The organism is Streptomyces sp. NPDC048650 (genome assembly GCF_043199095.1).
Lineage (GTDB): Bacteria > Actinomycetota > Actinomycetes > Streptomycetales > Streptomycetaceae > Streptomyces.
In genome coordinates, this window is sequence record NZ_JBICVM010000003.1 from 304,026 (window position 1) to 361,696 (window position 57,671).

Consider the following 57,671-nt stretch of genomic DNA (forward strand, 5'->3'; position numbering starts at 1 on the left):
GTGGCCGCCGGACCGGCTTCGGCGTGCGCCGGACGACCAGCCGCTGGGAGGGGGCAGCCCCCGCGGCCCGCGAGACCACTTCGCCACGTATGCGACGCGGCCCCCCGCGGGACCCGGTGACAGCCGTACGACACCGGTCCCTCCCCGTGGTCATCCGGGGCCGGCCCGGCGCTTCCACCTGTGCACCCGCGCATGCCTTGACCAGCAAAAAGACCCTCCCAAGGGGAGGGTCTCCGTCGGCGCCCCCGGCAGGACTCGAACCTGCGGCCAAGTGCTTAGAAGAGAGTGATCCACTCCAGCTCACCTGACGGCTTGACCTGCGGCTTAGTGGCTAGCGAGGCCCGCTCGGACAGTGTCGTCACCGTGTATTCACCGGAGGGGAGCGTTCCGGGGGCAACGTCAGGCGGTTGAGGCTCGGCAGTCACAAGCGAGCTTGATGAGCCGCGCTTTACAAGGCCAACACAGCTTCGGTCTGATGGCGTTGTCGTCAGAGACTGCCGTCACCCTGCTCCATGCCGCTCGTGCCGCCGGCCACCGATTCACCGGGGAGCTGCGCCGCAGGCTGCCGCGGTTTAACGACCGTACCCAGCTGAACTGTTGTTTGCTGCTTCAGGAGTAGGCCAGTTGGTAGATGCTGTAGACAGGCAGGGCAATGAGCGGCCAATTCTGGGTCGACGCGATACGGCCCGAGGGTGATTAGACGCGCTTCTCGCTCCTTCCGCTCCTTCTGTACTAGCGCAGCCCCCAGAGCCGTGTGCAACTTATGCATCTCATCCTGACGGAGCACCTTCCTTTGCTCCTCCAGGCCGACTCTCTGCCATGCTGTTTCAGATGGGTCAATTGCTGTGCCGCAGCACTTGTTGACGAGTTTTACGACCTTGCACAGGTCGACGCGGATCCGTTCCTCTTGTTGACACCCGACCTGAAACGCCTTCAGTACGTGTTCGGGGCTTGGAGGACGGTAAGAGGCATAGTCCACTGCTTCCATCGTGTCTGGATACACGTCAATGATGTGACGCCGGAGCCATGCCTCCACATCAGATGCAACCAGCCGAGGGCCAGCGTGCTTATTACTCCCTTGAAACCGCAGCATGTCGATGTCGTACATCTGTTCAGCAGCTCGCCGAACATTCTGGATATCACTTTTGTCTGGGTGTCCATACCCGTACACTCGCCCGGCGAGCGTCCTCCATGTCATCCAAACCGGATACGGCTCAGAAGTGCGAGCACTCGCCAATGTCTTCCGGATACGATCACGGACTGGCGCAATTCGTTTAGTCACGGGTGTAAACCCTACTGGCTCAAGTGGGCAGGCTTGCGTAATTGTCGCACGCAACACCGGTCGGACATTGCGTAAACTTCGATTGACGCCCTCTCCTGCATTCTATGAATATCGGCTGGAATTACCAATCTCTCGGTGGCGTCAATTTGGTTGCTGGCTGTCACCGGTGCACGATGGCTGCATCGCCACATCAAGGACATATTCGACAAAGAGGGTTATGCCTCCGAAGTCGCAGACTCGCCACGAGTTCCAACTCCACGCGGGGACATGTGCTTGGTCGTTGGGCGCCTGCCCGGACGGCTGGTCGACTTCACCGAACCCCGCAACGGGCTGGTCGGGCCTGCCCGGCGAGCGGTCCTTTGATACCTGCTGTGCGACGCTTGGCCATGCGGCACATCAGAGGGTGAGAGGGGACCAGATGCCAGGTGCGAGTCCGCGCGGGACGTATTTGTTGATCGCGGATGCCCTGCGCAAGGAGATCGGGAAGGGGCGCTTCGCTGAGACGGGGCTCCCCTCCGAAGCCGCGCTGATGCGTGAGCACGGGGTGGCGCGGACTACGGTGCGGCGCGCTTTGGAGATCTTGGAGAAGGAAGGTCTCATCCATTCCGAGCCTGGGGTCGGCCGCGTGGTCAGCGACGGCAGAGAGCGACGCCCCTTGACGCAAAGGATGAGCGACATGATCGCGGGACGCGGCTTCGCGGTCGGTGACGCGTTCCCGTCCGAGGCCCGGCTCTGCGAGGAATTCGCGGTCTCGCGGACAGCCCTGCGCAGCGCTCTATCAGCGCTGGAAGGTCGGGGGCTCCTGGAAGCCGTGCATGGGAAGGGGCGGTTCGTTCGCGCTCTCCCGGCAAGCACACACAATTCGTAGGCTGGAGCTCATGGGACTCACAGAGCAGGCATTTGCCCTCTCGGAATCGATGCTGGCCGACCCCCTCCCGCGCCGCTGGGCGCATTCGCTGGGGGTCGCCAAGCGTGCGGCGACCTTGCACCCCATCCTCGGCCGCGACGCCGACGTCATGGAGGCCGCCGCGATCCTCCACGACGTCGGTTACTCGCCATCAATCGCCACGACAGGGTTCCATCCGCTCGATGGCGCCCGGTTCCTCCGTGAGCAGGAGTCGTTTGACGAACGGGTGGTTCGTCTGGTGGCGCATCATTCCTGCGCGCTGCTTGAGGCGGAGGAGCGGGGACTCCGTGACGAGCTGGCGAGTGAGTTCGAGATGGAGCGTCCGGAGCTGGTCGACGCCCTGATCTTCTGCGACATGACGACGACCCCGGACGGTGGCCACACCGCGCCGGCCGACCGCCTGAACGAGATCGTGGCGCGCTACGGCCCGGACACCATCGTGGGCCGCTTCATCCAGCGGGCGGCACCCGAGATTCACGCTGCCGCGAGCCGGGTCGAAGAGCGGATGGCCGCCGTGAGCGCAGGTCAGCCGACGTAGGGCACCGGCCGTGAGGTATCCAGTCCGTGATCGATGCGCAACCGCATCGAGGGGTGGATGTCGAGCCGGTCTAGGTCCGCTGGAGCGACCCAGCGGACCTCTTTGGATTCGTCGCTGGTGCGCAGCGAGCCGCCCGTGGGATGCGCGCGGAAGCAAATGGAGAACTGCTGCCGGACCTCTCCATCGTCGTACGCCATGACGTGGCGCGGGTCTGTATAGAGGCCGCTGACGCCGTCTACGGCGACCGCGATACCGGTCTCTTCCTCGACTTCCCGTACGACGGTCTCGGCGATCGACTCGCCGATGTCATGGCCGCCCCCAGGGAGGGCCCACAGGTCATTGTCAGTCTTGTGGATGAGCAGGAGTCTCCCGTCCTCATCTCGGACGACGGCGGTAACCGAAGGCACCACCGAGTTGGCTTTCGGGGCGTCCGGATCGTTGAAGTAATCCCTGCGGCTCATGCGTGAACCTCCGAGAAATCGGGGGGCGAAGTGATCACGCGGGCGGATTCCCACACGCGCTCAACGCTCTCGGCGTAGGTGTCGAACAGCTCGCCACCAGGGACGCGCTGTAGGTGGAGGACAGGGGCGAGGTAGGCACCGACTCCGTATACATGGCCGTTCGCGAGCAGTTCGTTGTCGGCACGGTAGATGGAGTTGTAGAGGGTCGTGCTGTGCAAACGGAACTCGACGCCCGGCAGGCCGAAGAGCCCGCGGTAGTTCATCAGCGCGTTGCGGATCTTGCTGGCCATCGCGTCGCCGATTCCCTCGTCTGCACCACGGGTCGCAACCTCGGAGCAGTCCGGGTCGCCAAGCATGAAACGGACCCGTACGCCGTCCGCCGACTTCTCTTTGACCAGGCGGAGGAATTCGGGATCTTCGGTCAGCCAGAACCCGGAGTAGACCAGCACATCGAAGTGCGTCCGGGATGACGCGTAGAGCTGTGGCCAGAGACGCGGGGGCACCGCCGAGCGGTGTGGGTACAGCTTCACCAGCTCTGCACTGCCGGCTGACGTGACCTCGGCCATCGTGCGCTCGTCGGGCCATAGGTAGGACACCTCGTAGCGGAGGAGTGAAGCCACCGCGTACTGGAAGCGGCGATATGGCTTGCGGCCGGGGCTAATCCACCGTTCGACGGTTTTGCTGGCCACTCCGAGGCGTTCGGCGACCGTCTCGATGGTGAGGCCGCGTTCCGTGATCGCGCCACGAAGGCGCTCGTTCGCCATCTCCCTTTCTCCCCCTCTGCGTTGGGACGTCTTGGGACGACTTCGACCCTAGCCAGACGTCCCGGAGTCGTCCATGAGGGCGGTCGTACGTCTGCCGCTCAGACAGCAATCTGGAAGCACACCAAGAGAACGCCCTCCTGAGGGCGGGTTCTTGACAGCGCATGAGATACAGGTATTACATGTATCTCATGCCGCCGGGCGCCGCACCACTGGGCACCGGAAGTCACATTGCTTGACCTGCGCAAATGCTTGACCTGCGCCGCTCGGACGACCCCGTGACACGGGCCGAAAGAAAGCGGTCGTTGCTTGAGAACTGAACAGTGTGATCCGCCACCGCAGCACTGGCCGTGACGACTCCGGCCGGAGGTGAGTGGAGATCCGTCGTGTGGCGCCATCACCCTGGTGGTGGCAGTCGGCACGTGCGATGACCCGTCAGACGCCCAGCACCTAAGGGCGGCCCGGTGCAGTACCAACTGGGCGCTCATTGCTGATGGCAAGCACGGATGGCCTGCACCCCACGACGTAAAAGAACGACGCGGCATCAACCTTTCGTCGCCATGACGTCCGGGAGGGGGCTCCCCGGATCGAGCACGGCCCGCGTCCATGCGAGACCCGCGGCCCCTGGTAGGGGCCACACGCACCACCTCGATTGCCGAAGCTCCTGGCTTCGGTCGGTTGCCTCCTCCGTCCGTCTGGTCTGAAAGGGCCGTACGGGCGGGGCTGAGGGGAGCCGGAAGTCCATTCCTGCTTCACCCATCAACGGCGCGCGGCCCCGGGGCGCAATCCCGGGGCCGCTTCGGGCCGTCCATCTTCGAAGGGATCACGACCCATGAAGTCCATCGTTGCACTTCAGGCGGTTGTTACCGCCACCCCGCCCACCGGCGGCCCGACGGCAGCCGAGCTGGCCGCGGTCGAGGCGGAGATGCCGGTCATCTTGGCGGAGGTCGAGATGCTGGACGCGCAGATCATGATTCTCGACCGCACGCCGTCCGAGGTGGACCAGCGGCGCATCCGGCGGGCGCGGCGCAAGGTGCTCGCCGCCCGCCGTGAGATCGCCAACCAGTCCGCCGCGGCGTTCGTGCCGGAGGTGGGGGCATGAGCTTCCAGGACGCTGCTCTGACCTTGGCGCACGCTGAGGTGAAGGCGGAGATCGCGCGGACGGACACCAAGACGGCGTTGCTGCTGGCGTTTGTCGGCGCGGTGCTCGCGGGTGCCTGGACGGTTGGCCGTGACCTGCCGCTGACCGTGCCCGCCCTGGTGGCGGGCACCCTCGGTCTGGCGGTGCTGGTCGGTGCGGCTGGTCTGCTGCTGCGGTCGGTGCGCCCGAACCTGGGCGGCCGGCACGGCTTCCCGCTGTGGGCCACCCTCGCCGCCGACGAGATCGGCGCCGCTGTCGCCCGGGATCTGGCCGCCGACATCGCGGGACTGTCCCGGCTGGCGGTCGCGAAGTTCACGTGCCTGCGCCGCGCGGTCGACCTCACCATGACCGGCGGCGCCCTGCTCATCCTCGCCGCCCTGCTCACGGCTGGGGGCGCGTCATGAACACCCAGACGATGAACGACCTCGCCGCGCCGCTGCGCTTGCTGCGGCTGCTGGCCACGGACTTCCCCGACCTGCCCGCCATGAACGTGGATGTCTCCACGCTCTTCCCCGACCGGCTTGAACTGGTGAGCCACGACGACTTCGGCACGTTCGAGGCGTGGCGCGCGGCGGTCGGCATCCTCCCCGAATCGGTGACATACGCCGAGCAGAGCGCGGGGCGGACGCGGGTTCTGCGCGCGGCCACCGACTACGCCGGCGTCCGCCTGAGCCTGATCGCCTACAGCGCGAACCCCGGGCGTGAGGGCGGTGAGTCGCTGTGATCCGCATCGTCACCCGTGCCCGGCTCGTCGGGCTGCAGCAGGACATCGTTCAGGCCCGTGCCCGTACGCGGGAGGTGCAGGAGACCGCGGATCGTGCGTTCGCCGGTCACACCCGCTCCGCTCAGCGCCTGACCGCGCAACTGAAGACCGCACGTCGTGAGGCCGAGGTGGCCCGGGCGGATGCGCTGGACCTCCAGGCGGCCCTGGACAACATCAAGGCCCAGCTCGCCGAGGCACACGACCGGGCGGCCGAGCAGGCCGCCCAGATCGAGGCACTGAGCGCACCGGCCCCGGCGGATGCGTCCATGGCGCTGCTGCTCTACTACGGCAAGCCCCACAGCATCCACCCCGACCGGGCGGCCGCCTACGCGTATGCGGCCACCCTGGGGGCACCGTTGAGCGGCTGGGTCCCGGTCGGTGAACGTCCCGCCGCGGAGCTGCGGTGGGTGTGCATGTCGTTCATCTACGACGCCGCCCCCGACCACTTCCGCAGCGTCACCGCCCCCGCGGTGGAGCCGGTTGGGGGTGCGGCGTGAACGGTGTTCAAGTGCGTTCAGCAGAGAAGGCATTGTCCGCCGGCACATGGCTGATCGTGGGCGGCGCGATGCTCTTCTCAATCCTCACCGTGACCCCGCTCATGTCCGCCCACACCCCCAAGGCATGGGCCTGGACGGCACCGATCCTGCCGCTCGTCGTCGACGCCGCGGTCGTCATCGTGGTCCGTCTGGACTCGGTGCTGGCCCGCCTGGGCGGACACGGCGGCCGGTGGCCCATCGCCCTGCGGTGGATGACCGGCGCCATGACCCTGGCCCTGAACATCGCCGACTCCGCCCTCAAGAAAGACCTGGTCGGAGTCTCCGTTCACGCGGTGGCGCCGCTGCTGCTAATCGTCACGGCAGAGACCGGACTCGCCTACCGACGCGCCATCACCCACGCCGTGACCGCCCTGGAGGACAAGCGCCAGGCCGAACGCGAGCGCCAGGAGAACGCCGTGCGCGACCGTGAGGAAGCCGCCCGCCGGGAACGAGCCGAGGAGCGCGAGCACGCTGCCTCCCTGGCGCGTGAACAGCGTGAGCATGAAGCCCAGCTCACCCGTGAACAGGCCGACCGCGAAGAGCGCCTTCGGCGTGAGGAACGCGAGCAGGCCGCCGCTCGAGAGCGGGCGGAGCGGGAGGCTGGTGAACGCCGTGAACGCGAGCGTGAACAGCAGCAGCGCGAGCGTGAACAGCGTGAACGCCAGGCCGCAGAACGGGCCGCGCGTGAGCGTCGCGAGCGGGCCGAGGCCCGTGAGCGTGAACAGCGCGAGCGCGAGGAACAGGCCGAGCGTGAACGCTCCGCGCTCCTGTCCCGCGGCCCGGCCCAGGAGAAGCTGCCCGAGGACGAAGCCCGCGCCCTGATCGCCGCAGCGTTCGCCGCCGGCCTGCCGGTGCGTGCCGCCTCCGAACTGTGCGGCTGGTCGGTCGGCTGGGTCTCCACCCGCTACGCCGAGCAGCGCCAACCGGACGACGCCGGCCGCGCTGACCTCGCCATCGCCACCTCGTGATGGGCAGGCCCAGCCGCAAACCCTGCGGCCTGCCCACCTACCCCTGGCGCCTGGCCCCGGACGGTCTGGCCACCCGACGTCAACTGCGCGCCTTCGGTCTGCGGCCGGGTGGTCAGCCGGTGGTCGCTCAGGTCGAGCGGCCCCGGCGTCGTCGCGGGCCGCTGGTGGCCTACCTCTACCGCATCGACCAGGCCAAGCCCGTCCGGCGCATGACCCCGGGCAAGTGGGCGGCCCTGGCGAAGGCGAACGCCGCCCGCCGCACCTGTCCCGTCTGCCGGCGGGATGCGGGCTACACCCTCCCCACCTCACTCGGCGTGTGTGTGCCCTGCGCAGACGCTCCCGCGCTGGCCGCATGAAGGAGGCTCCCATGCCCTCGACCGCAACCGAGACCAAACCACCCACCCCCGCAACCACCCCCGAACCCCTCAAGCAACAGCCGAAGCCGGCCGCACAGACCAGGGAACCCGCCTCCGCGCCGGGGCAGACGCTGGCCGGGGTGCTGATCCCCGGCGGCGCGCTGACCGGCCTGATCGGGTTCTGCTGGCTCTCTCATCAGTTCGGCCTGCCCGCCGTTCTCCTGGCCGTCGTCGCCTGCTCGGCCGTCGCCACCGCCACCTTGGTGGTGAAGGCGGGCCGGCGCCTTCGCCGTTCCGGCACCGGCCGCCTGGGGCGGGCGTCCTCACGCTCACCCGGCACCGGACACCGCACCCCTGCGAGCTCCGGCTCTACGGGGCGGACACCGGGCGGGGGCGGGCGGATTCCGGCGGCCCGCACCGGCTCCGGCCCCTCCCTCCGTAAGCCCACCAGGACCGCCGCCGACGGTGGTCGCATGGGCGGCTCATCGCACAAGCCGGGCGGCTCGCTGGCGACGAAAAACAGGCCGCCGTCGGCCGTCGCCCCGAACACGGCTGGCGGAAATCCCGCTCGTCTTGGGCGGAATGCGGCTGCCACCGGCGGCACCGGCCGCAGCCTCACCGCGCCCAAGGCGCCACGATCCTCCGCCGGTACCGGCGGAGGATCGGCGCCGCTCAAGCGCTCTGGCAGCGCTGGTGGTGCTGGGCGGTCGGGGCCGGTGGAGCGGCTGGCGCGGACGCTGCGCCGCAAGTCCCCCACCACGCCCACGTCACCGACCGGCGCCGGGAGCTCCGGTGGGCGGTCGCAGTCGAGCGGTGTGAAGGGCCACAAGCACCACCGGCCGCCGTCTTCCTCGTCTCCGTCGGTCTCCAGCCGGGCCTGGAAGGCGGCCAAGGCCCTGCAAAGGGCCGTCAACCGCGACCGCACGGGCGGAAAGGACCCCGACCCCGGCAAGCTCAAGGCCCAGCCCAAGGTGAAGAAGCCGAGCAAGGCTAAGGGCAGCAGTGGCATGGGCCGGGGATCCGGGGCCAAGGTCGCTCAGCGGTCATTCAGTGCGGCGATGGGCACCTGGCGGCGGGGCCGGTACTGGGTGGGGCGCAAGCTGCGTCAGCACACCAGCGCCCTGACCCGGCAGCGGCTGCGCAAGGCCGCCGCCCCCCTCTGGGCCACCGCCCACGCCATTGCCCGGCACGGGACGCCGCTGCTGGCCCGCACCTGGCGCTACGGCTCCCGCGCCCTGCTCAACGCCCACCTCGCGTTGGGCTCGGTGTGCTACTCGGCCATGGGCCCGAACTGGCTGCGGCCCCTGGCGCGCGTCTTCCACACCCTGACCACCCCCGCCGCCCGCGCCCTGGCCTGGGCCGGGACCTGGGGGTGGTTGAACCGCTGGATGTACCGGCACACCGGCGCCGGAACCACCCCCACCTCGCCCAAGACCCGCCGCACGGCACCGGCCGGCGGCCGGACGGCTGGAGCGCACCGGCCGGTGCACAGCCCGACCCGCATCTCCACCCCCGCGACGAACGGAGTTCCTGTGTCTTCCATCGAACCGGCTCTGCCGCTGCAGTACGCCGCCGACGCCGTGCGCACTGCCGGGGCCATGATGGTTCTCAACCCGGCCGGGAACATGGTCGGCTATGAGGCGACCATCAACAGCCTGGCGGAGATCCAGCGCGCGATTGGTGACGTGATCTCCATGGCGGCGCACTCCAGCCGGGAGAGCTTCAAGGTCAACGCGGCCATCCCCGAGGCATACGACGACACCGCCGTCTACGCCCACGCGCTCGCCGGGCGCCTGGACTCGATCCCGACGCTGTTCCGGATCATCCACGCCGAGCAGATCGACAACATCGAGAACCCCACCATCCAGGGCGCCAAGTGGGACCAGCGCGCCAACTGGCAGTAACCCGCTAACCCGTCCGTCATCGCCGCAGGCCAGGCACCAATCGCCGGTGCCTGGCCTGCGGCCTTCCGGCTCACCTCGACCGATCGAACGGAGACCCTGCTCATGCTGAGCCGTCCCAGCAACCACGAGCCGATCCCCTGGCGGCACGGTGTGGTGTCCACCCCGCTGTTCACCGCCGCCACCGTCTACGCCGGCGGCCTCGGCCTCGGGCTGGCCGCCGATGCGGGCAACGCGCTGCCCCTGGGCTGGATCGGCGTCGGCTCCCTCACCGGTATCGCCGCCGCGGCCACCTCCCGCTTCATCCGCACTTCCGGGCAGTCGAAGTTCCGCCGCTGGTTCCACACCGGCTTCACCGCCACCTGGACCAGCGCGGCCTACGCCTGGATCAACTGGACTGCCCATGGCAGCCCTTGGACGCTCGCCTCCGCGGCCGTCGTCGGCGCCGCTACCGCCGCCCTCACCCCGTTCTACGCGATCGACCGGGGACTACGAATGGAGGAGATCGCCGCCCAGTGGGCCGCCGAAGCAGGTACCGGCTACGGGGACCGCGCCGAATGGACGCGCCTGCTCGAAGAAGTCGGGGCGAAGGGCGTGGAGGTCGGCAAGAGCCAGCGCACCCGCGGCGGCTACGCCATGCCACTGACGCTGTCCAGCACCTCCTACGAGCAGCTGCTCACGATGCTGTCGGCGCTGGAGACCCGCAAGGGCGACATCCGCCCCGGCTCCCTCCGCCTGGTCCGCGCTGAATCCGGCCTGGCCTCCGAAGCGATGCTGCACGTCACCACCCGCAACGTGCTCGCCGAGACCATCGACCTGCCCGACGACTGCCACCCGCTGACCATCCGGGAGCCGCTGACCCTGGGCCTGCTGGAGTCGGGGGAGCCGATCGAGATCCTGTTCCGTCAGGTCAGCATCATGATCGCGGGCATGAAGGGGTCTGGGAAGAGCGTCCTGCTGCACGTCATCATCTCCCTGCTGACCCGCTGCACCGACGCGGTGATCTGGATGATCGACATGGCCCAGGGCAACACCGCCAAGCGCTGGCTGCGCCCCTGGGCCCAGCAGTGGAAGGACACCGACGGAGGCCTGATCGACCGCCCGATCCTGGACTGGGTGGCCACCGACCCGGCCGAGGCGGTGCGGCTGCTGAACGCCGCCCTGGCCATCACCGACGGCCGCGCCCGCCGGATGAAGGGCGGCAAGATCCAGCCCAAGGACACCGAACCCGCCGTCATCGTCCTCTCGGACGAGAACTCCGACCTGATGGCCTGGACACCGGAAGCCCTCAAGGCGAAGATCCGGCTTTTGAAGAAGGGCCGGAAGGCCGCCGTGGACGTGGTCGACGCCGTCCAGCGCGGCACCGGCCCCAACACCGGCGGCGGCGAAGTCGATTCGCAGTACGACATCGCCATCGGCATGCGCTTCGCCAAGAAGCAGGAAGGACAGTTCGTCTTCCCCGGCCACTACCAACAGGTCGACCTGGCCAAGCTCCCCGGCAAGGGCAGCCTCTACATCCTTGACCAGGCCCGCGCCCAGGAAGGCGGCATCGGGCCGGAGCGCGGCAAGGTCTACTTCGCCAACGACGAAGACGAACACGCAGACGGCACCCCGCGCCACGACATCGAAGAACTCGCCGCGGCCCGCTGGGACATCCGCCCCGACCTCGACCAGGCCGCGCAGGAGGACGCCGCACCGTTCGGCTACCCGGAGCGCTGGTCCGACCCCGAGCGGATCGCCTGGCTGCTGGACGCCCTGGGCCTGCCCACCCCGGCCGGCACCGCCGCCCGCACCGCAGCGGGCCGGACCAGCGCCGCGGGCGGCAACACTGCACCGGGACAGGCGGGAGGCATCGGGACGCTCACCCCGATGAAGCCCCTCGACTACTACATCGAGAAGGCCAAGAACCCCTCAGCCGAACCGCCCCAGGAGCCCCCGGCTCCGGCTACCGGGCCCGCCACCGGCGGAGGGTCGGGTGGTGGTGAGGATGATCCGCAGGTGGCCGCGGCGATTGCGCGGGCCCTGGCGGAGTTCGAGCGCATCACCGAACAGGCCGCCGAAACCGCCCCCGAAGAGGAGCCGGTCGAGGCGGCGCAGGCCGGGCCGGAGTGGCTGCCCACCGCGATCGACGCGATCGAGTCGGCCGGGGCGATGGGCATGAAGCCGGCCGCCATCGCGGAGATGGTCGGCCGGGACCGCAAGACCGTCCGCGAAGCCCTCAAGGCCGCCGCCGAACGCGGCGAGTTGGTCTACCGCGACCGCGGACCGCACTCGGTTTACGTCCACCCCGACCACACCTGACCTCACGCACGGTTACTGGGTAGTGGGTAGTGGGGCGCGACACCCCACTACCCACTAACCCCGGGAATCGCTCACCTGGGGGTTCTCAACAGGGGCGCCCCAGTAGACGCCCCACTACCCACTACCCAGTACTCACTACCCACTAAAGCTACACACCGTGACCATCACGTGGGCGGCCCTTCCGAGGAAGGGCCGCCCACCGCCGTACCGACAGGAGAACACCTGTGGCCCTGACGCTCTCCGCCACCGTCCTCTTCGGCATCCTCGCCGTCGTTCTGCTGCGCGGCAGGCACGTCAGCTTCGGCAACGCGCTGGTGCTGTTCCTCTTCGGCTTCTTCGTCGCCGGCACCGGCGCCTACAAGCCCATCCACAACCTGTGCCAGGCCGTAGCCGACGCCCTCACCCACCTCACCGCCTAGCAGGAGGAGGACTTGTGGACCCCCGGCCCACGTACACGATCACCACCGCCGAAACCCACCAGGCACCCGCCCACCTCCAGCACCGCCCCACACCACCGATGCCACTCCACGAGATCCCGCCCGGCGTCGAGATGGTCACCCTCCCCAACGGCATCCACACCCTCGCCTACACCCAACCCACCCCGCCGCCCATGACCGCGGCTCCGGCCGCCCAGCCGGTCCCGGCCTGGGCCAAGACCACCGCCCTGCTCGTGCCCACCACCGGCTTCGGCATCGGCGCCGCCGGAGTCGGCCTCTCCTACGCCACACCAGGACTGATCGCCATAAGCCACGCCCTGTGGGCCGCCGTCGCCCTCATCGCGACCGGCGGCGCCGCGGCAGCAGCCCTGATCCAGCGCTGCCGCCGCCCCGCCCCTGCACAGATCACTCAGAACATCACCGCGACCGGATGGTTCGGCCGCGCGAGCGGCACCATCAACCACCGCTAGGAGAACCCGTGTACGAGGACGACGACTTCACCGACTGCTGTGAGTGCGGCGCCGAGGACGCCACCGAGTCCTATCCGCACTGCTGCGGCTGCGGGGCCGACGGCTCCAGCGAACGCCCCGACTGCAACTGCGAGTAGCAACGGCTAGGGCGGGCCGCAGTCATTGGCGTGAGGCGGCCCGCCCTGGTCTCCAGCTCCAGCATGAAGAGGAGACATCCAGCATGACCCAACCGACCGACATCCGGCGACACCACCGGGCCGAGCATCTGCGAACCGCGTTGGACCTCGCGGCGGCCGACGTGCCGGCGTTGCCCCTGAGCGGAGGGAAACGCCCCTTCGGCAACTGCCCGGCCTGCGAGAAAGGTGCTTGCGGCGACCGCCCGCACATGAAGGCCGCTGGATCCTGCCGCTGCCCGCAGCCGTGCCACGGATGGGCCGCCGCCATCACGGACCCCGCCGTCCTCACCTCCCCGGCCTGGGCCCCCGCCTGGCGGCAGGCCGCTGCCGTCGCCTACCACCCCGGCGGGGCCGGGCTGACCGTCGTGGACCTCGACAACATCGACGCTGTCACCTGGGCCCGCTCCACGCTCCCCGCCACCCGCACTGTGCCAACAACGCGCGGTGAGCACTGGATCTACCGGGGTGCGATGCAGTCCGCGAACGCTGTGCGGCCCGGCGTCGACATCAAGTCGCTTATGTCATACGCCCGCTGGATCGGTCCCGGAACCGGCACCATGACTGATCTGCCCGGCGTCGTGCGTGCGCTGGTAGTGAAGGAGCCCTCCCCGGTGCAGCCTGGGCGGCTTGCCATCACCGTGCCCGCGCTCGCCGGGGGCGGGGCGTGCTGTCATCGCTCGCCCGCCTACCTGGACCGTGGCATTGCCATGGCGGAGCAGCGCATCACCGAGGCCAGCAGCGCGGTCCACGCCACCGTGTACCGGACGTTCCTCGCCGTGCTGTCCGCTCATGGTCGGTGCGGCTGCCTCACGGACGTGCACATCTCGCGGCTGTTCACCGCTGCTCAGGCCAAGGGCGAGTCGCCGCGGCACTGCACCGACGCGTGGGCCAACGCCCGTACGCGGTTGGGGCTGTAGCCATGTCCGACGACGAGAAGACTCCGGCCCGCGAGGTCATCACCGACTACGCGCAAGCGCACTTCCGGTACTTCCGCACCGCTGACGGAACCGTGTTCGCCCAGCAGAACGGCCACCCTGTGGCGCGTCCGATCCGCTCACAGGGCACCTCGGGCAGCCACCGGCAGGAACTCATGATCGGCCTCTTCAACGACGGCTACGGCGTGTTCAACGGAACCGCCCTCAAGGAGGCGCTGGACTTGATCGAAGCACTCGCGATGACCCAGGATGTACAGCCCGTCCACATCCGAGTCGCCCCCGGATTCGACGGAGCCACGTGGCTCGACCTGGGGCGCAGTGACGGGCAGTCCGTACGTATCCACCCCACCGGCTGGGACATCTGCACCCCCGACCCGCAGGAAGTCTGCTGGCGACGCACCCAGCTCACCGGGGAACTTCCCCTGCCGGCCAAGGACACCGACGGCAAGGGCATCGATCTGCTGCTGAGGCTGTGCAACTTCGCCAATGCCGAGACTGAATGCCTGGCCCTCGCCTGGCTGATCGGCTGCCTCGGGCCGTCCGTGCCCGTCCCCGCCCCTTTCCTCACGGGCCCTCAGGGTGCAGGCAAGTCCACCGGAGGGCGGATGCTCGTGCGGATCATCGAGGGCATGAGTGGTGATCTGCGGCGCGCTCCGAAGGATGAGGAGAACCTGATCGCGGCTGTGGCGGCCGGTTGGGTCACCGCCTTGGACAACCTGTCCCACCTGGCGCCGGACCTGTCGGACCTCATGTGCTGCATCGTCACCGGGGCCGAGACCATCAAGCGCGCCCTGTACACCGACGGCGACGTGGTCCGCGCCCGCTACCGCCGCCCCCTGCTGCTGACCGGCATCGACGTGGGCGTCATCCGCCCCGACCTCGCTGAACGCCTCCTCCCGCTCCGCCTGGAGCGCCCTGGTGTCCGCCGGACCGAGGCTGAACTGTGGCGCGACTTCGAAGAGGCGCTGCCCGTGATCCTCGGGTCTCTCCTCGACCTCACCGTCAAGGTCCGTGCGGCTGAGGCAGACATCCCCACGGATCTCCGGATGGCCGACTTCGCGCACCTGTGCGCGCAGCTCGACGCGGCGACCGGCCTGGGAGCTCTCAACGCCTACCGGGTCAGCCTGGATGACCTCAACGACGACGTGATTGAAGGCGATCTCCTTGCGCAGACCGTGCTGCAGCATGCCGCCGGTCTCACTGCAGGCGCTCCGATGCGGATGACGTCCTCCGAGTGGTTGCACTGCCTCACGGGCCTGTACGGAGGGGACGACTGCCGTCCCCTGCCCAAGGGCTGGCCCACCACAGGCAAGGTCCTCTCCGACCGCCTCAAGCGTCTTCAGCCGACTCTCGCCGCTCGGGGCGTCCTGATCGACTGGGGCCGCACCAAAGAGGGGCGCTACATCGAGATGACCCGACGCCCGGCCCCGCCGCCACATCAGCAGGCGTCGATGCTCTGACTGGCGCAGCCACAGCGGGGACAAGCAAGAAGAGCACCGGCCCGCACCGCGCGCGGGGTGCTCTTCTTGCTGTTCGGCGGCCGCGCCGCCGCCCGATGGTCGCGCCGCGAAGCGGCTCCTTCTTCATGCTTTGAGGCTCACCACAACAGACACCCACACCCTTCTCTTTTCCTAAGAGAAGGGACGCTGCGTCACCCGCGTCACCCCAGGGGCGGAACCAGCCCTTGACCTGCCACGACAGAGGTGACGCAGGACGGCTGCGGTCGCGTCACCCCGCGTCACCCGCGTCACCGGTGACGAAAGTCAGCGTCACCAGGTGACGCACCCCAAACCTACTGCGTCACCACTAATCCGCAGGTCAGGAACACGAATGACGCAGATGACGCGGTGACGCAGAATCCCGCCCCTCGGACAGGCGCAGGCCAGTGCGCCGGCGAGCCCTCTGTCCACAACCAGACCCACACAAAGCGGATGTGGCGACTGGCGCTGTCGTCACCCGCATGCCCAAGCCGCACTTTTCGCCCCCAAGGAGGGGAACTTGATGGCCAGCATTCCCAAGACTCGCGCCATGCTCACCGTCCCCGAGCTGTGCGTGGAGCTCGGCATCACCCGCTCCACCTTCTATGACTGGCGCCAGAAGCAGCGGGCTCCCCGCTGCATCAAGCTGCCGAACGGCGGCATCCGCGTGCGCCGGGTCGACCTTGAGATCTGGCTGAACGAGCACGAGGACGCTGCTTGATGGACACGACGTATGACGTGAAGTTCTGGAAGACCTCCGTGTACGAGGGGAAGAGGAAGACCACGTACACGGTCCGTTGGGAGCTGGAGGGCACGGAGTGGCGGAAGCCATTCGGCACCGTCGCCCTCGCGGACTCCTTCCGGGCGGGACTGGTATCCGCTGCAAGGAAGGGGGAGGCGTTCAACCTGTCTACCGGGCTGCCGGTTTCGCACCTGTCCCGCGCGGCTGGCGTGACTTGGTACGACTTCGCGATCCAGTTCGTTGACCAGCTCTGGGAGCGGACTTCCGGGAACAACCGGAAGATCGTGGCGAAGGCGCTCACGCCCGTCACCATCGCCCTGCTTCGGTCCCACCCGACAGCGTTCAAGGGGGTCGACGTGCGCCGGGCTCTCCGTGAGTACGCCTTCAACACCCTCCGGCGGGACAAGGCCCCGCCGGAGGTTGCCGTGATCCTGCGCTGGGTGCAGCGGAACTCGCCCGCCATGGCTGCGTGGGAGGACGAGAACACCGTGGAGACGGCCTTGCGCGCGGCCGGGACCAAGCTGGACGGCACGCCCGTGGCTGCCAGTTCGGCCCGACGGGCCAAGCGCGTCTTGAACGTCCTCTTCGAGTACGCCATCAAGAAGAAGGTGCTCAAGGAGAACCCGCTCCCGAAGGGCAAGGGCGCCACCGTGGCTAAGACCTCCTCCGCTGTCGACAAGCGGTCACTGCTCAACAAGGAGCAGGCCTCAAAGTTGCTCGGCTGGGTCTATGCGCGGCCGAGGGGAGGCCAGCGGCTACACACCTTCTTCGCCACGATGTACTACGCCGCCGCCCGGCCCGAGGAGGTCGTGGCGATCGATGTCGGGGACGTACGACTGCCCGACGCGGACGCCGACGACCAATGGGGCGAGTTGCTGCTCCACACCGCCCACCCCGAGGTCGGCAAGCAGTGGACGAACACCGGGGAGGTACGCGAAGAGCGCGGTCTCAAGGGGCGGGCCGCCGATGACACCCGTACGGTGCCCTGCCGCCCCGGGTTGACGCGGATCCTCCGTGCCCATATCGAGAAGGAAGGGCTGAAGCCCGGCGATCTGCTGATGCAGGGAGAGAAAGGGGGAGACCTGGCCGGGTCCGTGATCAGGCGAGCGTGGCGGCGGGCCCGGAAGGAAGTACTCACCGCTTACGAATTCGGAACGCCCCTCGGTCGTCGTGTGTATGACCTCCGGCACACCTGCCTGACCAACTGGCTCAACGCCGGCGTTCCGGCCGCGACCGTGGCCGAGTGGGCGGGCAACAGTGTCCCCGTGCTGCTGGCCACGTACGCCCGATGCATCGACGGGCAGCTCGACGACCTGAAGCACAGGATCGAGGAGGCGGGGGAGCTGCCGGATCCGGCAGTCTCGGGGGCCTGAAAACTTCTCCGCGTATTCTCCGCAGCCACCCGCAGAAACTCGGTTTCAGCCGGACACCGTCGGACGTGCCCCACCCCCGTCGAGGGGCGCGTCCGACCCCTGCGCACCTCACTGGAAATGGGCTCTGACCAGCAAAAAGACCCTCCCCGTAGGAAGGGTCTTGAAGAGCGCCCCCGGCAGGACTCGAACCTGCGGCCAAGTGCTTAGAAGGCACCTGCTCTATCCACTGAGCTACGGGGGCCGGATGGTGGACGTGGATCACGGGCCGCGGACAAGGATAGGGGCCCGGGTGCCTCGCACCTGTTGCTTCACCTCCGTGGCACGTTGTGGAGGTTCGGTGAAGCGATCCCGATAATCGCAGGCAGGTACGAATCCTGCATCGCTTTTGACGTCTCGCGCTTCGCATGTTGTGCACTCGTTATGCCTGCGTCTCAGTTGTCCCGATCGTCTCATGGGTCACTCATCCCGTTCTGTACGGGTTCTTACGGGGCACACACAGGGTTATACGCTTCAAAAAGCCAACGAAATTGGGCATTCTGCACATGTGGCGACCTTGGACGTACGACCCCGGCTCATCGAAGCACTGTCCGTACTACGCGACCGCGTCGACGCCGCACGCTTTCCGCTACCGCTGCGGGGCGCCCCCAGGGCCCGGCGGAACCGGGCCGAACTGCTCGCTCAGCTCGACGACTATGTGATCCCACGGCTGCGTGCGCCGCAGGCCCCGCTGCTCGCCGTCATCGGCGGGTCCACCGGGGCGGGCAAGTCCACGTTGGTCAATTCGCTGGTCGGGCGGCGGGTCTCGGAAGCGGGGGTGCTGCGGCCGACGACGCGTACGCCGGTGCTGGTGTGCCATCCCGACGATCACCGCTGGTTCGCCGGGCAGCGGGTGCTGCCGCAGCTGACCCGGGTGTGGGTGCCCGAGCAGGACGACGGCGGGTACGGCGAGGGGGCGTCCCAACGGTCCCCGGGAGAGGCGGAATACGACTACGAGGCAGAGGCGGCCGGAGCGGGCGGCCTGTACGGGGGCGGCGCCGACTCGGGGCTGCCCACCGTGCGGATCGAGACGGACGCCGCACTGCCCAGCGGGCTGGCGCTGCTGGATGCCCCGGACATCGATTCGCTGGTCGCCGGCAACCGGGAGCTGGCCGCGGAGCTGATCTGCGCCGCGGACGTCTGGGTCCTGGTCACCACGGCCGCCCGGTACGCGGACGCGGTGCCGTGGCATCTGCTGCGGACGGCCAAGGAGTACGACGTCACCCTGGTGACGGTCCTGGACCGGGTGCCGCATCAGATCGTCACCGACATCTCCGCCCGGTACGCCGAACTCCTCCAGCACGCCGGCCTCGGGCACGTCCCCCGCTTCACCATTCCCGAGTTGCCCGAATCGGCCGGTGGTGGGAGCGGTCTGCTGCCCGCCACGGCGGTTGCCGCCCTGCGCGACTGGCTGGAGCGGCACGCCCAGGACCCGGTCGCCCGCAGCGCCGCCGCGGACCGTACCGCCTCCGGCGTCATCGCCTCGCTGCGCAGTCGGCTGCCCGCGTTGGCGGCGGCGGCCGCCGCCCAGCACGCCGCCGCGCTGTGTCTGACCGGCCGGGTCGAGGAGGCGTACGAGCAGGCCGCGGAGCGGGTACGGCGGGAGGTCGCGGCCGGCGAAGTGCTGGCCGGTGACGCCCGTGCGCACTGGCACGACCACGGGCTCGGCGGGCGGCCCGGGGAGTTGCTGGACGCGCTGACGCACGGGCTGACCGCGCTGCTGGCCTGTGCCGTGGAGGAGGCCGACGAGCGGGCCGCGGAGGCGTGGCGGCGGGATCCGGCGGCGGCGGAGGTCGCGGCGTCGGCGGCCGCCGGGGCCGCGGGAGCCGGCGAGCGGCTCGGGGTGCTCGTGCGGCGCTGGCGGCGGTGCCTGGAGGAACTGGCCGAGGAGGAGAGCGGCGAGGCACGGGGCGGGCCGGGCGGTGAACGCCTGGCCGCCACGGCACCGGAGGAGGCCGCCGCGCTGCTGGCCACGGCGCTGCTGGGCGGGCGGCGGGCCCGCACGGCGGGCGAGAACCTCGCCGAACTGCTGGGTGCGCAGGCCGCGCTGCGGCTGTGCGACAGGGGCAAGCTGCTGCTGGCGACGTACCTGGGGCGGGCCCTGGACAGCGAGCGGGAGCGGCGGCTGGCCCCCCTGGACCGGGTGGCCGTGCCGCCCGGTCAACAGGCCGACCTGATCGCCGCGTTGTCCGTGTTGCAGCGGGAGAAACAGAACGAGGCACGGGACGAGCACCGGAGCGACACGCGGCAGGAGGGCGAGGAGGAAGGCGGGGCGGAGCAGGCGCGGGCGGTGGAGAGGGTGGTGTCCGGGTGAGCGGTGAGACCGAGGTGGGCGTGGTGGGTGCGGAGGGCGGCGGGGTGGATGCCATGGAGCCGGCCGTGGGCGGGACGGGCGCCGGCGGCGCACCGGACGACGGGCCGGGCGGCGACGGTGCGCAGGGTGCGTGCGCGGGCGGCCACGCACCGGGAGAAGCGCAGGACGGGGGCGACGGCGCCCGCGGCGCGTGGGACGACGGACTGATCGCGCGCCGGGTGCGGGCGGCGGACGGTGCGGACGCGGGGGAGCGGCGGCGGGTGTTCGCGCCGCGCGGCAGTTCCGCGGCCGAGCGGCACGCCGAGGCGTTGTCGGTGGCGGACGCCGCGCGGGACGCGGGAGGTGATGCGGCTCCGGTGGGCGACGGCTCGGCGGAGGGTTCGCCGCCCCCCGGAGAGGCCGGCGAACCGGTGGGCGGCCTGGACTACGGCGCGCCCCGCGGTGCGTACGGCATGGACGGCGGCGCGTCCCGCGGCGCGTACGGCATGGACGGCGGCGCGCCCCGCGGTGCGCACGGCATGGACGGCGGCGCGTACGGGGGTGCGTCCAACAGGGCGTCCAACAGGGCGTACAACGGGGCGTCCAACGGGGCCTACGGCGATGCCTACGGCGCTTCCTCCGGTGCACGCGCGTACCGGGAGCCGTTCGGGCGGGCGCCGGAGGGCGCCCGTGGGGCCCGGACCGCCGAGCTGCGGTCCCGGCTGGACGCCCTGCGCGAGCTGATCGCGTTGTCGCGGGCCCGGCTGGACGGGGAGACGCTCGCCGAGGCGGGGCGGGTGCTCGACGCGGCGGGGGAGCGCTACCGGCTCTCGGGTGAGCACACCGTGGTCGCCCTCGCGGGAGCCACCGGGAGCGGGAAGTCGTCGCTGTTCAACGCGCTGGTGGGAGCCGGCCGTTCGCAGGTCGGGGCGCGGCGGCCGACGACCTCCGAGGCGGTGGCCTGCATCTGGCCGGGCGGCCCGGTGGGCGCCGACGGGCTGCTGGACCGGTTGGGGGTGCCGCACTGGCGGCGGCACCTCGCGCTGGACTGCACCCCCGAGCTGAGCGGGCTGATCCTTCTCGACCTGCCCGATCACGACTCCTCGGACACCGAGAACCGCGCCCAGGTGGACCGGATGCTGGAGCTGGTGGACGCGGTGATCTGGGTGGTGGACCCGGAGAAGTACGCGGACGCCGTCCTGCACGAGCGGTATCTGCGGCCCCTGGCGGGCTACGCCGAGGTCATGTTCGTCGTGCTCAACCAGGTGGACCGGCTGCCCGGCGACGCCGCGGACCAGGTGGTGGACGATCTGCGGCGGCTGCTGGACGAGGACGGGCTGGCGCTGGGCGAGCACGGTGAGCCCGGGGCCGCGGTGCTCGCCCTGTCCGCCGCGACCGGCAGCGGCGTCGCGGAACTGCGGGACGCGCTGGGCCAGTTCGTGGCGGAGCGGGGCGCGGCGGACCGCCGGTTGGCGGCGGATGTGGACGCGGCGGCGGAGCGGCTGCGCCCGGTCTACGTCGCTCGGGCCCGGGTCGCGCTGACGGAGCGGGCCCGCGCGGAGTTCGAGGACAGGCTGGCCGACGCGGTGGGCGCGGTCGCCACCGGGTGCGCGGTGGAGCGCGACTGGCTGCGGCATGCCGAGCGGGCCTGCGGCTCGCCCTGGTCCCGGCTCCGCATGCGGCGGCGGACGGCGGAGAGGGAGCGGTCGGCCACCACCGCCCATGCCTCCCCTGCGGTGGCCGGGCCGCGGCAGCCGGGGACCGCCGGCGCGGCCGGGACGCGGCCGGCGGACGGCCGTGCGGCGGCGCGGCCGGTGGTGGAGCAGGCGGTACGGGCCGTGGCGGGCGAGGCGGCGCACGGGCTGCCGGCGCCCTGGGCCCTGGCGGTGCGCGAAGCGGCGGCCCGGGGCGCGCAGGGCCTGCCGGAGGCCCTGGACAAGGTGACGGCCGACACGGAGCAGTCCCTTCGCGGCGGGCCGGCCGGGCGGCCGCGGTGGTGGACGGTGGCCGCCGCGCTGCAGGGGCTGCTGTTCGTTCTACAGGTCGTGGGTCTGCTGTCGCTGCTGGGCGTGGTGACCGGTGTGGTCGACCCGGCGGCGTGGTTCTCGGCGCTGCTGCCCGCGGTGACCGGGTCGCTGGGCTGCCCGGTGTTGGCGTGGCTGTGCCGGGCGGCTGCCCGCGGCCCGGCCCGGCGGTACGGGCAGGAGGCCGAGCGGCGGTTGCGGAACGCGGCGGCCGGGTGCGGCCGCGCCCGGGTCCTGGAGCCGGTGGCGGCGGAGCTGTTGCGCTATCGCGAGGTGCGGGAGCAGTACGCGGTGGCGTCGGGCGCGTAGCCCATTCCCCCTGCCGGGTGGCCGGGTTGTCCACAGCCCGGTCACCCGTCCACAGCCCCCGGCGGCTCCCTTCGATTCCGTGCAGCATGGAATCCACGCGCCGAACGGCGCGCGGAGCAGCGGGGCGGGGAGCGGGGAGGCGGGTCCGGTGAACGACACGATGGTGACGCTGGTGGGGAATGCCGCGACGGCGGTGGAGCACCGGCTGACGGCGGCGGGGGTGCCGGTGGCGCGGTTCCGACTGGCCACGACGGTCCGGCGATACGACCGGTCGCGGGAATGCTGGACCGACGGGGAGACGAGTTTCTATACGGTCCGGTCCTGGCGCGGCCTCGCGGACAACGTCGCCGCGTCCGTCGCGGTCGGCGAACCCCTGGTGGTCCAGGGCAGGCTGCGCGTACGAGCCGGGGAGCAGCCGCCCGACCGGGGTGGACAGCGCTGGCTGTCGGCGGAGGTCGACGCCGTGGCGATCGGCCACGATCTGGCCCGGGGCACCGCTGCGTTCCGCCGGGTCACGCGGGTGCGTACGGAGCCGGCGCCACCGCAGCGCGGGGCGCCGGACGGGGGCCCGGACGGCGTCCCGGCCGCCGAGGACGCCAACGCGACCCGGGAGCGGCCCGGCTGAGAAAGCGTCAGTGCCTTCGTACGAGACGGGGTGCCGGTGCCCTCCGCGCCCTTACTTGCCCCCCAGTGCCCGGATAAGTCCCGGGGATTTGTCGATAATGCAAGGTCGGGGTGCGTGGTGTCGGTAACGATTTCGATTCGGATCGCTTATGGGATGCCATTAGTGGGGACCGTGATGCGCCTGCTCCATAGGATCCGACGAGTACTCACGGGGGCTGACGATTTCGGCTGTTGAGTCCTTTGGATCTTTCCGGCGAGGCACCCTCCTCCATACGACCGCCTCGCCCAGAGGGGAATTTCATGCTTTCGATGAAAAGGCGGGGCGCAGCCCGTCTTGCCGCCGCGGTCGTGGCCTCCGGCCTGTTCGCGGCGGGCGCGATAGCCACCGCGGGCACCGCCGCGGCGGATGACGCACCCCCCGCTCAGGGCGGTGCCACCGCGACGCTGGGCGGTCTCAAGACCTTCGACCAGGCGGTCGTGCACTCCGACGGGCAGGACCAGCGCGTCGGCGCGGGGCTCTTCGAGATGTCGGTCGACAACGGCGGCACGCTGCAGACCTACTGCATCGACATCCACAACCCCACCCAGCAGCAGGCGAAGTACCAGGAAGTGCCCTGGAGCGCCTCGTCCCTGCACAACAACGGGGACGCGGGCAAGATCCGCTGGATTCTGCAGAACTCGTACCCGCAGGTGAACGACCTGGCCGCGCTGGCCGGCAAGGCCGGCTCCGGCGCGCTCACCGAGAAGACCGCCGCGGCCGGCACCCAGGTCGCCATCTGGCGCTTCTCCGACCACGTGAAGGTGGACGCGGTCGACCCGGCGGCCGAGAAGCTCGCCGACTACCTCGAGAAGAGCGCGCAGAACCTCGCCGAGCCCAAGGCCTCGCTGACGCTGGACCCGCCGGCCGTCTCCGGCAAGTCCGGCAGCCGCCTCGGCCCGGTGACCGTGCACACCAACGCCGACAGCGTCACGGTCTCCCCGGCCGCCGGCGTCCCGGCCGGCGTGAAGGTCGTGGGCAAGGACGGCAAGCCCGTCACCAGTGCCGCCAACGGCACCCAGCTGTTCTTCGACGTCCCCAAGGGCGCCGCCGACGGCAGCACCTCGGTGACCGCCCAGGCCGCCACCAAGGTCCCGGTCGGCCGTGCCTTCACCGGTATCGGCGAGCACGCCAAGAGCCAGACGCAGATCCTGGCCGGCTCCAGCGAGTCGACGGTCTCCGCGGCCGCCACGGTCTCCTGGAAGAAGCAGGGCGCCATCCCGGCGATCACCGCCCAGAAGAACTGCTCCAAGGGCGGCGTCGACGTCACGGCCAGCAACAAGGGCGATGAGGCGTTCCGCTTCCAGCTCTCCGGCAAGGACTACGAAGTCGCGCCCGGCAAGTCGCAGACGGTGACCGTGCCGGTCGCCGAGGACCAGCCGTACGAGATCACGATCAAGGGTGCGGGCGGCTTCAAGAAGACCTTCTCCGGGGTCCTCGACTGCAAGACCGCCGGCAGCGGCGGCACCAAGCCCTCCTCGAAGCCCAGCCCGGCCCCGGCCGGCGACACCACCGGCGGTCACGGCACCGACCTCGCCGAGACCGGCTCCAGCAGCGCCACCCCGGTGATCGCGGGCGTCGCGGTGGCCCTGGTCCTGGTCGGCGGCGGCGCGGTGTTCTTCCTCCGCAAGAAGAAGGCCGGCGCCCAGTGACGCAGGCGGTCACCGCACCGTGACGCCGAGCGACCGTCCTCCGGTCGCACGGTGACCGGACGGTAGCCGGCGAAGCACCAGACGGCCCCGGAGCGTGCCTGCGCTCCGGGGCCGTCGGCATACTCGTTTCCTTCTGGGCGTGGCTGTACGGCAAGATGGATGTATCTGCCCTCGCCCGGCCACGCCGCACCACGGCCCAGGCGGCGGAGCCGCACACAGACCTGATAGATCCAAAACTGCCGGACGGTTTCTCTTGGCTGAGTACATCTACACGATGCGCAAGGCGCGCAAGGCGCACGGCGACAAGGTCATCCTCGATGACGTGACGCTGAGCTTCCTGCCGGGCGCGAAGATCGGTGTCGTGGGTCCCAACGGCGCCGGTAAGTCCACGGTGCTGAAGATCATGGCCGGTCTTGAGCAGCCGTCGAACGGTGACGCGTTCCTCTCCCCGGGCTACACCGTCGGCATGCTCCTGCAGGAGCCGCCGCTGGACGAGTCCAAGACCGTGCTGCAGAACGTGCAGGACGGCGCCGCCGAGATCATGGGCAAGCTGCACCGCTTCAACGAGGTCGCCGAGCTGATGGCGACCGACTACTCCGACGCGCTGATGGAGGAGATGGGCAAGCTTCAGGAGGACCTCGACCACGCCAACGCGTGGGACCTGGACACCCAGCTGGAGCAGGCCATGGACGCGCTGGGCTGCCCGCCCGGCGACTGGCAGGTCACCAACCTCTCCGGTGGTGAGCGCCGCCGCGTCGCGCTCTGCAAGCTGCTGCTGGAGTCGCCCGACCTGCTGCTGCTCGACGAGCCCACCAACCACCTGGACGCCGAGTCCGTGCAGTGGCTGGAGCAGCACCTCGCGAAGTACCCCGGCACCGTCGTCGCCGTCACCCACGACCGGTACTTCCTCGACCACGTCGCCCAGTGGATCTGCGAGGTCGACCGCGGCCGCCTGCACCCCTACGAGGGCAACTACTCCACGTACCTCGACAAGAAGGCCTCCCGCCTCAAGGTCGAGGGCCAGAAGGACGCCAAGCGTGCGAAGCGTCTGAAGGAAGAGCTGGAGTGGGTCCGCTCCAACGCCAAGGGGCGGCAGGCCAAGTCCAAGTCGCGTCTGGCCCGTTACGAGGAAATGGCCGCCGAGGCCGACAAGATGCGGAAGCTGGACTTCGAGGAGATCCAGATCCCGCCGGGCCCGCGTCTGGGCAGTGTCGTCGTCGAGGTCGAGAAGCTCAACAAGGCGTTCGGCGAGAAGGTCCTCATCGACGACCTGAGCTTCACCCTGCCCCGTAACGGCATCGTCGGCGTCATCGGCCCGAACGGCGCCGGCAAGACCACGCTGTTCAAGATGCTGCAGGGCCTGGAGACCCCGGACTCCGGCGACATCAAGGTCGGCGACACCGTCAAGATCTCCTACGTCGACCAGAGCCGCGAGAACATCGACCCCAAGAAGACCCTGTGGGCCGTCGTCTCCGACGAGCTGGACTACATCAACGTCGGCCAGGTCGAGATGCCCTCGCGGGCGTACGTCTCCGCCTTCGGCTTCAAGGGCCCGGACCAGCAGAAGCCGGCCGGGGTGCTCTCCGGTGGTGAGCGCAACCGCCTCAACCTGGCGCTGACCCTCAAGCAGGGCGGCAACCTGCTCCTCCTGGACGAGCCGACCAACGACCTCGACGTCGAGACCCTGTCCTCGCTGGAGAACGCGCTGCTGGAGTTCCCGGGTTGCGCCGTGGTCGTCTCCCACGACCGCTGGTTCCTGGACCGCGTCGCCACGCACATCCTGGCGTACGAGGGCGAGTCCAAGTGGTTCTGGTTCGAGGGCAACTTCGAGTCCTACGAGAAGAACAAGGTCGAGCGTCTCGGTGCGGACGCGGCCCGTCCGCACCGCGCGACGTACAAGAAGCTGACCCGGGGCTGACCGTCGTGCGATACCTCTACTCCTGCCCCCTGCGCTGGTCGGACATGGACGCGTTCGGCCATGTCAACAACGCGGTCTTCGTCCGCTACCTCGAAGAGGCGCGGATCGACTTCATGCGGCGGCTGGCGCCAGGGGGCGGCAGCCCGTCGTTCACGGGCGGATCGGTGGTCGCCCGGCACGAGCTCAACTATCTGCGGCAGTTGGTGCACCGGCACTCCCCGGTGGACATCGAGCTGTGGGTGACGAAGATCAGTGCCGCGTCGATGACGATCGCGTACGAGGTCAAGGACGACACGACGCTCTATCTGCGGGCCTCGACCGTTGTGGTGCCGTTCGACTTCGAGCGGGAGCGTCCCCGCCGCATCACCGCGGAGGAGAAGGCGATCCTGAAGGAGTATCTGGACGACTCCTCGCACCAGGAGGAGGCCGCCGCCGTATGACGGCGCTGCGTCTGGCCGATGCCGGGGAGGCGGCGGATCTCGCCGCCTTCCTGGCCCGGCTCATCCACTACGACCGCGCGGCCGCGGTACGGCTCCAGGCCCGCGACGGGGTGCTCGCCGTCTTCGGCCGCCCGCCGTCCTTCGAGGTGCTGGCCATCCGCACCGCCCGGCTCGCCGACGCGGACCTCGCCCTGGATCTCACCGTCTCCGCCGGTGAACTCCTCGAAGGCGTCGGTGCGTCGGAGGAGGGCGTGCTGACCGTGCCCGCCGCCGTCACCGGACCACCGTGGGCCGGACTGCTGCCGCCGCGCGCCGGCTGGCAGCGGGTCCCGGGTCTGCCCGCGCCCGAGGCGCTGCTGCGGACGGTGGCCGCAGCGGTCGCCGAATTCCGGGCCCGCGACGCGGAGTTGCCCCCGCAGCACCGCACCCGTACCGAACGGGACCGCATCGGGCGGGAGATCTGGTCGCGGACCCTGGGGGACACCCATCTTCCGCTGCGCGCCGCGCACGCCGCCCAGTCGCTGGGCTTTCTGCGTCCGGCGCGGTCGGCGGCCTACGCGGGCGGCGCCGTGTCCGGTGGGCACACCCCGCAGTCGGAGCAGCAGCCGACCCTGCTGGCCGCGGGCGGCTGGCTGCGGCTGAGCACCGCGTACGGCTCCATCGCCGTGCGGACCGGCGGCCCGGCCGGGCTGACCGGACTGTCGGGGATCACCGTCACCCCGGTGTGACGGGGCCGCCGGCCTTCTCCCCCTGCTCGCCACCGGGTCCGCCACCGACCGGTCGGTGGTCCGCGCCCGACCGCGGTCGGTCCGCGCTCAGTCCGCTGCGTTGATCATCGAGGCGGCGGCGTACGTGAGGTAGTTCCACAGCTGCGTCTCGTGCTCCTCGGCGAGGCCGAGGGAGTCGACGGCGTCGCGCATGTGCCGCAGCCAGGCGTCGTGCGCGGCCCGGTCGACGGTGAACGGGGCGTGCCGCATCCGCAGCCGGGGGTGGCCGCGACCGTCGCTGTAGGTACGGGGCCCGCCCCAGTACTGCATCAGGAACAGCGCGAGCCGCTCCTCGGCCGGGCCCAGGTCCTCTTCCGGGTACATCGGCCGCAGCAGCGGGTCCTCGGCGACCCCCTGGTAGAAGCGGTGCACCAGACGGCGGAAGGTCTTCTCGCCACCGACCTGTTCGTAGAAGGTCTGCTCCTGAAGCGTGCCGCGCGGAATCTTGTTCACCCGTCCATGGTGTCAGACGTGGCGGCCGAGGACTTGGGGCGTAGGACCGGGAACGCACCGCGGGGGCGTGACCGTCCGGTCACGCCCCCGCGGTGGTCCGTCCGCCCGGTCAGCCCCGGCGGACGGTCAGCGTCGTCCAGGCGCCGACGTGCACCCGGTCGCCGTCGTGCAGGGGCACCGGGACGTACGGCTGGACCGGTTCCTCGGCGAGGTTGACCGTCGTGCCGTTGGTGGAGTTCTGGTCCACCACCGCCCAGCTGCCGTCCTGCTGCTGCACCAGCAGCGCGTGCTGGTGCGAGACGCCCGGGTCCTCCGGTGCGCGGCCCAGGTCGACATCCGGGGCCTCGCCCGTGCTGTTGCGGCGGCGGCCGATGGCGATCTGCCCGCCGGCGAGCGGGAGCACCTGCTCGGGGGAGTACGCGGGCAGGTTGAGCCCGGCCGCCTCCGGGCCGCTGCGGCCCATCATCGCCATGAAGTACTCGCGGTCCGGGGCGATGGCCACCACCCAGCCGTCACCGACGACCGGCGGCGGGCCCTGCGGCGGCGCCGCGGGACCCGGGCCGGGGCCGCCGTTCCACTGCTGCTCGGGCGGCGGGCCCTGGTGCTGCTGCTGCGGGTCGTACGGGCCGGGCTGTTGCTGCTGCTCGAACGGCTGCTGCTGCGGCTCGTAGGGGCCCGGCTGCTGCGGCGGGAACGGCGCGGGGGGCTGCTGCTCGAACGGGGCCTGCGGGCCGGGGCCGGGGGACGGCGGAGCCATCGGCGGCGCGGCCTGCTGCTGCGCGCCCGGCGGGTTCAGCGTCCAGTCGTCCCCCTGCTGCGGCGGCGGGGGGCCGGGCTGGCCGGGGTAGCCGCCGGGACCGGGCATGCCGGGCGGCGGGCCCTGCTGGGGCGGCTGTTGCGGGTCGAAGGGAGGTTGCTGGTGTGGTGCGGGCGGTGGGAAGCCGTATCCGCCCTGGCCGCCCTGGGTGCCGGGGCCCGGGGCGGGCGCCGGCTGCTGCTGCGGCTCGTAGGGGCTCGGCTGCTGGGGCGGCTGTTGCGGGTCGAAGGGGGGCTGCTGGTGTGGTGCGGGCGGCGGGAAGCCGTAACCGCCCTGCCCGCCCTGGGCGCCGGGGCCGGGCATGCCGGGCGGCGGGGCGAAGGACGCCGGGGAGGTCGAGGAGTGGGTCAGGAAGTTGTAGCGGCAGTTCTCGCAGAACGGCGCGTTCGCCTCCCGCGGCGTACCGCACTGCGGGCACGGCTCGGGCGGTGCGGCCTGGTCGGGACCGGGCGCGGGCGGCGGGAAGCCGTAACCGCCCTGGTTACCGGGGCCGGGCGCGGGCGGGGGCGGGGGGAAGCCGTAGCCGCCCTGGTTGCCGGGGCCGGGCATGCCGGGCGGCGGGCCGGGCTGGCCGTGCGGGTCGCCGGGCGGCGGGCCCTGCTGCTGGGGCGGCGGCGGGGGGCCGGGCTGGCCGGGCGGCGGCGTGTTCAGGAACCCCGCAGGCAGGGAGGGCGGCGGGGGGACAGCGCCCGCCATCCTGTGGCCGCACACCTCGCACCAGTCTTCGGCCACCGACTGGTGTCCGTTCGGGCAGGTCGGCATGTCGGTTCTTCCCCCTCCGTACCTTTTCTTCCAGTGGTACTACTCGGTACTAGTCGTGCTGTTTCTTCGGGTATTGCTGCACACGAAGGGTTCTCGCCGAGTGTGCGGCGGGGGTCGTCCCGTCCGCGTCGGCCACCTTCGCCTTCGTCGCACAGTACCGGTCGCCGCGTGGGCGACGCCCACCACCTTCGCAAGGAGATTCGCCATGCCCGCATTCCCCGGGGCGCCCCCCGGGTGCCCCGGGGGACCCGGTTTCCCCGTGAGGGTGCCCGGGTCGTCCGGCTTGCGGGCATCACGCGCCGGCTGGCTGAGTTGCCCCGTTTTCGTGTGGTCTGCTGAGCCCGGTCGTCAGGCCGTTCCCGGCCCCTCGGGTGGCGTGGGGAACGGTACGACCGCCACCGTGACGTTGTCGTGGCCCCCGCCGTCGAGGGCGTGGCCGACGAGCGTCCGGGCGGCGTTCAGGGGCCGGGCGGGCGAGTCCGGGGGCAGTACCGCGGCCAACTGCACGGCGGATTCGGCGTAGTTCCAGAGCCCGTCCGTGCACACCACCACCACGCCGGGGCCGTCCGGTTTGAACGTCACGGTGTGCGGCTCGACCTCGTAGGCGTCCGCGCCGAGCCAGCCCGTGATGGCGTGTGCCCGCTCGTCGGCGTTCGCCTCGGCCTCGGTCATCAGGTTGTTCGCGACCATCTGCGCGGCCCAGGAGTCGTCCTCGGTCAGCCGGGCCGGGGACGCCGTGCGGTCGTTGGGCACCCAGTACGCGCGGCTGTCGCCGACCCATCCGATGGTCAGCAGCCCGCCGCCGACCACCGAGCCGACGAACGTGCAGGCGGGGGCGTTCTGCTGACGGTGTTCGTCATGCACCAGGGACGGGTCGGCGGCCAGTGCGTCGACCGCCGCAGAGGCCGCCATGATGGCGTCGTGCATCGCCTGCTGGGGGTGCGTACCGCGCGGCAGCGACGCCAGCAGCGCCTCGCCGGCGGCCTCGCAGGCCGCCCGGGACGCCTCGTCCGGCCGGGTCGCCGAGGAGACGCCGTCGCAGACCACCGCGACCAGAGCCGGTGACTCGTCCGGCAGGGCCGTGGCCCGCAGCGCGAAGAAGTCCTCGTTGCGGTGGTGGCGGTGCCCGCGGTCGCTGACCGCCGCGCAACCCGCCGACTCGCTCTCCATGTGGTCGCGTTCGCGCGGGGTGTGGCCGCAGTGGTCACAGAGCCCGTCGGCGTCCACGGCGCCCGTATGGCAGGCGCCGCAGAGGGAGAGGGTGTCGGGGCCGCCGGCCGCCTCCTCGCCGACGGCGCCCTCCGTGGCCTCCTTGACGCGCTCCGCGGCCCCGGCGGCCCCCGCCGCGGCGTCGGCCACCACTTCGTAGCCGGCGACGCGCGGATCGACGGGCCGGGCGGGGCCGCCCGGCGGCGGGCCGTCCGCCGCGGCGCGGCCCTCACCGGCCATGTCCTCGTCCGGAATCCGCGTCGTCGGGTCCGGCGGCGGCGGTCCGGCCGGCCCGTCGTACGTCACCCCGACCGTCGGGGCGTACGCGGGCGGCGGCGGCACCGCGCCGTACGCCGCGGCGGGCGCCACGAGGTCCGTGCCACACCGCCCGCAGAATTTGTCCCCCGCGTCGAGCGGCTCCGCGCAGCTCCGGCAGCGGGACGGCCCAGTCACACCCATGTCACACCCACGTCCTGGGGCGGAAGCGGTTGGCCCGCTCCACCAGCTCGATCCTTTCCTCGCCACGCTGCGCCAGCCGCGCCAGCAGGCGGTACGACCTCTCCAGCCCCAACCGCAGGCCGCGTTCGTCCAGCGCGCTGCCGAGCAGCGGCGGCCGTTGGGGCGGGATCCGCCCGTCGTCCGGCCGGGCACCGTGGCTACCGGAGAGTACCCAGTCCAGGGCGCTGCCCAGTACCTCGGTGGTCAGTTGTTCGCGGCGTTCGGCGTCCAGTCCGGATTCCGCCAGCAGCTCGACCTGCCGGGCGGCGTCCCGGAGTTCACCCAGCAGCGCGTCGCACGGCGAGCGCTGCCGCAGCCGGGCCCGGACCGCCGCGATACGCGCCGCGGTGCAGTGCGCGGACGACTGCGGTACGGATTCCAGTGCCCGGACCGCCCCGCCGCGGTCGTCCGCCGCCAGTCGCACCCGGGCCAGCCCGAACGCGGCGCTGACATAGCTCTGGTCGGTCGTCCACACCATGCGGTAGTACTCCGCGGCGGTGTCCAGCTGCCCCAGCAGCTCCGCGCAGACGGCCAGCGCCAGCTTCGGCGCCGTCTCGCCCGGGAAGGCGTCGTAGACGGCGTCGAAGGAGAGCGCGGCGCTCTCGTGGTCCCCGCAGGACAGCGAGACCAGCCCGTGGTGCCACACCACCCGCCGGTCGCCGTCCCCCCGCACGCCGGGCTGTGCCTCGACGGCTCCGAGCAGTGCCCGCGCCGCCGGGCCGTCCCCCGTCTCCAGATGGGCACGCAGTTCGCGCAGCCGGATCTCCAGGGAATCGGTGGGGGCCGAGCGCAGCGCGGGCAGCAGCTCGGCCGGGGGGAGGGCCGTCACCCCGGCCAGGAAGCCGGCGCCGGGATCGGTCGGGTCCACCCGCCCCACCGGCAGCGCGAGCGCGGCCGCGGCGGGGTCCAGCGGGCGCAGCGTGAGCGCGCCGGGTGGCGGCGCGGCGCGCCGCGGGGCCGCCCGGCGCGCCCCGAGCAGCGAACTGTCGCCACTCAGGGGTGCCGTCAACTCCGTGTCCACCACGCGCAGTTCGGGGCCGAACAGCTGTGAGGGTGCCGGCCGCTGCTCGCCGCACTGGAGCGCCACGACCTCCCGCAGCACCCCCGTCAGCTGCTCCGCCATCTCCTCCGCGGACGCGAAACGCCGTGCGCGGTCCGGGTCCGTGGCGCGCACCAGCAGCCGGTAGAAGGACTCGTAGGTGCGGAAGACCTCGATGTGGTTCGGGTCCGGCAGCGAGTCGGCGAAGACGTTCGTATACCCCTGGAAGTCGAAGGTGAGGACGGCCAGGGTGCGGGCGACGGTGTACAGGTCGGAGGCCACCGACGGGCCGAGCTCGGCCATCTCCGGTGCCTGGTAGCCGACCGTCCCGTAGATCGGGCTCCGGTCGTCGTCCATCCGGCGCACCGCGCCCATGTCGATCAGCTTGAGCCGGTCGTGCTGCTGGATGGCGTTGTCGACCTTGAAGTCGCAGTACAGCAGGTGGCGGCGGTGCAGTTCGCCGAGTGCCTCCAGCGCCTCGATGCCGTACGCACACGCCTGCTCGACCGGCAGCGGATCGCGCCGGCCCTGGGGCGTGCGGCGCTCGTTGGCGATGTCCTTGAGTGATTTGCCGCCGACGTACTCCATGACGATGTAGCCGTCCAGGCTGCCCGTCGAGGGGTCGAGATGCTCCACGAAGTTGTAGATCCGCACGATGTTGGCGTGCTCGATCTCCGCCAGGAACCGCCGCTCGGACACCGCGACCGCCAGCGCCGCCTCGTCGCCGGTGTCCAGCAGGCCCTTGAGCACCACCCACCGGTCGGCGACGGCGTGGTCGACGGCCAGGTAGATCCAGCCGAGCCCGCCGTGCGCCAGGCAGCCCGCCACCTCGTACTGGCCGTGCACGAGGTCGCCGGGCCGCAGTTTGGGCACGAAACTGTACGGATGGCCGCACTTGGTGCACAGCCCCTCGGGGCGGCCGGGCTCGCCGCCGCGGGTCCGGCCCACCGGCGCCCCGCAGTCGCCGCGGCTGCAGAACCGCTTCCGTTCGGGCACCTCCGGGTCCGCCAGCACGGCGGTGTGCGGATCGGGTCGCGGCACCTGCGGCACCGCCACCAGCCCCGCTCCCAGCCGCCCGCGCCCCGGCCCCGAGGGGTCCGACGCCCCGGACCCGGGTCCGCTGCCTGCGCTGCGCACCGGCGCCGGCATGCCCCGCGTCGTCCCGCCGTCCCCGCCCCACGCCCGCGCGAGCCGGCCCGGGACGGAGCGGCGGGACGACGGCGCATCCGGGACCCGTGCCGTCAGCTCCGTCGGGGGAGAGGACAGCAGCCCGCCCGGCGAGACCACCGGCGCCAGCCCGCAGACGGCGCAGTACAGCTCCCCGCCGCCGACGTCCTCGTACCTTCCCCCGCACCGCGGCCGCTGGCAGTCCTCCCCGGCCCCCTCCGTCATGTCTCCTCCCTGCCGCCCGGCTGCTCCGGCGCCAGCGCCTCGGCCGCCGCCCGCTGATAGCGCCACACCGCCTGCTCGGCCGCCCGCAGGTCGCACGGGGCGCTCCACAGCATCCGGCGGGCCGTGTCGTACCGCTCCAGCAGCAGCGGGTCCCCGGCCATGCCGTGCCGGGCGATCTTCGCCTTGTACGCGTCCAGCCGCCCGCGCAGCTCGGCGCGTACGGCCAGCGGGGCGGTCACCGCCGTCAACGACTCCCGGGCCCGCAGGAGTTCGTCCTCCGCCCGCTCCTCCAGGCTGTCCAGCAGGGGGGAGAGCCGGTGCCACTGCGCCCGCCTGCGGTGGTCCGCGGCCGCCGCCAGCTGTTCGTGCAGCGCGGTCGACGGGCCGCTGACCGCCGGCACATCGGACCCGGCGATCTTCGCCAGCACCTCGATGCGGGCCTGCCGCGCCTCGGTCAGGGTGCGGTCGGCCCGCGAGAGCACGTCGCGCAGCCGCATCAGCCGTCGCTCCGCGTCCTGCCGGACACCCAGCACCGCCTCGATCTCCCGCCGCACGCCCTCCAGGGCGCGTGCCGCACGGTCGTAGCGGCCGGTGTCCGGACGGCCGCCGCCGGGGGCGGAACTCCCCGTCGACGTCGACACCCAGAACGCCAGCGGGTCCGCGATCACCTGGCTGCGCAGCAGGGTCAGTTCGTCCGTGATCCGCTCCAGGTCGTCGCCCGCCGGGTGCTCGCCGGGGCGCACCCCCACCGAGTGCGCCAGCGAACGCGTCCGCTGGAGCTCGGCCGCGAGCAGGTCGATCCGGGCCGGCAGCGCCGACCACACGGCGTCGGCGGCGATGATGACGTCGAGCGAGCGCGCATAGAGCGCGTTCATCCGGTCGACCAGCTCCGCCGGGCCCAGCGCTCCGCCGGCCCGGGGCGGTCCGTCCTGCGGCCCGCCCTCCGGTGTCGGCCCGCCGCCGTGCAGCAGCCGTGACAGCTCCACCAGGTCGTCCGGGGACGGCAGCCGGCGGCGGGCCCGCAGCTCACGCGCCGCCGTCAGCGCGGCGGTGTAGGCATCGAAATGCGACCACAGGACCGCGATGGACCGCTCGGCGACGGCCCAGCGCTCCTTGGTGGTGCCCGACAGGTCGGCACCCTCCAGCAGCCGGCGGCCGGCATGGTCCTGCAGCGCGAGCAGCGACGTCTCTAGCGCCTCGTACTCGGCGCCGAGCCGCGCCAGGGCGCGGTCCACCGCCTCCAGGTCCAGAGCCGGGGCGGGACGCCTGTCCGCGGAACCGTGGAAGGGCCCAGGGACCCCCATCGATCACCTCTCCAATACGCGTACGGCGCGCGGCGGTCGGCGCGCCTGGCTCGCTGGTGGGACTGCTCGCTCCCCGCCCTTCCCTCCATAGTGACGGCAACTGCCGTTTCGTGGGCGGCAGACCGCCGACGGCCGCACCGGGCGCCGGTGTCGCCGCCGGTGCGCCTCAGTCGCTGTACTCCGGCGCCGGCGGCCCCGTGATCCCCGGCAGATCGGCCCGCAGCCACTTGCGGTACGACCGCATCCAGGGGCTGTCGGCGCCCCCGTCGCCCCGGTAGTCGTCCAGAACCTTGTTGACCCGCCGCACCAGATCCGTGTCGTGTGCGTTCACCGCCACGCCGTACGGCTCGTCGGTGAACGTCCGGCCCTTCAGCTCGACCGTCGGGTCCTGGGCCGCCTGCGCGGCGGCCAGCGCGTTGTCGGTGACCACGGCGTCGGCCCGGCCCAACTGCAGCCGCACCAGGCAGTCCAGCTGGCTGGGCACCGTCAGCACCTCGGCGCCGTGCGGCCGCGCCGCCAGCTCCGCCTCGCCCGTCGAACCCGCCGCCGTGCACACCCGCTTGCCGCGCAGCGAATCGTCGAACGCGGTCACCGCCGACCTCTTGGGCGCCAGCACCTGCTGCCCGCCCTGGAAGTACGCCGTCGAGAACGCCACCTTCTCCTTGCGGGCGCAGTTGATCGTCATCGTCCGGACGACCAGGTCGACCGTGCGCCGCTGCAGCGCCGGAATGCGCTGATTCGTCGGCACGGCCATGAAGACGACCTTGGCGCCGGGGCCCAGGATGTCCTCGGCGACGGCCCGCGCCAGATCGATGTCGAAGCCCTCCAGCTTGCGGGTGCCCGGATCGCGGTAGCCCCAGCGGTAGGTGTTCTGGTCGACGCCGACGACCAGCTGGCCCTTCGCCTTGATGCGGTCCACCGCCGGCCCGTCGTCGGCCGACGGCCGCAGGCTGCGGGCGGCGGTGGACGGCGTGCACCGCGTCCCGGCGGACGCCGCGTGCGGCGGCCCGGCGCGGTGGACGGCCGGCCGGCCGCCCTCCAGCACCCCGCCGAGCGCGTCGCCGCCCAGCGCGGGCACCAGGACCGCGGCGGCCGCCGCCATGATCCCCACGCCCGCCGCGACCGGTGCCAGCGCGGCACGCAGATTCACCAGGGCTCGCGCGCGCATCCTCATGCCCCCCTCACCAGGCCCCCTCACCGGTACTCCGACAGCCTGCGTCCGATGCCCAGGACCGCGCCGACCGCGCCCAGCAGCGCCAGTGTCACCGCCCCCGTCGCCAGCCCGCCGAGCGCCGCCCGACCGATGTCCGCCGCCGAACGGAAGTCGTGCTGCTCGTGCACCAGCGCCCGGTGCAGCGCGGCGTCCACCCGGTCGAAGGACGCCCGGGTGGGCCGGTCGTCGCCGACCACCTTGGCCAGCGCCTGGTCGTAGTCGCCCTTGTCGTCCGCCGCCCGCGCCTCGGCGTGCCGCGCCTGCCACTGCCGTACGTGCGCCAGTGCGTCCCGTACGGCGCGCCGCCCCGTCTCGTCGTCCGCCAGCGCCAGGGCCGTCCCCAGCCTGCTGCCGGGTGACGCCGGCCCGTGCGTGCCGGGGCCCGCCAGGTCCGTCATCCCCGAGCGGAACGCGGCCTCGTAGAAGTCCTTCTGGTCCCCGGTCAGCACGGCTCCGCGCGCCACCAGGGTCAGATTCTCGTCGCCGCGCGACCGGAGCGAGTCGATCCGCGCCTCGTTGAGCACCCGCAGGGACCGCGCCCCGCGGTCGGAGGAGTCGCTCACCCCCGCCCGCGCCACCGCATGCCCGGCCACCAGCCACAGCAGCACCGTCACGGAGGCCGCCGTCGCCGCCAGCAGGCCCCGGTTGAACACCCGGTTGGTCCGGCGGTAGTGGCGCCGCTGCGCCCAGGCCAGCGCGGCGAGGGCCAGCGCCCCGGCGGCCAGCGCGTACCACGGCCAGGACTTCGCGGCGGCCTGGTCGGCGGCCAGCCGGTCGTTCTCCGCGTCGTACAACGCCCGTGCGGCGGGCAGGAGGTCCGTGCGCATCCGGTCGTTGGCGTACCGCAGATAGGCGCCGCCCAGCGGCAGCCCCTGCCGGTTGTTCGTGCGGGCCGTCTCGACCAGCCCCGCGTATTGCGGCAGTCCGCGGTTCAGCCGGGCGATCTGCACCGCGGCCCGACCCGGCCCCCGTGTGCCCTGCGACGCCTTGACCAGCAACTCCGCCGCTGTGGCGAGGTCTTGTGCGTACCGATCCCGGGTGGCCGCGCTCTCTTCCCCGCCTGCCAGGAAGCCCCCGGCGGCCGTGGTGTCCGCATCGGCCAGCGACCGGTAGACGCCCGCCGCGTTCGCGCTCAGCGGCTGGCTGCGCTCCACCACGTCGTCCGCGGCCGCCGCCCGGTCGGACACCTGCCAGGCCGTGACCGCGCCGAACACCAGCACCAGCAGGGCGAGCACGGCACCGATCACCCGCAGCCGGCCCGGCTCGGTCGTCGCCGCGGCCCGCAGCTCGTCCAGGCCGTCGGCCCAGGCCGTCCGCCGCGTGGCCGCCCCGTCGTCGCCGGCCGGCGTGGCGGGGACGGGCGGAGCGGTCTCCACGGTCGGCAGGGACCCTGACACCACGGAACCTCCCCCTCGGTCGTCGCGGCCGGACCCCCGCGCGCAGTGCCGGCGGGGGCGTTCACGAGAACTGGTGCACGGGCAGCAGTATGTCTGCACCCGTGGCCGGGCACACCGCTCTTGACCCGATCTTGTGTGGATCCCGATGGGCCCCGGGCCCGGGCGGGCTCCCTCCCACCCTGCCTGACGCGGGCGCGGGACGGCCGGTTCCCGGGGCCGCCCGGGGCCCGCGGTCGAGGAGCCCGCACCGTCGCCCGCGCGGACTCCACCGTCCGCGCGGGCACCCCCTAGAGTTACTCCCAGGGCAGCCGGTCGCCAGACGTCAGGACACCGGGCCCCGCGGCCGTGACCCGGGCAGGGCGGCCCGGGACTGCCACCGCAGACCTGCCTCCTGGGAGTGATCGAGTGCAAGCGGTCCGCAAGGGCAGGGTGTCGCTGGTGGAGATCGCGACCGACGAGATCCGTCACCAGATCGTCACGGGCGTCTGGCCGGTGGGCAGCCGCATCCCGCCCGAGAGCGCGCTCTCCGAAACGCTCGGGGTCAGCCGCGCCTCGGTCCGCGAGGCCGTCCGCTCCCTGGTGCACTCCGGGCTGCTGGAGCCCCGGCAGGGCGACGGCACCTTCGTGATCTCCGACGACGACAGCGCGGTCGCCCTCCGTCGTCGCCTGGAGCGCGCCGAACTCACCCATGTCACCCAGGTGCGCCAGGGCCTCGACGTGGTGGCCGCCCGGCAGGCCGCCCGGCACCGCACCGACGCCCAACTCGCCGGGATCGAGGCGGCCCTGGCCCGTCGCCGCGCCGCGCTCGTCGCCCACGACGTCGACGCCTTCACCGCGGCCGACGCCGAGTTCCACATCCTGGTCGCCGAGGCCGGCGACAACCCCGTACTCGCCGACATCTACCGCTCCCTCAGCGCCGCCCTGCGCGCCGAACTGCGCCGCGCCGCCTGCCTGGACACCGCCACCGCCGCCGCCACCGACCCCCACTCCCGGCTCGCCGACGCCATCCGCGACCAGGACCCCCAGGCCGCCGTGGACGCCGCCGTCCTGCTGCTCGCCGGGCACGTCCGGGATCTCGCCCTGCCGCTGGACGACTGACCGGGGGCCCGGGAGGGTCGTCGGCGGGCGGAAGGCCGGTGGCGGCCGCAGGGCCGGAGGGCCGGTAGGCGGTCGGCCGGGTATCGACCGCGGCGCGTACGAAGCGTCGCGCGCCCCCTGGTTCGCCTCCGCGCGCCGCTGTCCGGCACGCCGCTTCATGACTACTCTGAGTGACGAAGATGTTCAGCGGGTCCCCACCCGGAGTATCGGAGGTCTCTTGTGCGACGCGTAGCGAAACTCCTCAAACCCCTGGCCGCCGCCACCGCCACCGGCGCCCCAGCTCCCGGCAGCGCCCTGCCGGCCAGCGGTTTCCTCACCATCGGCGGCACCACCTATATCGACCCGGCCGGCCACTACCCCCTCGGCCATCTCGCCGGCGGCAGCGCCACCCTCGTCATCAACGACACCGACCAACACATCACCATCGTCACGGAAAGCGACCACGACCCGTGTCGTGATCACGACGGTGCCCAGGGCCGCGCTCCCGGCCGCGCCGCCGACATCGTGCTCGCCCCGGGCGGCCGGACCGAGACCCGCCGGGGGCACAGCGTGCACGTGGGATGGGGGCGGGCGATGGGCGGCGGATAGCGGGTTGCGGGTTGCGGGTAGCGGGTGGAGCCGCGGCGGTGCGGGCACCCCCTAGCCCCATACCTCCCTGAGCCGCTGGTAGGCGGCCACCGGCGCCTCGGCCCCGTCCAGTGCGTACAGCGCCGATCCCAGCACCGGCGGCGCCGTCACCACGCGGGCTACGGCCTTCGGGGCGCGCTCGGCGAGGAGTTCGGCGATCAGGTCGTGGAGCAGCGGGTGCCGGGCGGCCAGGACGCCGCCGCCGAGGACGACCGGGGTGGGCTCCGCCAGGAGGTCCAGGCGGGCCAGGGCGACCGTGGCCAGCAGGACGACCTCCTCCGCCTGGCGGGCCACGACGGCGCGGGCGACGGGGTCGCCGGCGGCGGCGACCGCGAAGAGGACCGGGGCCAGTTCGTGGCGCCGGTGGTCGGGGAGGGCATGCAGATGGAGTGCCTCGATCAGTTCCGCCATCGAGGCCAGGCCGAAGTGGGCGGGCAGCGCGTGGGCCAGCTCGCTCGTCTCGCCCCGCCCGTCCTCGGCGCGGGCCGCGCACCACAGGGCCTCGTCGGCGAGAAAGGAACCGCCGCCCCAGTCCCCGGAGAGCCGTCCGACGGACGGGAAGCGCGCGGTGGCACCGCCCCGGCCGATCCCCACGCAGTTGATGCCGGCCCCGCACACCACGGCGACCCCGATCCGCTCCCCGGCGTCCGGCAGCCCGGCCCGCAGCAGCGCGAAGGTGTCGTTGGCGACGGTCACGGAGTGCGCCCAGCCGCGGCCGGCGAGCTCCGCGGACAGGGCGGCCTCCTCGGCGGGCAGGTCGGCGTTCGCGAGATACGCCCAGACATGGTCGACCGGGCCCGTCAGCCCGGCCTGCACCAGGGCGGACGCGACGAGCGGGGCGAGGACGTCCACCGCGGGCCCGGCACCCACCACCGAAGGCTGGAAACCGCCGCCCCGAGCGGTCCCCCGTACCCTTCCGTCCGTGGTCACCAGGGCCACGTCCGTCTTGCTGTTGCCCGCGTCGATGGCGAGCGCCGTGCCGGTCAGGCCCACGTGAGGTGCTCCCGGTTGTGCGCGATCAGTTCGTCGGTGAGCCGCTCGGCGGCGGTGTACTGGCCGATGAGGGGGTGGGAGAGCAGCGCGGCGAAGACGCGGTCCCGGCCACCCTTCAGCGCCGCCTCCAGCGCCAGCTGCTCATAGGCGGTGACCTGGGCGATCAGCCCGGAATAGAGGGGCTCCAGCGGCCGCAGGGGCACCGGCGCGGCGCCTGCCCCGCCCACCGTCGCCGGTACTTCGATCACCGCGTCGTCCGGCAGGAAGGGCAGCGTGCCGTCGTTGCGGGCGTTGACGATCTGGACGTCGCCGGTGTCGCCCAGCAGCGACGACGTCAGCGCCACGGCGGCCTCGGAGTAGTAGGCGCCGCCGCGCTTGCCCAGCAGCTCCGGCTTCTCGTCCAGGGCCGGATCGGCGTACAGGTCGAGCAGCTGCCGTTCGATGGCCGCGACCTCCGCCGCCCGGGAGGGCTTGGTGCGCATCTCCCGCACCACCTCGTCGTGTTGGTAGAAGTAGCGCAGGTAGTAGGAGGGCACGACGCCCAGCCGGTCCAGCAGGGAGCGCGGCATGCGCAGATCGGCGGCGACCGCGTCGCCGTGCTTCGCCAGCAGCTCGGGCAGGACGTCCGTGCCGCCGACGCGGACGGCCCGCTCCCAGGTGAGGTGGTTGAGGCCGACGTGCTCCAGCTCGACGTCCCCGGGGCGCACGCCCAGCAGCTTCGCGAACTTCCGCTGGAAGCCGATCGCGACGTTGCACAGCCCGACGGCCTTGTGGCCGTGGCCGAGCAGGGCCCGGGTCACGATGCCGACGGGATTGGTGAAGTCCACGATCCAGGCGTCGGGGTTGCGGCGGCGTACCCGCTCGGCGATGTCGAGGACGACGGGCACCGTGCGCAGGGCCTTGGCGAGGCCGCCCGCCCCGGTGGTCTCCTGGCCGACGCAGCCGCACTCCAGCGGCCAGGTCTCGTCCTGGTTGCGGGCGGCCTGCCCGCCGACGCGCAGCTGGAGCAGCACCGCGTCGGCGCCGTCCACGCCGGCGTCGAGGTCACCGGTCCACGTGATGCGGCCCGGGTGGCCCTGCCGGGCGAAGATCCGCCGCGCCAGCCCGCCCACCAGCTCCAGCCGCTCGCCGGCCGGGTCGATCAGGACGAGTTCCGACACCGGCAGCGCATCACGCAACCGTGCGAAACCGTCGATGAGTTCGGGGGTGTAGGTCGATCCTCCGCCGATCACTGCGAGCTTCATATGTCCGAATCAGCCCTTCACTCCGGTGAGCGTGACGCCTTCGACGAAGGCTTTCTGTGCGAAGAAGAAGACGATGACGACGGGCGCCATGACCAGCAGCGTCGCGGCCATGGTGAGGTTCCAGTTGACGCTGTGGGCGGTCTTGAAGGACTCCAGGCCGTAGGAGAGCGTCCAGGCGGCGGGGTTCTGCGCGGCGTAGATCTGCGGGCCGAAGTAGTCGTTCCAGCAGGAGAAGAACTGGAAGAGGGCGACGGCGGCGATGCCCGGTCTGGACATCGGCACGACGATGCGCAGCAGGGTGCGCAGCTCGCCGCATCCGTCCACCTTGGCGGACTCGAGGTACTCCCGGGGGATGGTGAGCAGGAACTGGCGCAGCAGAAAGATGGAGTAGGCGTCGCCGAACGCCATCGGGACGATCAGCGGCCAGAGCGAGCCCGCCAGGTGCAGCTGCTGGGCCCAGACCAGGTACATCGGGATGACGACGACCTGCGGCGGCAGCATCATCGTCGAGATGACCAGGATCATCGCCGTACGGCGGCCGCGGAAGCGGAACTTGGCCAGCGCGTACGCCACCGGCACCGCCGAGCACACCGTGCACAGCGTGCCGAGCCCCGCGTACATCAGGGAGTTGCGCCACCAGTCCAGGAAGCCGGGGGTGCCGAAGACCGTGAGGTAGTTGGACCAGTTCCACTCGTGCGGCCACAGCTCGCCGCTCATCGCCTGGTCGTCGCTCATCACGGAGGTGAGGAAGACGAACAGGAAGGGGAGGACGAAGAAGAGGGCGGCGGCGATGCCCACCGCGTGGACGGCGATCCAGTGCAGTGTCCGCCGGCGCCGGGCGCGCGCCGTCGGTCCGCGGCCGCCGGGGCCCGCCGGGGTCGGTGCGGCCGGGCGGTTCAGGGTCGTGGTGGTCATACCGGATCAGTCCTCCGCCGGGAGCAGGCCGGCGCGCTTGCGCATCAGCAGGGTGGTGACGGCCATGGCGATGACGAAGAGCACGAGGGAGAGCACACACGCCGCGCCGGTGTTGAAGTTCTGGAAGCCGAGGGAGTAGACGAGCTGCGGGACGGTGAGGGTGGAGTGGTCCGGGTAGCCGGGCTGGATGACGGTGCCGGGCCCGATGGAGACGCCGGACGCGAGCTTCCCGGCGACCAGCGCCTGGGTGTAGTACTGCATGGTCTGCACGACGCCGGTGACCACCGCGAACATCACGATCGGGGTGATCGACGGCCAGGTGACGTACCGGAACCTCGCCCAGGGGCCCGCCCCGTCCAGCTCGGCGGCCTCGTACTGCTCGCGGGGGACGTCCAGCAGCGCCGCCATGAAGATCACCATCAGGTCGCCGATGCCCCACAGGGAGAGCAGGACCAGCGACGGCTTGGCCCAGTCCGCGTCGTTGAACCAGCCGGGCGCGGGGAGGCCCACCGCCCCGAGGAGCTCGTTGACGGGGCCGGTGCCGGGGTTGAGCAGAAAGACGAACGCCACCGTCGCGGCCACCGGGGGCGCCAGATACGGCAGATAGAAGGCGGTACGGAAGAGGCCGGCCCCCGACTTGATCCGGGTGACGAGCATGCCGATGCCCAGCCCGAAGACGACCCGCAGCGCGACCATCACCACGACCAGCCACAGCGTGTTCCACAGCGCGGGCCCGAACAACGGCATCTGGTCCAGCACATAGGTCCAGTTCCGCAGCCCGACGAAGTCCGGCGGCTCGATCTGGTTGTAGTGCATGAAGGAGAAATAGACGGTGGCTATCAGCGGATAGCCGAAGAAGACCGAGAAGCCGATCAGCCAGGGGGAGAGGAAGCCCAGGATCCGCAGCCGCTCACGTCGGCGTCTGCGCCGCAGTGCGGGCGCCGGTGCGGGAGTTCTGCCGGGCGCCGGTGCGGTGGTTGCCATGGCGATTCTCCGTCGTTCCGTCAGTTCTCGGACTGAAGGTTGTCGGCGTCGATCTGCGCGTCGAGTCGGCGCAGACCCCTGCCGAGATCGGGGACCTTTCCGGCCTCGACGTCGTACGAGAAGTCCTGCAGCGCGGTGATGTACTGCCCGCCGTTGGTGGAGGGCGGAATCGCCGCGCTGTGCGGGTTCTTCGCGATATCGAGAAAGGTGCGGAAGGACGGGTCGGCGTCCAGCTCCGGTGACGTCAGGGCCGCGTTCGTCGACGGCACGTTGTGGATGGCGTTGGCGAACCGCACCACCTGATCCGTGTCCGTGGTCAGGAATTTCACCAGCTCCCAGGCCGCGTTCTGGTGCCGGCTGCCGTGGGCGATGCCGGTGACCGTCCCCGTCAGATAGCCCCGCCCGTAGGTGTCCGCCCGGTCGTCCGGCACCGGCATCGGCGCCGTGCCCCAGGCGAACTTCGCCTGGGCGTCGCGCAGCATCAGCCCGCGCCATTCGCCGTCCAGATGCATTGCCAGCTTCTGCGTCAGAAAGGCGTTCTGCGACGACATCTCGTCACCGAACCGGGTACGGAACCTCTCCAGCGCGGCATATCCGCCCTGTGCGTCGACCAGCGCGCGGGTGGTGTCGAAGAATTCCCTCGTCCCCGGTTCCCTGGCCAGCGACGCCTTGCCGTGCCGGTCGAAGTAGGACGGCTCCCACTGCGCGAGGATGCGGTCCGGACCGTTCTGGTAGAGGCGGAAGTCGGGCATGAAGCCGACCCGGGTGTACGAGCCGTCCTCGGCGCGCTCGGTGAGTTTCACGGCATCGCGCTTCAACTCGGACATCGTTCGCGGTGGCCGTGCGATCCCGGCCTTCTCGAAGGCGTCCTTGTTGTAGTACAGCCCGAATGCGTCGGCGAGCAGCGGCAGTGCGCACTGCTTTCCCCGGTAACTCGTGTAGTCGAGCACCGCCTTGGGAAAGACGCGTTTCTTGTCCACCCCGGTCTTCCGCAGGAACGGATCGAGGTCCGCCCACATCCCCGACGAGCAGTACTGCCCCACATTGTTGGTGGTGAACGACGACACCACGTCCGGCGCGTCGTCGCCGCCGGCCCGCAGCGCCTGGTTCACGGTCTCGTCGGTGACATCGGAGACCGCCCGCACCGTGATGTTCGGATGCCGTTTCTCGAACCGCGCGATGCTGTCGTCGATGGCCTTCACCTCGCCCGCCTGCGACCACCCGTGCCAGAACCTGAGCGTGACCGGTTTCGTCGGGTCGTCACGGGCGCTGCCGACACTCGGATTGGCGCACCCCGAAACGAGCAGCCCGGCACCGGCCAGCGCCACGGAGAGCCGGATGCGCAGCGACCGACGGGACATGGCGGACGTCCTTTGCGAAGGGGGAGTCGGGGAAACGGCACGGGAAGGCCCGGGGCGTGGTCACCCGGTGTGGAACACCGCGTCGCGCGCCTCGGCGAGTGCCGTCCGCAGCGCGCCGACGAGAATCGGATTTCCCTCGAGATCGCTGATCCGCAGCTCCGGCCGGGGCAGCGCCAGACCGGTGAACTCCTCCTCCACCAGCACCCGCAGCTCCTCCCCGCCGGCCTGCGGGACCGCGCCGGAGAGCACCACCAGCCGCGGGTCGACCACCGCGACGACCGCGGCCAGCCCGGTGGCCAGCCGCCGGGCCGTCTCCGCCCGGACGTCGTCGCGGGCCAGCGCCTCGTCGACGGTGGTGGCCGCCGGCGCGCCGTACTCCCGCGCCAGCTCCACGATGCTGGGCGAGCCGACCAGCCGCTGGAACCCGCCCCCGGCGTCCGGTCGCGCCGCGCTGCGGTCGCCGCCGCGGGCCAGCGGCGCACCGGGCAGCGGCATGTACCCGATCTCGCCGGCGCCGCCGGTGGCACCGCGCAACAACCGGCCGCCCAGCACGATCGCGGCACCGACCCCTTCGTCGGCCCACACCAGCACGAAGTCGTCGAAGTCCTGCGCCGCCCCGTCGTGCTGCTCGGCGACGGCCGCCAGGTTCACGTCGTTCTCGATGACGATCGGCATCCCCAGCACCGCCGCCAGCTCCTCCTTGAGCCCCCGGGAGTGCCAGCCCGGCAGGTGGGGCGCGTACCGCAGCCGGCCGGTCTGCGGGTCCAGTGCGCCCGGCGTGCCGATCACCGCCCCGTGCAGCTGCTCCCGCTCCAGCCCGGCCTTGGCGAGTGCGCCGTCCACGGCCGTCGCCACCAGGTGTGCCGTCCGGTTCGGCATGCCCGGGGCGACCGCGTCCGTCCCGACCCGTTCCTCCCCGAGCACCCGGCCGGTGATGTCGGCGACCGCCGCGGTGATGCCGAGCTGGTCCACGGCCAGCGCGGCCACATGTGCCGCCACCGGGTTGATCTCGTACAACTGCGCGTTCGGGCCCGGCCGGCCGGTGACGTTCCCGGTCGTTCGGACCAGTCCGGCCGCCTCCAGCCGCGCCAGCAGCTGCGAGGCGGTCGGCTTCGACAGGCCGGTCAGTTCCCCGATCCGGGTCCGGGTCAGCGGTCCCTGGGAGGCGAGCAGATCGAGCGCGGCCCGGTCGTTCATCGCCCGCAGCACCCGCGGCGTGCCGGGTGTCCCGTGCGTTCCCTGTCCTGCTGCGGCCACGACCGTCCCCCGTCCTCCGGCGGCACCGACCACCGGGAGCATCTGTTAGGAAACCTTCCAATCGATGGACAGGAAGGTAGGTCGCCGGTCAGGGGCCCGTCAATGGTTTCGGCAGGGCGAGTTCGAGGGCGGCCCGCAATCCGGCTGCGCCGTCCCGGAACGGCAAGAGGCGCACCGGCCGGCTGCCGGTGCGCCTCCCCCCGTTCCCCCGTGGGTGACCTGGCCTCCCGGAAGGTCCGGGAGCTGGTCGGATCTCTCAGCCCTCCTGCCAGTTCACGCTGCCGACCCCGGTGCCGCCGCTGCAGGTGGCGGCGGAGGTGTCGCGGGCGCCGGGGTTGAGGGTCTTCCAGGGCCCGGTCTGGTCGGGCCACCATCCGCAGACCACGGTGGCGCGGAAGGCGATGGTGCGGTTGGTGTGGTTGGTGCAGTCGGCCGTGCCGGTGCGGCCATCGGTCGTGGTGGTGCAGCTGAGATCGTTGGTGATCCGGGCCGCCGCGGTGGCGGAGGCGGGTGCGGCGGCGGTCAGGACCACCGCGCCGCCGATCATCAGAACCGAAGCGACGGCCCCCGTGGCCACGCGATTGCGGATCGTCATGGTGAAGTCTCCTTCTCCGTCGTGCGTGTTGCTGTGTGTCGTGCGTGCCGACACCCCGGACACGGTTCGGACGGGCCTGACGTATGACAGATGGGAATGTGATCTGGATCACACTCCCCGAGGAGGTGGGGCGGCTCCGGCACGGCAACGGCCCCCGCACCGCGAGGATCGCGGTGCGGGGGCCGTCCGGTGCGGGCGGCGGGGGCCGAGCCCCGGCCCGGCTACTTCCCCAGCTTCGGAGCCTGGAGCGGCTCGGTGGCCACCGACTGCGGGGAGAGGGGGTTGTTGAGCGCCGACGGGGCGGCCACGGCGGCGGTCGCGTCGGCCGGCTCCTCCTTCTCGTCCGCGGGGGCCGGGCGCGGGGCGAGGTGGATGCCGGCGTCGTCGAGGGCGTGCTTGATGCGCCAGCGCAGCTCGCGTTCGACGCCGAGGGCCTTGCCGGGCATGGTCTTGGCCGAGACGCTGATGGTCACGGTGTCGAGATGGACCTCGCTCAGACCCAGGACCTCCACCGGCTCCCACAGCAGTTCGTTCCAGGGTTCGGCCTTGGACATCGCCTCGCCGGTGGCGGTGATGATGTCCCGGGCGCGCGTCAGGTCCTGGCCGGCGGCGATCACCACGTCCACGGCCGCCGTGGACCAGCCCTGGCTGAGGTTGCCGATCCGCTTCACCTCGCCGTTGCGGATGTACCAGATGGCGCCGTTGGGGCCGCGCAGCTTGGTGACGCGCAGGCCGACCTCGATGACCGTGCCGGTGGCCACCCCCGCGTCGATCTCGTCGCCGACGCCGTACTGGTCCTCGAGGATCATGAAGACGCCGGAGAGGAAGTCCGTGACGAGGTTGCGGGCGCCGAAACCGATCGCCACACCGGCCACACCGGCGCTCGCGAGCAGCGGCGCCAGGTTGATCTTGAGAACGGAGAGCACCGTCAGGGCGGCCGTGCCCATGATCACGAAGGAGGCGACGCTGCGCAGCACCGAGCCGATGGCCTCGGAGCGCTGGCGGCGGCGCTCGGCGTTGGCCAGCAGGCCGCCGAGCGCGGTGCCCTGGGCGGCGGCCGCCGTGCGGTTCATGCGCTCGATGAGCTTGGTGATGGTGCGGCGTATCACATGCCGCAGGACCACCGCGATCACGATGATCAGCAGGATCTGCAGGCCGGACGTGACCCACGTCCCCCAGTTCTCCTCCACCCAGCCGGCGGCGTTGGTCGCCCTCTGGGTGGCCTCGTCGAGGGAGGGGGAACCGGTTGCGCCGGGTGTCGCAGCGCTCAGGGGCGCGGTAGCGGCCGTCGAAGCGGACCAGTACACAGCAGAACCTTCCGTGTGGGGCAGCAGACCCGGGCCGCGGAGGGGGCTCCGCGAACCGGGCAGACCAACCACACTAACGGGGCAACGGGGGCGGTCCGTGCCCGTGTTCGAGTCGCAAGGGCCCCGGGACGCCCGGAAGGAGCCGATGTGGCGGGAAGTGCGGTGGTGTGGTGGAAAACACCTCCGGCCCGTTACCCGGTCATGGTGGCGCTCCGACCAGGCACCGGGGGACACTGGGGGAGATCGTCCCGGCGCGAGCCACGCGCCGCCGGCGTACAAGGAGGCACCCGTGCCGCATGTCCTGGTCCTCAACGCGTCGTACGAGCCGCTCGGCGTCGTACCGCTCCGCCGTGCGCTCATCCTCGTACTCAATGAGAAAGCCGTAAGCCTCGAGGAATCCGGCGCCCTGATGCACAGCGCAACCCACGTCATACCGGCTCCGAGTGTGGTCCGCTTGAAGCGGTTTGTGCGGGTGCCCTTTCGTGGCCCCGTGCCCCTGACCCGCCGGGCGCTGTTCGCCCGGGACGGCGGGCGTTGTATGTACTGCGGTGGCGTCGCAACCAGCGTCGACCACGTCATTCCGCGCAGCCGCGGAGGTCAGCACACGTGGGAGAACGTCGTCGCCGCCTGCCGGCGCTGCAACCACGTCAAGGCCGACCGCCATGTCGCCGAGATCGGGTGGCGGCTGCGTCACCAGCCCGCACCGCCGTCAGGACTGGCGTGGCGGATCATCGGTACGGGGCATCGTGATCCCCGCTGGCTGCCGTATTTGCAGCCGTACGGCGCGGATGACGCCCTGGCCCGGATCGACGCCGTATCGGCGTAGGACCCGGGCTTTTGCATCTGTGACGGCGGGGTTCGCGCCCCGCCGTCACGGCGCCGGCCGTCGCGGCGCGGACCCGCCGGTGCCGGCCGGCTCCGCCTACGACCCGTCGTGAGGGCCGGGCGACACCGCGTAGGCCTCCACCGACCACAGCGAGTACCCGAACCGGGTGGCGCGCCTGTCGCCCTGGACGCGGACATAGCGGGTGTCCTCGGCATCCATGCGTACGGACTCGCGGCCGCCCTTGCCGTCCCGCACGGTGGCGGCGGTGCGCCAGCTGCGGCCGTCCGCGGAGACCTGGATGCGGTAGCGGGTGGCGTAGGCGTCCTGCCAGTTCAGGACGACCTGGCCCAGGCGGGTGGGGCGGGGGAGCGCGAACTGCAGCCAGGCGCCGTCCTCGGCGGACGAGGACCAGCGGGTCGCCGGGTCGCCGTCGGTCGCCGCCGAGGCCGGGAATGCGGCGGTCTCGTCCCCGGAGGAGGTGGCCGCGGCGCCCCGCGCCAGGTCCCGGCCGCCGGCGCGCGGATAGGCCCGAACGGTCAGCCGCTGTTCCTCGCCGGCGTAGGTGACGGGGATCTCGTAGGAGCCGGAGCGGGCGCCTTGGGGGACGTCGACCCTGATCCGGACCGTGGCCGTGCCGCCGCGGGGGGCGGTGACCTCCTCCGGCGCGTGCACGGTGAAGCCCTTGGGCGCCTTGACCTCCAGTTTTTCGCGGACGTCGGCGGGGCGGCGGGAGAAGATCCGGGCGTCGACCGTCGCGGTGCCGCCGGTCTGCGCGTCCGACTCCTTGCGGGACAGCTCCAGTCCGGCCGCCGGGATGTCGCCGAACCAGGGCGTGACGGCGTGCACGGAGGGCGCCGCGGCGGTCTTCGGCCAGGACAGCCGCACCGCGTCGGCGCGCAGCCGGGGGGTCCGGGTCTCGGTCCAGCCGGTGGGGGAGAGCCCGTCCAGGCGGCGCCACCCCTCGCCGGGGACATGCGCCTCCAGCGAGACGGCGCCCGCCGACGGGCCCGGCTCGGTCAGGGTGGTGACCGCGGTGAGCGGGCGGGTCCGCCCGAAGGGGACGGTCAGCGAGGTGGGGTCGGCCCCCTCGTTGGGCTTCGGGGTGTCGCCGCGCGCGCCGGTCCAGGCGTCCGCCTCGGTCATCGACCGCTCCAGGAACGGCGTGAGCACCCCCTTGCCGACCGTCGCCGGGCTGCGCCCGGCCTCCTTGCTCAGCCGCTGCACCGTGCGCTGAGCGGCCCAGGCGGCGTCACCGTCGCCCTGGGCCTGCGCCGTCAGGGTGTCGACGGCCGCCTCGCCGGCCCGGCCGTAGCGGCCCAACTGCTCGGCCCAGGGCCGCACTTCTGTCGCCAGGTCGGAGGTGAGGTCGCGGGGCGCGGTGCTCATGGTGTGGAACGCGGCACGCAGCGCCCGGGCCGCCTTGGCGAAGTCCGCGTCCTCGCCGGGCCGACCCCGGTCGACGGCGGCCGCGCGGGCCTTCCAGAAGCGGTCCATCAGGCGCCGCAGATAGGCCGATTCGTCGCCGTCGAGGACGGAGGAGGCGTCGTTGCCGGCCAGGGCGCGCAGCGCGGCGCGGGCCCGGCGGTCGCCGCCCGCGAGGTCGTCGATGGCCGCGTCCCAGGACGCGGCCGGGCGGTAGGCGCGGGGATTCCAGGCGTAGTCGGCGGCGGTGAAGAGGGGGATGCGGGAGGCCACCGGCTGTTGCATGGCGTTGGCGAGCAGCGCGGCGGAGCCGGTGGCCACGGCCGGCTCGCGGCCCGTGTAGGGGCCGAGGAAGAGGCGGTCCTGGGCGTAGTCGTTGACCGGGTAGTTGTCCATGGTCACCAGCGGGCGACCGAACACCTGGCGGACGGTGGACAGTTCGCCGCCGGTGATGGTGCGCGGCACCACGCCGACCCCCGTCCAGGCCACCTCCACCCGGTCGCCGAGCGCCTTGGCCAGCGCCTCGCGGTAGGCCGTCGCGCCGTTCTGGTAGTACTCGGTGGGCATCACCGACAGCGGCGCGGAGTGCGGATACCGCTCGGCGAGGTGGTCGGCGAGCACCTGCGCCACCCGGGCGTGCGCCCTGGCGGCGGCCTCCGGGCCCGAGCCGAAGGCTTCCTCGTCGGCGGCGCAGTGCCACTCGCTGTAGCTGACGTCCTGGAACTGCAGCTGGAAGGAGCGCACCCCCAGCGCCCACATCGCGTCCACCTTGCGGCGCAGCGCCCGCAGGTCCGCCGCCGAGGACATGCACATCGCCTGGCCGGGCGCGACGGCCCAGCCCAGGCCGACGTGGTTGGCGCGGGCCCGCTCGGCCAGCGCCCGGAAGTCGGCGCGCTGGTCGGCCGGATAGGGCTCGCGCCACCGGGACTGGCGGTACGGGTCGTCGCCCGCTGCGTAGAGATAGCGGTTCTGCTTGGTGCGCCCCATGAAGTCGAGCTGGGCCAGCCGCTGCGCGCGGCTCCAGGGCTGCCCGAAGAAGCCCTCGGTGGTGCCCCGTACGGCCGTGCCGGGCCAGTCCCGCACGGCGACCGACGCCAGCTGGTGCCCGCCGTCCGGTCCTTCGGTGACGAGCTGCCGCAGCGTCTGCGCGGCGTGGAAGAGGCCGTCCGGTCCGACGCCGTCCAGCGCGGCCGTGTCACGGCCGGCGACCTTGCCGACGGCGAGGCGGTAGCCGCCGGCGGGCAGATCGCCGCGGGCGGGGGCCTTGAGCGCGCGCAGCGCGTCCGCGGCCGGCTTCCCGCCGGCCTTGATCACCGGCCCGGCCGAGGGCAGCCGGTCACCGGGTGCGACCTCGTGGACCGTGCGCACCCCGGCGTCCCGCAGCAGGCCGCGCACCACGTCCAGGGCGTACGGATCGGCGTCCGGCGCCGCCACCAGCGTCGCCTCGCGGCCGAGCGGTACGGCGGCGGACAGCTCCCGCATCGACTGGGGGCGCGGCCACACGGCGGGTGCCTCGCCCGCGTCCGCCGGCCGGTCCGGCTGGTCGGGCGTGCCGATGGACGGGTCCGCGGGCGCCGCCTGGGCGCTGGGCATCCCGCCGAGCAGTCCGGAGATCACCGCCGCGGCCAGCGCGGTGGTGCCTGCCACGCGCGCGCGGGCGCCCGCGCCGTTTCCGCTGCCCCTACCGATTTTTCCGACGCCCCATACGCCCCGGACCCGCACGGCCACCCCTCGTCCCCGTCATCTGCTCGCCGGTTCGCACCGGCCCCCCTGTGTGCCGCCGGTGCCCGCTCGGACAGACCTTCGGCCGTGAGCCCACCATTGTGGCGGTAAGGGTGTCAACCGTGCGAAGGCGGGTGTGCCACGGGAGGCGGCGCGTCGTTCTCCGCCCCTCGGTGGGCGGTCCGGCCGGTCGGTCGGACCGCTCCGCCCGCAGAACTTCCGCCCCGATACCCGGTTTGTCAGGACTCCCTGCGTCACCCGAACGCCCCAGCCGTGAAATCGCCTGCGCGTGCGCTGTGACGTGAGCCACGTTTAGGGTGGAAAAGCGTCTGCACTCGTGTCGAGTGGGTAGGGCAAGACCTGTCCCATTACCGATGAACGGGAGGCCCTCGTGGCCGCATCCGCTCAGCTCCTGCTTGATGCGCTCTCCGTCAAACCGGACGGCGCTCCGATGGAACCCGACCTTTTCGACGGCGTCTCCGGCCCCGACTCGGGCCTGGACGGCTCCGGATCCTTCAGCTTCGCCGAGCCGCCGCTCACCAGCGAGCCGCCGCTCTCCGACGCCGCGCCGCTGACCAGCGAGGTCCCGATCTCCGCCGAGCTGCCGCTGACCAGCGAGCCGACGGCCACCGGTCTGGGCACGGAGTCCATGGAGGTCTGAGGACCCGTGGGCCGCGCGCGGCTCGCCCGGCTGCACGGCATCGACACGTGCTACGAACCCTCGCCGGGCCGAATGCACCACATCGGCGACGACACCGTTGTCGCCGTGCTCGCCGCCTTAGGGGTCGACGCCTCGACGCCCGATGCCGTACGCGCCGCCCTGGCCGCGTACGAGGACAGAGCGGGCCGCAGCCTGCTCCCCGGCACCGTCGTCGCCCGCCCCGGCAGGCCACCGGACTTCCGCGGCCTGCCCGAGGGAACCGGCCTGCGGGTCACCACCGAGGACGGCCACGCCACCGAGATCGCGCCCGGGCCGCCCCTCGCCGGTCTGCCGCTGGGCATCCACACCCTTGACGCCCGGGCCCCCGACGGCCGCGCCGGCCGCGCCCGGCTGATCGTCGCCCCCGACCGGGTCCCCGCCCCGCCCGGCCGCAGCCACGGCTTCATGGTCCAGCTCTACTCCCTGCTCTCCGGCCGGTCCTGGGGCATGGGTGACCTCGGCGACCTCGCCGACCTCGCCGCCTGGTCGGGACGCTCCCTGGGCACCGGCTTCGTCCAGCTCAATCCGCTGCACGCGGCCGTCCCCGGCCCGCCCACGGACCCGTCCCCCTACCGCCCCTCCTCGCGCCGCTTCCCCGACCCGGTCCACCTGCGGATCGAGCAGGTACCGGAGTACGCCCACCTCCACGGCACCGCGCGGCTGCGGGCCGACGAGCTGGCCGCACGCGCCGGGGTGCTGCGCGCGGACGTCCTGGAGCGCGGCGCGCTGATCGACCGGGACGCGGTCTGGGAGCTGAAGCGGGAGGCCCTGGAGCTGCTGTGCGCGGTGCCGCTCTCCCCGGGGCGCCGCGCCGCCTACTGCGACTTCCTCGCCGAAGCGGGCGCGCCCCTGGAGGACCACGCCACCTGGTGCGCCTTCGCCGAGTTGCACGGCCCCGACTGGCGGGCCTGGCCCGCCGGGCTCCGCGACCCCCGCGCACCGGGCACGGCCCGGCTGCGCGCCCGTCTGATGGACCGGATCGACTTCCACTGCCGTCTGGCCTGGCTCACCGACCAGCAGCTGGCGGCCGCGCAGGGGGCGGCGCGGGATGCCGGGATGGGCATCGGCCTGGTCCACGACCTGGCCGTCGGCGTCCACCCCTCCGGATCCGACACCTGGGCGCAGCAGGACGCCTTCGCCGCCGGCATGTCCATCGGTGCGCCGCCCGACGCCTTCAACGCCCACGGCCAGGACTGGGGCCTGCCGCCCTGGCGCCCCGATGCGCTCGCCGCCACCGGCTACGCCCCGTACCGCGATCTGCTGCGCGGCCTGCTGCGGCATGCCGGAGCGCTGCGCATCGACCATGTGATGGGCCTGTTCCGGCTGTGGTGGGTTCCGCAGGGCCGCCCGCCGACGGAGGGCGCCTACGTCCGCTACGACGGCGAGGCGATGCTGTCCCTGCTGGCCCTGGAGGCGCATCGGGCGGGCGCCGCGGTGATCGGCGAGGACCTGGGGACGGTCGAGCCGGGGGTACGTGACGCGCTCGCCGAGCGCGGGGTGCTGGGCACGTCGGTGCTCTGGTTCGAGCGGTCCTACGCCGACGGCGCCGACGACGCCTCCGGTCCCCGCATCCTGGCTCCCGGGGAGTGGCGCGGCGACTGCCTGGCCACCGTCACCACCCACGACCTGCCGACCACCGCCGCCCGGCTGACCGGCGAGGACGTCGCGCTGCGCGAGCGCCTGGGGCTGCTCGCGGGGCCGCCGGAGCGTGAGCGCTCCCGCGCCCGCAACGAACTCGCCGAATGGCTGGGCGAGTTGACGCGCCGAGGTCTGCTGCCCGAGGGCGCGGACGACGAGGAGGCCGCGATCAGGGCCGCGCACCGCTTCCTGCTGCGCACCCCGGCGCGACTGATCGGGGTGTGGCTGCCGGACGCGGTGGGGGACCGCCGACCGCAGAATCTCCCGGGTACATGGGATGAATACCCGAACTGGCGCCTCCCCATCGCCGGCCCCGAAGGCCGCCCCCGGACCTTCGAAGAGCTGGCCGCATCGCCCCGACTGTACGCATTGATGCGGGAATTGTCCGACGGGATCCGCTGAGACCGGCTACCGCACACACCCTTCCGGTACGCCGTACCGTCCGGCACCATGCCCTGGACGCCACCCAGACATCCGACCAATGACGTGATGCATTGTCATGGCCGGCGAGTTGGAGGGAACCATGGCACTCCGCAGCACCCGCCGGACGCTGTGCGCGCTCGCGCTCACCGTGGCCGCCGCGCTCGTTCCCGCCCCGTCCGCCCCGGCCCGGTCCTCGTCGGCCGCCGGCCCCTGCGACGGGCCGGTACGCCCCGCCTCCCAGATGACGATCGAACCCTGCGACAGCCCGGCCCGCGTCATCGAGAAGGCCGCCCACACCATCCCCACCGAGGGGCAGCTCGCCTGGCAGCAGCGGGAGGTGACGGCCTTCACGCACTTCGGCATGAACACCTTCACCGGCCGCGAATGGGGCTCCGGCGCCGAGGACGAGAAGCTCTTCGCGCCGTCGCGCATCGATGTGGACCAGTGGATGCGCGCGTACCGGGCGGCCGGCGCCGAGCAGGTCATGCTCACCGCCAAGCACCACGACGGCTTCGTCCTCTATCCCAGCCGGTACTCGCCCCACACGGTTAAGGCCGGCCCGGGCCGCCCCGATGTCGTCGGCGCCTATGTCAGGGCCGCCCGCCGGGCCGGGCTCAAGGTCGGCATCTACCTCTCGCCCTCCGACGGCGCCGAACTCCCGCACGCCTGGCACGCACGCTGGGTCGAGGAGATCCGGAAGAAACAGCAGGAGGGCAAGCCGCTCAGCCTGCCCGAACGCGTCGCCCTGGAGGACGGTGACCGCGCCCCCCGCGGCCTGGGCCGCTTCGGCAACGGCAGCAGGGCCACCGAGCGCACCATTCCCACCCTCGTCCCCGGCGACGACCGCGCCGCCGCCCTCCGCGCGGGCAGGCTGCCGGTATTCCACGTCCGCGCGGACGACTACGACGCGTACTACCTCAACCAGATCTACGAGCTGTTCACCCAGTACGGCCCCATCGACGAGCTGTGGCTGGACGGCGCGAACCCCTGGACGGACTCCGGCATCACCCAGAAGTACGACGTCGCCCAGTGGTTCCGGATGGTGCACCGGCTCTCCCCGGGCACCGTGGTCTTCGGCGGGCCCCAGGGCGTGCGCTGGGTCGGCAACGAGAACGGCGTCGCGCGCGAGACGGAGTGGAGCGTGACGCCCTCCGCCCAGGACCCGTGGACCGTGATGGCCGGCGGCCTGCCCCACGACTCCACCGATCCCGACATCGGCTCCCGCGCCAAGCTGCTCGCGCCCACCACCGAGTACCTGCAGTGGTATCCGGCGGAGGCCGATGTCTCGCTCCGCCCCGGCTGGTTCCACCACCCCGGCGAACGCCCCAAGTCGCCCGCCCGGCTCATGGACCTCTATGAGCGGAGCGTGGGCCGCAACGCCTCGCTGCTGCTGAACGTCCCACCGGCCAAGGACGGCCGGATCGCCGCAGCGGACGTCGCCTCGCTCACCGCCTTCGGGACCGCCGTGCGTGAGACCTACGGCACGGACCTGCGGACGGCCGGGCCGGGGCCCTGGACCTTCGACCGGGTCGCTCTGGCCGAGGACCTCCGGTACGGGCAGCGGGTCGAGCGGTTCACCGTCCGGGCGCGGGCGGGCGGGACGTGGCGGACGCTCGCGCGGGGCACCACCATCGGGCACCGGCGGATCCTGGCGCTGCCCGGCCCGGTGACCGCGGACGCGGTGCGGGTCACCGTCCAACAGGCTCGGGGGCGGGTGCACCTGAGGCCGGTGACGCTGCACCGCGGCGGGCGCCCGGCGCGCTGAGCGGGGCGCCGGGCGCCACCCCGGGCGCGCGGGGCGGCGGGGCGTCCGATACGTTGAGTGCGTGAGCAACAAGGTCAAGAAGAACGTCCTGCGCGCCGGAACCGTCACGGCCGGCACCGCGCTGATGCTGCTGATGTCGTCCCCCGCGTTTGCGCTCACCCGCGACGACGGTGACGACCCGGGTCCGGGCCTGAGCGTGATCCAGACGCTCGGCCTCTATGTCGCTGCTCCCATCGTGCTCTTCCTGATCATCGCCGGTCTGGTCATGGCCGGCGACCGGCCCGGCAAGCAGGCCGACTCCGAGGGCTGACGCCCCGGGCCCGCCACGGCCCCCCGCAACGTCTCCGAGGGCGCCCACCGGTTCATCCGAACCGGTGGGCGCCCTTTGTCGTACCTGACGCGAAACCCCCGTCCGACGACGTTTTCGCAGGTGAAAAAGAGGTTGCGCGGACGGTATCGAGTGGCTTTCAGGTGATTTGGGAGGGGGGAGGTGTTTAACCGGACCCAACCTACGATGACGTAACCTACGGCCCCGTAGGTCATTCCTACGGTCCCGTAGGTTTCGTCGTCCCCCGGAGTTCCCCCGTGACCATCGCCCCCGCCCGCCACAACGGAGAGCGCGGCCAGGCCGCCTGGACCGACGCCCAGCTCCTCTACGCGCTCGAAGAGGTCGTCGAGAAGGAGCTCAACCGGCATCTGAAGGTCGCCAAGGAATGGATGCCGCACGAGTACGTGCCCTGGAGCGACGGGCGGAACTTCGACGGGGTCATGGGTGGCGAGCCCTGGGCCCCCGAGCAGTCCAAGGTCACCGACATCGGCCGGATCGCCCTGGTGGTCAACCTCCTCACCGAGGACAACCTCCCCAGCTACCACCACGAGATCGCCACCCTCTTCGGCCGCGACGGCGCCTGGGGCACCTGGGTGCACCGCTGGACCGCGGAGGAGGGTCGGCACGGCATCGTGATGCGCGACTACCTGCTCACCAGCCGTGCCGTGGACCCCGTCGAGCTGGAGCGGTTCCGGATGGCCCACATGTCGGAGGGCTTCGAGTCCGACAACTCCCACAGCATGCTGCACTCCGTGG

The 57,671-nt window shown here is 72.0% G+C and carries 52 protein-coding genes and 1 tRNA gene (1 of these 53 only partly in view); 32 read left to right on the forward strand and 21 right to left on the reverse strand.

Annotation, left to right across the window (positions count from 1 at the left end; translation table 11 throughout):
• Positions 1-487: 487 nt before the first annotated feature.
• Positions 488-1,108 carry a hypothetical protein gene (locus ACGFML_RS10670; RefSeq protein WP_393542159.1) on the reverse strand — a complete coding sequence of 207 codons (621 nt, stop codon included), beginning with the start codon at positions 1,106-1,108 and terminating at the stop codon, positions 488-490.
• A 592-nt stretch (positions 1,109-1,700) separates the two neighbouring features.
• Between ACGFML_RS10670 and ACGFML_RS10675 the strand changes: the two genes are divergently transcribed.
• Both ACGFML_RS10675 and ACGFML_RS10680 read left to right on the forward strand, forming a co-directional pair.
• Positions 1,701-2,150 (forward strand): GntR family transcriptional regulator, encoded by a 450-nt coding sequence (locus ACGFML_RS10675; RefSeq protein ID WP_393542161.1) that lies wholly within the window; start codon positions 1,701-1,703, stop codon positions 2,148-2,150.
• A gap of 10 nt (positions 2,151-2,160) precedes the next feature.
• The gene (locus ACGFML_RS10680) at positions 2,161-2,727 is read left to right on the forward strand and encodes an HD domain-containing protein (protein ID WP_393542163.1); all 567 of its coding nucleotides are present in this window, start codon (positions 2,161-2,163) and stop codon (positions 2,725-2,727) included.
• On the opposite strand, the gene ACGFML_RS10685 is transcribed toward ACGFML_RS10680, so the two are convergent.
• Together ACGFML_RS10685 and ACGFML_RS10690 are read right to left on the reverse strand one after the other, a co-directional pair.
• Positions 2,715-3,188 carry an NUDIX domain-containing protein gene (locus ACGFML_RS10685; RefSeq protein ID WP_393542165.1) on the reverse strand — a complete coding sequence of 158 codons (474 nt, stop codon included), beginning with the start codon at positions 3,186-3,188 and terminating at the stop codon, positions 2,715-2,717. The genes ACGFML_RS10680 and ACGFML_RS10685 overlap by 13 nt on opposite strands.
• Positions 3,185-3,952: a helix-turn-helix domain-containing protein gene (locus tag ACGFML_RS10690; RefSeq protein WP_393542167.1), complete on the reverse strand. Its 768-nt coding sequence runs from the start codon at positions 3,950-3,952 to the stop codon at positions 3,185-3,187. Before ACGFML_RS10690 ends, ACGFML_RS10685 begins: the two co-directional genes overlap by 4 nt.
• A gap of 829 nt (positions 3,953-4,781) precedes the next feature.
• Here ACGFML_RS10690 and ACGFML_RS10695 point away from each other — a divergent pair.
• The 15 genes from ACGFML_RS10695 (at position 4,782) to ACGFML_RS10765 (ending at position 17,526) form a co-directional block, all read left to right on the forward strand.
• A complete protein-coding gene (locus ACGFML_RS10695) occupies positions 4,782-5,051 on the forward strand; it encodes a DUF6284 family protein (RefSeq protein ID WP_393542169.1) in 270 nt (89 codons plus the stop codon).
• A complete protein-coding gene (locus ACGFML_RS10700; RefSeq protein WP_393542171.1) occupies positions 5,048-5,494 on the forward strand; it encodes a Pycsar system effector family protein in 447 nt (148 codons plus the stop codon). Before ACGFML_RS10695 ends, ACGFML_RS10700 begins: the two co-directional genes overlap by 4 nt.
• Positions 5,491-5,814, forward strand: coding sequence for a hypothetical protein (locus tag ACGFML_RS10705; protein ID WP_393542172.1), 324 nt, complete (start codon positions 5,491-5,493; stop codon positions 5,812-5,814). The genes ACGFML_RS10700 and ACGFML_RS10705 overlap by 4 nt, the downstream gene beginning before the upstream one ends.
• Positions 5,811-6,350 (forward strand): hypothetical protein, encoded by a 540-nt coding sequence (locus ACGFML_RS10710; protein ID WP_393542174.1) that lies wholly within the window; start codon positions 5,811-5,813, stop codon positions 6,348-6,350. Before ACGFML_RS10705 ends, ACGFML_RS10710 begins: the two co-directional genes overlap by 4 nt.
• A complete protein-coding gene (locus ACGFML_RS10715; protein WP_393542176.1) occupies positions 6,347-7,357 on the forward strand; it encodes a DUF2637 domain-containing protein in 1,011 nt (336 codons plus the stop codon). The genes ACGFML_RS10710 and ACGFML_RS10715 overlap by 4 nt, the downstream gene beginning before the upstream one ends.
• Entirely contained in the window at positions 7,357-7,713 is a 357-nt protein-coding gene (locus ACGFML_RS10720; protein WP_393542178.1) for an RRQRL motif-containing zinc-binding protein, read from the forward strand. Before ACGFML_RS10715 ends, ACGFML_RS10720 begins: the two co-directional genes overlap by 1 nt.
• An 11-nt stretch (positions 7,714-7,724) precedes the next feature.
• The gene (locus ACGFML_RS10725; protein WP_393542180.1) at positions 7,725-9,617 is read left to right on the forward strand and encodes a hypothetical protein; all 1,893 of its coding nucleotides are present in this window, start codon (positions 7,725-7,727) and stop codon (positions 9,615-9,617) included.
• 102 nt (positions 9,618-9,719) lie between these two features.
• Positions 9,720-11,915, forward strand: coding sequence for a hypothetical protein (locus ACGFML_RS10730; RefSeq protein WP_393542181.1), 2,196 nt, complete (start codon positions 9,720-9,722; stop codon positions 11,913-11,915).
• A gap of 224 nt (positions 11,916-12,139) precedes the next feature.
• Positions 12,140-12,334 carry a hypothetical protein gene (locus tag ACGFML_RS10735; protein ID WP_093813914.1) on the forward strand — a complete coding sequence of 65 codons (195 nt, stop codon included), beginning with the start codon at positions 12,140-12,142 and terminating at the stop codon, positions 12,332-12,334.
• 14 nt (positions 12,335-12,348) lie between these two features.
• Positions 12,349-12,822 (forward strand): hypothetical protein, encoded by a 474-nt coding sequence (locus tag ACGFML_RS10740; RefSeq protein WP_393542183.1) that lies wholly within the window; start codon positions 12,349-12,351, stop codon positions 12,820-12,822.
• 8 nt (positions 12,823-12,830) lie between these two features.
• The gene (locus tag ACGFML_RS10745; RefSeq protein WP_393542185.1) at positions 12,831-12,959 is read left to right on the forward strand and encodes a hypothetical protein; all 129 of its coding nucleotides are present in this window, start codon (positions 12,831-12,833) and stop codon (positions 12,957-12,959) included.
• An 83-nt stretch (positions 12,960-13,042) separates the two neighbouring features.
• On the forward strand, positions 13,043-13,915 hold the full coding sequence (locus ACGFML_RS10750) for a DNA primase (RefSeq protein WP_393542187.1): 873 nt from the start codon (positions 13,043-13,045) through the stop codon (positions 13,913-13,915).
• A 2-nt stretch (positions 13,916-13,917) separates the two neighbouring features.
• A complete protein-coding gene (locus ACGFML_RS10755) occupies positions 13,918-15,393 on the forward strand; it encodes an ATP-binding protein (RefSeq protein ID WP_393542188.1) in 1,476 nt (491 codons plus the stop codon).
• Between the two features lie 541 nt (positions 15,394-15,934).
• On the forward strand, positions 15,935-16,132 hold the full coding sequence (locus tag ACGFML_RS10760; protein ID WP_393542190.1) for a helix-turn-helix transcriptional regulator: 198 nt from the start codon (positions 15,935-15,937) through the stop codon (positions 16,130-16,132).
• The gene (locus ACGFML_RS10765) at positions 16,132-17,526 is read left to right on the forward strand and encodes a tyrosine-type recombinase/integrase (RefSeq protein ID WP_393542192.1); all 1,395 of its coding nucleotides are present in this window, start codon (positions 16,132-16,134) and stop codon (positions 17,524-17,526) included. Before ACGFML_RS10760 ends, ACGFML_RS10765 begins: the two co-directional genes overlap by 1 nt.
• Before the next feature lie 168 nt (positions 17,527-17,694).
• Here the strand turns inward: ACGFML_RS10765 and ACGFML_RS10770 are convergent.
• A tRNA-Arg gene (locus ACGFML_RS10770) sits at positions 17,695-17,767 on the reverse strand.
• Positions 17,768-18,079: 312 nt separating this feature from the next.
• Between ACGFML_RS10770 and ACGFML_RS10775 the strand changes: the two genes are divergently transcribed.
• The 7 genes from ACGFML_RS10775 (at position 18,080) to ACGFML_RS10805 (ending at position 27,587) form a co-directional block, all read left to right on the forward strand.
• Positions 18,080-19,876 (forward strand): dynamin family protein, encoded by a 1,797-nt coding sequence (locus ACGFML_RS10775; RefSeq protein ID WP_393542725.1) that lies wholly within the window; start codon positions 18,080-18,082, stop codon positions 19,874-19,876.
• Complete coding sequence (locus tag ACGFML_RS10780) at positions 19,873-22,188, forward strand: GTPase (RefSeq protein ID WP_393542194.1); 2,316 nt, start codon at positions 19,873-19,875, stop codon at positions 22,186-22,188. Before ACGFML_RS10775 ends, ACGFML_RS10780 begins: the two co-directional genes overlap by 4 nt.
• Before the next feature lie 148 nt (positions 22,189-22,336).
• Positions 22,337-22,813: a single-stranded DNA-binding protein gene (locus ACGFML_RS10785; protein WP_393542196.1), complete on the forward strand. Its 477-nt coding sequence runs from the start codon at positions 22,337-22,339 to the stop codon at positions 22,811-22,813.
• Positions 22,814-23,112: 299 nt separating this feature from the next.
• On the forward strand, positions 23,113-24,501 hold the full coding sequence (locus ACGFML_RS10790; RefSeq protein WP_393542198.1) for an LAETG motif-containing sortase-dependent surface protein: 1,389 nt from the start codon (positions 23,113-23,115) through the stop codon (positions 24,499-24,501).
• A gap of 253 nt (positions 24,502-24,754) precedes the next feature.
• Positions 24,755-26,419, forward strand: coding sequence for an energy-dependent translational throttle protein EttA (gene ettA / locus ACGFML_RS10795; protein ID WP_393542200.1), 1,665 nt, complete (start codon positions 24,755-24,757; stop codon positions 26,417-26,419).
• A 5-nt stretch (positions 26,420-26,424) separates the two neighbouring features.
• On the forward strand, positions 26,425-26,859 hold the full coding sequence (locus ACGFML_RS10800; RefSeq protein ID WP_393542202.1) for an acyl-CoA thioesterase: 435 nt from the start codon (positions 26,425-26,427) through the stop codon (positions 26,857-26,859).
• Positions 26,856-27,587, forward strand: a complete 732-nt coding sequence (locus ACGFML_RS10805) for a hypothetical protein (RefSeq protein WP_393542204.1) — start codon at positions 26,856-26,858, stop codon at positions 27,585-27,587. The genes ACGFML_RS10800 and ACGFML_RS10805 overlap by 4 nt, the downstream gene beginning before the upstream one ends.
• An 87-nt stretch (positions 27,588-27,674) precedes the next feature.
• Here ACGFML_RS10805 and ACGFML_RS10810 read toward each other — a convergent pair whose 3' ends face one another.
• The 8 genes from ACGFML_RS10810 to ACGFML_RS10845 form a co-directional block, all read right to left on the reverse strand.
• The gene (locus ACGFML_RS10810; RefSeq protein ID WP_393542206.1) at positions 27,675-28,079 is read right to left on the reverse strand and encodes a globin; all 405 of its coding nucleotides are present in this window, start codon (positions 28,077-28,079) and stop codon (positions 27,675-27,677) included.
• A 109-nt stretch (positions 28,080-28,188) separates the two neighbouring features.
• Positions 28,189-29,658, reverse strand: coding sequence for an FHA domain-containing protein (locus tag ACGFML_RS10815; RefSeq protein WP_393542207.1), 1,470 nt, complete (start codon positions 29,656-29,658; stop codon positions 28,189-28,191).
• 39 nt (positions 29,659-29,697) lie between these two features.
• A complete protein-coding gene (locus tag ACGFML_RS10820; RefSeq protein ID WP_393542209.1) occupies positions 29,698-29,865 on the reverse strand; it encodes a hypothetical protein in 168 nt (55 codons plus the stop codon).
• Positions 29,866-30,006: 141 nt separating this feature from the next.
• Entirely contained in the window at positions 30,007-31,326 is a 1,320-nt protein-coding gene (locus ACGFML_RS10825; RefSeq protein WP_393542211.1) for a PP2C family protein-serine/threonine phosphatase, read from the reverse strand.
• A gap of 1 nt (position 31,327) precedes the next feature.
• Positions 31,328-33,796 (reverse strand): tetratricopeptide repeat protein, encoded by a 2,469-nt coding sequence (locus ACGFML_RS10830; protein WP_393542213.1) that lies wholly within the window; start codon positions 33,794-33,796, stop codon positions 31,328-31,330.
• The gene (locus tag ACGFML_RS10835) at positions 33,793-35,100 is read right to left on the reverse strand and encodes a hypothetical protein (protein ID WP_393542215.1); all 1,308 of its coding nucleotides are present in this window, start codon (positions 35,098-35,100) and stop codon (positions 33,793-33,795) included. The genes ACGFML_RS10830 and ACGFML_RS10835 overlap by 4 nt, the downstream gene beginning before the upstream one ends.
• Before the next feature lie 166 nt (positions 35,101-35,266).
• Complete coding sequence (locus ACGFML_RS10840; RefSeq protein WP_393542217.1) at positions 35,267-36,268, reverse strand: glutamate ABC transporter substrate-binding protein; 1,002 nt, start codon at positions 36,266-36,268, stop codon at positions 35,267-35,269.
• Between the two features lie 26 nt (positions 36,269-36,294).
• On the reverse strand, positions 36,295-37,689 hold the full coding sequence (locus tag ACGFML_RS10845) for a hypothetical protein (RefSeq protein ID WP_393542727.1): 1,395 nt from the start codon (positions 37,687-37,689) through the stop codon (positions 36,295-36,297).
• A gap of 426 nt (positions 37,690-38,115) precedes the next feature.
• On the opposite strand from ACGFML_RS10845, the gene ACGFML_RS10850 reads away from it, so the two are divergent.
• Positions 38,116-38,808, forward strand: a complete 693-nt coding sequence (locus tag ACGFML_RS10850; RefSeq protein ID WP_393542218.1) for a FadR/GntR family transcriptional regulator — start codon at positions 38,116-38,118, stop codon at positions 38,806-38,808.
• Between the two features lie 219 nt (positions 38,809-39,027).
• Complete coding sequence (locus ACGFML_RS10855; RefSeq protein ID WP_393542220.1) at positions 39,028-39,396, forward strand: hypothetical protein; 369 nt, start codon at positions 39,028-39,030, stop codon at positions 39,394-39,396.
• A 51-nt stretch (positions 39,397-39,447) separates the two neighbouring features.
• Here ACGFML_RS10855 and ACGFML_RS10860 read toward each other — a convergent pair whose 3' ends face one another.
• The 8 genes from ACGFML_RS10860 to ACGFML_RS10895 form a co-directional block, all read right to left on the reverse strand.
• The gene (locus ACGFML_RS10860) at positions 39,448-40,428 is read right to left on the reverse strand and encodes an N-acetylglucosamine kinase (RefSeq protein WP_393542222.1); all 981 of its coding nucleotides are present in this window, start codon (positions 40,426-40,428) and stop codon (positions 39,448-39,450) included.
• Positions 40,419-41,672, reverse strand: coding sequence for a 6-phospho-beta-glucosidase (locus ACGFML_RS10865; RefSeq protein ID WP_393542224.1), 1,254 nt, complete (start codon positions 41,670-41,672; stop codon positions 40,419-40,421). Before ACGFML_RS10865 ends, ACGFML_RS10860 begins: the two co-directional genes overlap by 10 nt.
• A gap of 9 nt (positions 41,673-41,681) precedes the next feature.
• Positions 41,682-42,587 carry a carbohydrate ABC transporter permease gene (locus tag ACGFML_RS10870; RefSeq protein ID WP_393542226.1) on the reverse strand — a complete coding sequence of 302 codons (906 nt, stop codon included), beginning with the start codon at positions 42,585-42,587 and terminating at the stop codon, positions 41,682-41,684.
• Between the two features lie 6 nt (positions 42,588-42,593).
• Complete coding sequence (locus ACGFML_RS10875) at positions 42,594-43,571, reverse strand: carbohydrate ABC transporter permease (protein WP_393542228.1); 978 nt, start codon at positions 43,569-43,571, stop codon at positions 42,594-42,596.
• A gap of 20 nt (positions 43,572-43,591) precedes the next feature.
• Entirely contained in the window at positions 43,592-44,932 is a 1,341-nt protein-coding gene (locus ACGFML_RS10880; RefSeq protein ID WP_393542230.1) for an ABC transporter substrate-binding protein, read from the reverse strand.
• A gap of 60 nt (positions 44,933-44,992) precedes the next feature.
• The gene (locus ACGFML_RS10885; protein ID WP_393542729.1) at positions 44,993-46,129 is read right to left on the reverse strand and encodes an ROK family transcriptional regulator; all 1,137 of its coding nucleotides are present in this window, start codon (positions 46,127-46,129) and stop codon (positions 44,993-44,995) included.
• Positions 46,130-46,445: 316 nt separating this feature from the next.
• Complete coding sequence (locus ACGFML_RS10890) at positions 46,446-46,784, reverse strand: hypothetical protein (RefSeq protein ID WP_393542232.1); 339 nt, start codon at positions 46,782-46,784, stop codon at positions 46,446-46,448.
• A 221-nt stretch (positions 46,785-47,005) separates the two neighbouring features.
• Entirely contained in the window at positions 47,006-48,091 is a 1,086-nt protein-coding gene (locus ACGFML_RS10895; protein ID WP_393542234.1) for a mechanosensitive ion channel family protein, read from the reverse strand.
• Positions 48,092-48,380: 289 nt separating this feature from the next.
• Here ACGFML_RS10895 and ACGFML_RS10900 point away from each other — a divergent pair, with 289 nt between their 5' ends.
• Positions 48,381-48,917 (forward strand): HNH endonuclease, encoded by a 537-nt coding sequence (locus tag ACGFML_RS10900; RefSeq protein WP_006605595.1) that lies wholly within the window; start codon positions 48,381-48,383, stop codon positions 48,915-48,917.
• A 96-nt stretch (positions 48,918-49,013) separates the two neighbouring features.
• On the opposite strand, the gene ACGFML_RS10905 is transcribed toward ACGFML_RS10900, so the two are convergent.
• On the reverse strand, positions 49,014-51,986 hold the full coding sequence (locus ACGFML_RS10905) for a beta-N-acetylglucosaminidase domain-containing protein (protein WP_393542236.1): 2,973 nt from the start codon (positions 51,984-51,986) through the stop codon (positions 49,014-49,016).
• A gap of 466 nt (positions 51,987-52,452) precedes the next feature.
• Here ACGFML_RS10905 and ACGFML_RS10910 point away from each other — a divergent pair, with 466 nt between their 5' ends.
• The 5 genes from ACGFML_RS10910 to ACGFML_RS10930 all read left to right on the forward strand — a co-directional run.
• Positions 52,453-52,722, forward strand: a complete 270-nt coding sequence (locus ACGFML_RS10910) for a hypothetical protein (protein WP_393542238.1) — start codon at positions 52,453-52,455, stop codon at positions 52,720-52,722.
• A 6-nt stretch (positions 52,723-52,728) separates the two neighbouring features.
• Positions 52,729-54,801 carry a 4-alpha-glucanotransferase gene (malQ, locus tag ACGFML_RS10915; protein ID WP_393542240.1) on the forward strand — a complete coding sequence of 691 codons (2,073 nt, stop codon included), beginning with the start codon at positions 52,729-52,731 and terminating at the stop codon, positions 54,799-54,801.
• A 121-nt stretch (positions 54,802-54,922) separates the two neighbouring features.
• Positions 54,923-56,587, forward strand: a complete 1,665-nt coding sequence (locus ACGFML_RS10920) for an alpha-L-fucosidase (protein WP_393542242.1) — start codon at positions 54,923-54,925, stop codon at positions 56,585-56,587.
• Between the two features lie 61 nt (positions 56,588-56,648).
• Entirely contained in the window at positions 56,649-56,897 is a 249-nt protein-coding gene (locus tag ACGFML_RS10925; RefSeq protein ID WP_393542244.1) for a hypothetical protein, read from the forward strand.
• A 275-nt stretch (positions 56,898-57,172) separates the two neighbouring features.
• Positions 57,173-57,671, forward strand: the 5' portion of a protein-coding gene (locus ACGFML_RS10930) for an acyl-ACP desaturase (RefSeq protein WP_393542246.1). 482 nt of this gene lie beyond the right edge of the window; the window shows 499 of its 981 coding nt (coding positions 1-499); it begins with the start codon at positions 57,173-57,175; its stop codon lies beyond the right edge, outside the window.

Coding starts and splice junctions, on each gene's coding strand:
- ACGFML_RS10670 (WP_393542159.1), bottom strand. CDS start 1,108: ATGTACGACATCGACATGCTGCGGTTTCAAGGGAGTAATAAGCACGCT.
- ACGFML_RS10675 (WP_393542161.1), top strand. CDS start 1,701: ATGCCAGGTGCGAGTCCGCGCGGGACGTATTTGTTGATCGCGGATGCC.
- ACGFML_RS10680 (WP_393542163.1), top strand. CDS start 2,161: ATGGGACTCACAGAGCAGGCATTTGCCCTCTCGGAATCGATGCTGGCC.
- ACGFML_RS10685 (WP_393542165.1), bottom strand. CDS start 3,188: ATGAGCCGCAGGGATTACTTCAACGATCCGGACGCCCCGAAAGCCAAC.
- ACGFML_RS10690 (WP_393542167.1), bottom strand. CDS start 3,952: ATGGCGAACGAGCGCCTTCGTGGCGCGATCACGGAACGCGGCCTCACC.
- ACGFML_RS10695 (WP_393542169.1), top strand. CDS start 4,782: ATGAAGTCCATCGTTGCACTTCAGGCGGTTGTTACCGCCACCCCGCCC.
- ACGFML_RS10700 (WP_393542171.1), top strand. CDS start 5,048: ATGAGCTTCCAGGACGCTGCTCTGACCTTGGCGCACGCTGAGGTGAAG.
- ACGFML_RS10705 (WP_393542172.1), top strand. CDS start 5,491: ATGAACACCCAGACGATGAACGACCTCGCCGCGCCGCTGCGCTTGCTG.
- ACGFML_RS10720 (WP_393542178.1), top strand. CDS start 7,357: ATGGGCAGGCCCAGCCGCAAACCCTGCGGCCTGCCCACCTACCCCTGG.
- ACGFML_RS10725 (WP_393542180.1), top strand. CDS start 7,725: ATGCCCTCGACCGCAACCGAGACCAAACCACCCACCCCCGCAACCACC.
- ACGFML_RS10730 (WP_393542181.1), top strand. CDS start 9,720: ATGCTGAGCCGTCCCAGCAACCACGAGCCGATCCCCTGGCGGCACGGT.
- ACGFML_RS10750 (WP_393542187.1), top strand. CDS start 13,043: ATGACCCAACCGACCGACATCCGGCGACACCACCGGGCCGAGCATCTG.
- ACGFML_RS10755 (WP_393542188.1), top strand. CDS start 13,918: ATGTCCGACGACGAGAAGACTCCGGCCCGCGAGGTCATCACCGACTAC.
- ACGFML_RS10760 (WP_393542190.1), top strand. CDS start 15,935: ATGGCCAGCATTCCCAAGACTCGCGCCATGCTCACCGTCCCCGAGCTG.
- ACGFML_RS10765 (WP_393542192.1), top strand. CDS start 16,132: ATGGACACGACGTATGACGTGAAGTTCTGGAAGACCTCCGTGTACGAG.
- ACGFML_RS10790 (WP_393542198.1), top strand. CDS start 23,113: ATGCTTTCGATGAAAAGGCGGGGCGCAGCCCGTCTTGCCGCCGCGGTC.
- ACGFML_RS10805 (WP_393542204.1), top strand. CDS start 26,856: ATGACGGCGCTGCGTCTGGCCGATGCCGGGGAGGCGGCGGATCTCGCC.
- ACGFML_RS10815 (WP_393542207.1), bottom strand. CDS start 29,658: ATGCCGACCTGCCCGAACGGACACCAGTCGGTGGCCGAAGACTGGTGC.
- ACGFML_RS10820 (WP_393542209.1), bottom strand. CDS start 29,865: ATGGCGAATCTCCTTGCGAAGGTGGTGGGCGTCGCCCACGCGGCGACC.
- ACGFML_RS10825 (WP_393542211.1), bottom strand. CDS start 31,326: ATGGGTGTGACTGGGCCGTCCCGCTGCCGGAGCTGCGCGGAGCCGCTC.
- ACGFML_RS10830 (WP_393542213.1), bottom strand. CDS start 33,796: ATGACGGAGGGGGCCGGGGAGGACTGCCAGCGGCCGCGGTGCGGGGGA.
- ACGFML_RS10835 (WP_393542215.1), bottom strand. CDS start 35,100: ATGGGGGTCCCTGGGCCCTTCCACGGTTCCGCGGACAGGCGTCCCGCC.
- ACGFML_RS10840 (WP_393542217.1), bottom strand. CDS start 36,268: ATGCGCGCGCGAGCCCTGGTGAATCTGCGTGCCGCGCTGGCACCGGTC.
- ACGFML_RS10865 (WP_393542224.1), bottom strand. CDS start 41,672: ATGAAGCTCGCAGTGATCGGCGGAGGATCGACCTACACCCCCGAACTC.
- ACGFML_RS10870 (WP_393542226.1), bottom strand. CDS start 42,587: ATGACCACCACGACCCTGAACCGCCCGGCCGCACCGACCCCGGCGGGC.
- ACGFML_RS10875 (WP_393542228.1), bottom strand. CDS start 43,571: ATGGCAACCACCGCACCGGCGCCCGGCAGAACTCCCGCACCGGCGCCC.
- ACGFML_RS10880 (WP_393542230.1), bottom strand. CDS start 44,932: ATGTCCCGTCGGTCGCTGCGCATCCGGCTCTCCGTGGCGCTGGCCGGT.
- ACGFML_RS10885 (WP_393542729.1), bottom strand. CDS start 46,129: ATGAACGACCGGGCCGCGCTCGATCTGCTCGCCTCCCAGGGACCGCTG.
- ACGFML_RS10890 (WP_393542232.1), bottom strand. CDS start 46,784: ATGACGATCCGCAATCGCGTGGCCACGGGGGCCGTCGCTTCGGTTCTG.
- ACGFML_RS10920 (WP_393542242.1), top strand. CDS start 54,923: ATGGCACTCCGCAGCACCCGCCGGACGCTGTGCGCGCTCGCGCTCACC.